Origin of the sequence: Nocardia sp. SYP-A9097, assembly GCF_009649815.1 — a bacterium.
GTDB lineage: Bacteria > Actinomycetota > Actinomycetes > Mycobacteriales > Mycobacteriaceae > Nocardia.
This window is the reverse complement of record NZ_WJIC01000003.1, coordinates 1-57,058: the sequence shown is the minus strand read 5'-3', so window position 1 is coordinate 57,058 and position 57,058 is coordinate 1. Positions and strand designations below refer to the sequence as shown.

The window sequence follows — 57,058 nt, the reverse complement described above, 5'->3', positions numbered from 1 at the left end:
TCGACAGCACCACCTGCCATCGCATGACCACCGGTGAGGGTTTGAAGGTGTTGCAGTGCGGTGATCCGTCGGCCACCGGATCGGGCGGCCCGGGTTACCAGTTCGACAATGAGTACCCGACCACCAAGTACGCCCCGATGGATCCGGCCGCGCAGCAGCCGATCGATTACAAGCGCGGTGTGCTGGCGATGGCCAATGCCGGTCCCGATCCGATGGATGGCGGCGGCACCAACGGTAGCCAGTTCTTCCTGGTCTACGGCGATTCCAAGCTGCCCCCGCAGTACACAATGTTCGGCACGGTCGACGAGGCCGGTCTGGCCACGCTGGACAAGATCGCCGCGGCGGGTGTGCAGGGCGGCGGTGGCGATGGCAAGCCCGTCGATGACGTAACCATCCAGTCGGTCCGAATCGACTGACCGGCATGGTTTTTCGGGCCCGGCAGCACTCGCTGCCGGGCCCGTGCTGTTTCGCCGCGAAACCTCCGAGAAGCGGCCATCGAACCTTCTGTGTAAGGCTTTCCTAACCAAAGAAAATCCTGAGTTTTCCGCACACTGCCGGAATTGTGCGATATATGCTGTATCGCGACGCGCGCGTGCGGCGGTATCCAAGTTCTCGCTGGTAATCTCGTAGAAAGGAGTACGAAGCGGCGTAGTAAAGCCGCCTCCCAGTGCTCCCGGTGTCCACGTTATGCAGGCGGGACTTGACTACCCGAATCACCGTTCGTGTGGCGATGTCCGTGACGAAGCACCACAATCATCCATAGTGATCACTGCAGCATCGGGGAGCATGCGATGGCCGAGGAACTCGACGACATCGGCCGCGAAACCGCGGCGATGATGAGGCAAATGTTGCAGCTCGCGACACTTGTCGCGCTGCGCACCCGGGAACGTGGCCAGAAAGAAGCGGAAGCCCGCGTCAAAGTCACCGAAGCCCGGCAGAAGGAAGCCCGTGAGCGTCAGCTCCGGGAGGCAGCGGATGCCAAGGCGAAGGATCCGCGCAATGTAGAACTTGCGCGCATGATCGAAAAGCCCCCGCTCGACAAGGGCGTATCGCTGGAGAAGGACCGGTTCGCCGCGCAGGCCGAGGCCACTCGTATGGCCGCGACCCAGTCCGCGATGAACAAGTCCCTCGTCCGATACGACTCCGTCGAGCGCCGGACCGCTCTGGCCCAACATCTTTCGCGGATGGGTATCGCGCCGGAACTGGCGGCGGTGCGCATGCTGATGGAGGTCGGGCAGGCGCAGTCCGCGGCGGAAGCGGTGAAGGCCAGGGAGCAGGAGGTCGCGGTCGCACAGCGCCGGGCCCGGGAGCAGGAGAGCCGCGGTCGCGAACGAGTACGTTCCTGACCATCGGTTCCTGAACGAGCGGGCGGATCGCGCTCATCCGAACACGATCCGCCACAACGCTTCTCGCTCAATCCGGCAGCGATGCCGATAGGCGATCCCGCGCGGCTCACATCCGGAAATCACCCATGGTGGGATCGGTGAAGAGTCCCTGCGTCGGCGACTTCAACGGTAGCGGCGTCAGCATGTCCTTGTGACCGTTGCGCACGCTGCAGTACTTGAACGGCCCTTTGGGGTCGAACAGTTTGGCCATGTGCGGGTCGGCGTGATCCAGAAACCACACGGACAGACCGGTTTTCCCGTCTTTGCGGAGGTACTCCCACGCGCGCCACATGGCATCCAGGCGCGCCAGGGCCTCCGCGTGCTTCCACCACTCCGGGCACCAGACGGTATCGCTGATATCGGTGACCTGCCGCCGATACACCAGGCTCATATAGTTCTCCACGAACTCCACCACGCTCGCGTAGGCCATGGGTGTTTCCTGCTGTTCGTTCACAGCGGCCGAACCTCCTCAATCTGCCCGGCGTCACTCGCCGGTTCTGCCTTGATCAACGACGGCGCGTCGATCAGATCAACGATTTCGGTCTTGCGACGCGGTGACGGATCGTGGTGCGTGATGGACTTGCGCACCTCGTCTTTGTATTCGCCTTCCCACCACGGCACGGTGCGCACCAGCACCGCCGGTGTGCCGGAGGAGAATACGATGGCCCGCCCGCGCGGCAGGGTGGCCAGGCCGTTCACGCTGAAGGTGCGTGAGGAGCCCAGCGAACGCGAATAGCTCTTGCCACCGGAGGATTCCGAGACCGACCGGGAGATGCTGTCGTAATCGCCGATGGCCTCGGAGCGTTCGGTGAGGAACTTGGTATCGTCCACACCGCTGCCGAGCACCTTGATATTGGCGGCGGCCCAGAGCGCTTCCATACCGTCCGCACCCCAGCAGCGCGCGCCCTGCGCCCAGGATTGCAGCACGGTCATGACCACGATGCCGCGCGAGCCGAAGTGGCTGTACTGCTTGGGAAGATCCTTCCAGCGCACCACATTCGCGGCCTCGTCGAGCACCGCGAGCAGCGGGATCTCCAGGCGGCCGGCGTGCGAGCGGGACGCCTCGCGGGTGGCGACATCGATAACCGCCTCGGTGAGCGCGCTGACCAGTGGTGCGGCCGAACCGCGACCCTCCAGTGAGAGGCAGTACAGCGTGCCGTTGTCGCGAATGAAGGCGAGCTCGTCGAATTGCGTGCCACCGAATTCCCTGGTGATCCAGCGATGCACATTCGACAGCTTCAGGCAGCGCACCATCTTCTTGGCGGTACCGAAAACGCCACTGCGCGTGCGCTCGTCGACGTTGTACTGCTGCGCCAGACCAGAAGCCATGAAGTGGAACCGCCCGGAGCGGCGCAGCAATTCGATGGGTTCGGTGTCCTGCGGGTTGGTGACCCATTCCCACACCTGGGTGATGGGGCGGTCGTCCACCGCGGCGGCCAGGAACAGACCGGCGAGCAGATCCTCGGCCTCCTGGTCGAAGAAGCTGTCGGTGGAGGTGGCGACCGAACCGGAGCTGTCGTCACCGTCGGCGAAGTGACCGGCCAGGCGGGCGGCGCGCATCTCGCAGCCTTCGCTGCGGGCGTCGACCCAGGCCAGCGGATCCCAGTACCAATTGTGTGCGCGGTCATCGGAATTCATCGGATCGATCGCGATGTCCTGCGGATCGAAGATGTAGATGGGGCTGCCCTTGGAGCCACGCACATCGCGGGTGGCATCGACCACATCGCGCTTGTTCGAGGTGACCAGGACCGGGCCGATGGCGGCGAGAATGGCAGGGATGACGCGCGAGGTGGTCTTGCCCTGGCGCGGGCCCCAGATATCGATGTGCAGGTCCTCGTAGGAGCCGTACAGCATGCAGCCGTCGGCGACCGAGAGGCCGATGGGGACGCCGGGCATATCGTCGCGGCCCAGGCGCATGCCGAGCTGGTCGGCCTTCTCCCGGACACCGGCCTCGGTGAGCGCCTTGATGGCCCCGCCATTGCCCATGTAGTCGGCCTTGTCGTCGACCGCCAGGCGTCCGACTGCCTTGCGCGCCTTGGCCCTTTGCTTGTACAGCAGGTAGCCGACGACGCTCAGGACCACCAGTGCCACGATCACCGTGGAACCGATGGGCCACTCCAGTTTGCCCTTGGCCAGCGCTACGCCGATGGCGATCGGATTGATCGGCACATCCTGCTTCGGTGTCGAGATCAGATTGCCCAACTGGATTGCCAGCCAGAGGGTTCCGAAGATCGCGAAGCCCGCGTAGATCAGATGCAGCGTCGTGTCCGGGCCCGGGTCGGCCGGGTCCTTCACCGGTGCTTTCGCCATCTCCAGCCTCCTCAGATGACCTGAATGTAGTTGCCGCTCAACGGAATCCGTCGAGCAGCCAGGTGCCGTTGGTACGTACGACGGTAGCGACGACCGTACTGGGTGCGAGCGGCGTGCGCCGCCCGTCCGGGTAGACGACCGTCTGCTCGATACCGATCTTGTATTGCTGCCGATTCGGATCCGCGCCCGGCGGGGCGCTCTCACCCGAGGCGAAGGCGAACGCCTCGATATGCGCTCCGGCCTTACCCCAATCGGCCCACTGCAGCGTCGCCTTCGGCGTCTCGGCGCTCGTGGGTGGTGTGTCCAGTGTACGGATGAGGGTGGGACCCAGCCATTTCCGTGCCCGGCCCAGCGGCGAACTCTGCGCTTCGGTGGCCGGATACCAGGTGAAGATCTCGCGCAGCGCCGCCACCGCCACACCGTCGGGCGTGGTCGGATCGGGTGCCGGGACACTCTCCAGCAAGCGGGTGGTGGAGGTGGGCGGATTCAGCTTGCTCGGCCCGGAATCACCGCCACTGCCACTACCGCACGCGGACACCAGCATTGCGACGCTCACCACCAGCATCACCACCAGTTTCGTGCGTTGCCCAGTCCTTCGCACGGTGACCGCACCGACCGATTCACGGGCAGCGAACGGCACCGAACCTTGCCTCCAGGCTAGTCGCTGGGACCGACACCCGGGCCATACCAGCGGGTTTCCCGACTCGGCGTGTCCACGCACGGGTGCCCCGGTCATAGGGTCTTCCGGCGCGCGGTCATATGCCGCGCTTGGCGTCGTACAGGGTTTCCACCAGGGTGCGGTTCATCTCCGCGGCGGCGGCGAGCTGCTGTTGCAGCAGGGCTACCTTGCGGCGCAGGTTGATGGCGTCCATCTGTTCCAGGCCCGGGGTTTCGGCGGCGCGGACCCAATTGCGCACCGAATTGGTGTGCACGCCAATCTGTTCGGCGACCACCCGGCACGCCTCGGATTCCGAGCGCAATTTTCCGGTGAGCGCGATGACCTGCTCGACCGCGGCCTGACGCACCTCCGGCGAGACTCTCCGATACGACCTGTGCGGCATCATTCGGTGCTCCCGTCGTCGGTGCCGCGGCGGGCGGTGGATTCGGTGAATTCGCTGAAACGCTGGTTGGTGTCGTGGATTCCGCTCTCCCTCTCGGACCACGTGAACTCCATGTGGAACGGGATGCCAGGGCGGCGGTCCTCACCGATTTTGAGCAGGAATTTACCGGTGCCGGGAGCGGGTGGACGCTGTTGGCCGGGCTTGAGCGCCTCACCGGTGAGGGCTTGGGGCGCAGACCAACTGGTCACCATGTCCTCCTCGGCGGAGGTGAAGGGCACGATGGAGTCCAGGCGGGAGATCTCCTCGGCGGGTAGCGCACCGAAGATCTTGGCGCGCGCGCGTTCGAGGAAGCCGAGTGCCTTGGAGATGGCGGCTTCCGAGCCGAGCGCCTGCAGGTCCTTGATGGTGTGGCTGATCATGATGAGGGAGGTGGCGATACCGCGTTGCAGACGCGTCAATTCGTCTACGCGGTCGACCATGAAGTCGCCCAGACCCAGCACCTGCCAGAGCTCGTCCATGACGACCTGGAAGTAGCGCTGCGGACCCATATCGGCGTCCGCGAGCACGTGCGCGGCCTCCACCGACGCGAAACCGTCGGCCCAGCAGGCCAGCATGACCGCGGCCTTGAGTTTCTTGTCACCGCTCGGGATATGCGAGACGTCGATGCAGACGGCGGTGGCGGTGGTGTCGATGGGAGTTGTGGTCTGGCCGTTGAAGATCGCGCCGAACGGGCCCTGGGTGAGAGCGCGCAGGGAGCGGCGCAGACCCTTGATGGCGTTCTGGAATTCGTCCGGATTATCGGCGCCGGCGTCGAGTTGGAGTTCGTCGCCGCCCGCCACGATCACCTCGAGCAGGTCCTCGATGATCGGGGGCTTGTCGGGGGTGAATTTGCTGCCCGGGCGGTACAGGATGCGTAGCGCGGTGGAGATGAGGGTCTCCTCGTAATCGCGTACGCGCGCACCGCGAACCAGCTCCACCAGACCGGCGACCAGGGTGACCTGGCGGGCGCGGAGTTCCTGCATGACCTGGGTCTGCAGGGCGGGATGCTCGTCCAGCATGGGGACGATGGAGCCGAGCACGCCCGCGGCGAGGGGATTCAGCTTGCCGAAGCCGTAACCCAGGTCGATGACCTGACCGCCGACCAGCTCCACCAGCTTGCGATAGTCGGGCTTGACGTCGGCCAGGATGAGCGGGGTGATGCCCTGCGCTACACCGCCGAGGACGATGCGGCGCACCAGCGAGGACTTACCGAAACCGTTGAGCCCCAGGACGAAGAGGCTCGGTGCGGTGATGAAACTGCCGCGCATGAACCAGTTCATCGGGTCGAAGCAGACCGGTGCGCCGGTGTGCAGATGCGAGCCGAGCGGGGTACCGATCAGCGGTGCGCCCGCGCCCACCGACCAGGGCCAAAGACCCGCGACTTGCGCTGTGGTGGCACGGTATTCGACGGGCCGGCCCACCACGTTCATGCGCCCGCCGCCCGCGCCGATATAGCCGCGATCGGTGAGTTGCTGTGTCGTACGGTCGAATTCGTCGAAGCTGCCGTACTCCATGCGTTCCGCGCGCGCGGCGAAGTTCCGGCGGCGCAGATCATCGGTGTGCAGTCGGAAGGTCGCCCACAGCGCCCCGAGCCCGTTCTGCTCCCGCGCGGTCACCTCGTATTTGGCTCGCGCCGAATCATCGAGCAGCTTCGGCCCGGAGTTCTTCTTCCGCGCCGCGGCCTTCCGCTTGGCCTCGGCGGCCCGCGCCGCCTTGGCCTGAGCCGCCTTCTCGCTCTTGTCCATCCGCGCGGCCCCCCGCTGCTTATCATCGGCCCCGCGCTCGCCGCGTCCGCGCCCACGCGCCGACCGCTCCCCCGGCTCACCATCGGGTCGCGGCCGTCGCGCGCGCCCGGGAGCAGCGGGGGCTCCCGCCGCGCGGCCACCCAAATGCACCCGATCCGGATCGGTGGGCCGCTTACGCCCCTCCCCCGAACCCCGCTGTCCCGCACGATCATTCGCCCGAGGAGTCTCGTGCTCGCCGGCACGCGGCGCATCACGCCCATCGGCGCGCGGATCTCGCCCCTCACCGCGCGTACCACCACGCGATGCCTCACGGCCCTTGCCGCGCGATTCCTCTCGACTGTCACGGCGGCCGCCACGATCTTCACCGGTGGAACGGCCTTCGCCCTGCTGCCGGTCCCGCTCAGCGCCGGCCGACCTACGCCGCTCACGCCCTGCCGGGTCGGCGGTGCGCCCCCGACCCTCGATCTCGCCGGGCCGCAGACCTTCTTGCTCCCCCGCACCGGCGCGTTCCCGCGATCCAGGCTCATTGACCCGCGAGACCTCTCGACCGGGGCGCGCCTCACGCCGCCGCTCGGCCGGGATCGATTCGGACGCGTGAACGCCTTCCAGCGCATCGGTTCCAGCGTTCATCTCACGGCGCGAGCGGCGGTCGGCGCTCGCCTCACCCTGCTCAGGTCCGCGATCACCCGCGCGGCCAACGGATTCGGGCGACCCCGTCCCCACCACGACGTCCGCGCCGCTACTGCGATCTCCGTCCATACGCTCCCCCTCGACCCGTTGCGAACCACGTGGGCGTACACCCGCCGCGGCGCGAGGCGCCTGCTCGCGCTCCGACTGTTCCGAGCCATGAAGAAACTCCGAGGAGGTCGCCGAATCTCCGGCGCCCACACCACCATCCGGCCGTTGTGCAGCGGCGCCAGGGGCGGACCACTCCGCACCCGCCCGGAGACCCGTCGACGCCCCTCGCGGTCCATACGCCGAATCCGCTGCGCGCGAACCGCTTTGTGGATCGGCGAACTCCGCGGCATCGGCATCCGGCCGCGCTGGGCTGCCGGCAGACCGGGTGTGGGATTCACGGCCGCTCGGCTGCGCGGAGCGCGGAGCCGGTTCCGGCTCCAGAGTGGGCAACTTGCCGCCCGGTGCCCGGGTACTCGACCGCGTGATGTCGCCGCGCCGCTCCCGATGCGCCGTCTCCGATTCCACTGCGGATTCGGAGGTTTCCGCGCCGGGGCGCGCATCGCCCGCCCGTTCCCGAGACGAAGGAGGGGTGGTAGCCGATACCCGCGACGCTCCAGGTCGTTCCCGATCTGCGGCAACCGATTCCACATGCGGAGTGGAGTTGTCCACTGCCCGCACCTTATCGGTCGAGCGTTCCCGGTTCGGATGGGTCGTGGTGTTCGATACCCAGTCGGCGCTGGAGCGTAGGGCGGCGGCGGTGCGTTCGCGGTCGGCTATTTCCTCCGGGGAGAGGTAGTTTGTGGACTCCGAGACCGGGGTGGCCGCTGGGGACGGCTCTCGCGCGGACGACGAAACTCCTTCGGCCGCAACTGCGGTCGGCTCCGGGGTTTCGGGGTCGGGGCCGATTTGCTGGGGGGCCTCGGGGACGGGGTCGCGGCGGAGGAGGCGGCGGTCGGGGAGGGTGCCGCGGCGGGGGCGGTGTTCGTCGCGGGCGACGCGGGAGGCCGGGCGCGGCTCGGGCTCGCCGGGGGCGAGTTCGGGCTGGTCCGGTTCGGGGGTGTCGCGGCGGGCGGAACGGCGGGCGGGGGCCGCGTCGCGGTCCCGGACCGGTGGTTCGAAGTCACGTGGCATGAAGGGTTACCCCGCAAGTGCTTTCGGGATCGTGGCGTGTTCCGGCAGGATCACCCCGCACCCGAGCGAGGCCGCGAAGGCCGCCGCCTGGTAGCGGTAGCAGCGCCGGATCTTCAACCGCGACTGTGTGGACAGATCGCGGGTGATGGCTTCGATACGCGGCAGATCGCCACGCAGAGGTTCGGTGATGGTCACCAACGCCCCGAAGCGGGTCACACCGTGACCCCGGGCCTGTTCCTCACGCGCCTGCTGGGTGGCGCCGACGCGAATGGACGCGGCTGCCGAGACGACGCCGCGCTCACTCTGCTGCGCCACCAGGGCGTTCTTGAAATCGTCGTCCACGATCTGCGCGGCATCACCGGCCGAGTGCGGGCGGTACACGATGGTCACGCGCTTACGAGGCACTTCGGGATTCGGTGCGAGCAGCCGCTGCAGCACCCGCTCGTCGACCGCGCCCTCGGGTGCGGTGTCCATCTCCCAGGTGACCGAGCGCCCGCCGTCGTGAATGAAGTGATCCCAGCGCTCCTCGTGCGAGACCGGCCCGGCATCGGCCCAATCCAGCCCGTGCCCACCGGGTTCGCCCGCCGCCACCTCGAGATCGGCCTGCGAGGCCGGGTCGTAGCTGCGGCGAATGAAGGAGATGACATCCTCGGCCGACATGGGCTGGGCGCGCACGCCCGCCTCCGCCAGCGCCGCACAGATACCGGGCAGGCGACGGCCGATCTCGACCGCCTCTTCCGCCGGATTCTTGCGCCGCTCAGCGGTTGTCGCCTTGAAGGTGATGGCCACGCGCGGCAGCAACTGCACCCGTTCCTGCGGCAGCTCGGTCGCCAATTCGTACATGACCTGCTGCGCCAGATCCGGCGCTTCGGGCCGGGTGATGGCGGAAACCTCGGTGAGCAAACGGTTTCCGGTCTCGGGCACGGTATCGATGACCGGCACCACCGCCACGATGTCGGAGGTCTGGCCGAGCGAGGCCAGGAAGGTGCCCCACGCCGACACCCAGCGGTCGATGACCGGCTGATCGACGGCCTCGTGCCCCTGCGGCCAGGCCCGCAAAACCACTGTGTACTGGCCGAATTGGGGCAGGTGGATCATGCCGAAGCTGTATCCGCCCGCATCGATGCCCTCGTAGAGCCGCGAGGGCGCCATCAGTCCGGGCAGTCGCGTGACACCGCCCGGAATCCGGGAGAACCGGCCGCCGCGGTAGACGTGCTCGCCTTTACCGCGGCCGCGCAACCAATGGAACATCATCAATCCGTTCTCGTAGCCGGAGCGGCCACCCGTCCGCCACACCAGTGGAACCATCACGATCAGACCGAACCCGGCGACGATTAGCGCCGGCATCGGGCCGAAGATCATCGCCGTGAGCAGGCCGGTGATCACGACCGCGAAACCGACCACGGTCTCGCCCCAGCGCAGGCCGAAAAGTCCTGCGCTGCGCGGCTTCTGCCACAGACCGTAGGCCCGGCGCTCGTAGGTGTCGGTCATCGTCATCGCGGAATGGTGCTCCTGCCGAGGTCGGGTGAACGGTTGGCCCAGCGGTCACCGGCGAGGTCGCCCGCGGCGGCATCGGCCCGGTTCAGGCTGGCGGTGGCCGCCCGCACCTGGGCGACCCGGTTCGCGGCCGAGCGGGCCGCGCCTGACGGTACTGCGGCGGAGCTGCCCGGACCCGCAGGACTCGCGGTCGCGCCGCCGCCTCCGGGCGCGGGCCGTGGTGCGGGTGGGCGTGGACCGCCCCCGCCGCCCCCGCCGCCCGGACCGGCACCGCCCGGCGGTCGCCCGCCACGGCCCGGTCCGACATATCCGGCGGCTCCCGGTGCGGCCCCTGCCTTCACGGCGACCGCGCGCGAGCCGACCGCACCGACCGCGGCGACACCGACGAGGGTGCCGGTGGTGGCGGTCAGACCCGAACCACCGCTACCGACAATGGCGACGGCCGGGGTGGCCAGGCGCATGAGCGCCGGGAGCACGAAGGCCGCACTGCACAGCAGCACGATGGCGACCAGCATGCGCTGGGCCTGATCGGCATCGGGCAGACCGGCGGTGGAGGTCAGATCATCGGTATTGCCCGCGGTGACGAAGGCGATCATGTAGACGATCGCCGCCACCGGCTTGTAGAGCATGAACGCGATGATCCAGCTGATCAGCTTCGGATAGGACTGTCTGCCGGTATTGGTGCCCGAAGCCGCTGCGGCGAGCGGCAATACGCCCGCCGCGACTATCAGCAGGCCCTGACGCACGATGGCGAGCACGATCTGCGCGAGCGCGCCGAGCAGGCCGACGATCGCGATGATCAGGACCAGACCGGGCGAGAACGCTTGCAGCTTCGAGGTTTTCACCATCAGCTCGGCGAGATCCTTGGCCTGGCCGTTGGTGGCGTCATTGATCACCCACTCGGAGAACTTGTCCGAGGCTTGGGTGGCCGCGACGATCACCGCGCCCAGCATCCAGGAGCTGAACACCACTCTGGCGTACATGCGGAAGGATTCGGCCGCCTCACTGACCGCGGCTCCGCGTCTGGCCTCGGCAAGCTTTGCGCCGGAGAGGATTACAGACACCATCAACAAAAGTATCTGTACCTGATACGTGTAGTCGTTGATCTTGGTGAAGAGCGTTCCGGAGTCACTGACCCGTTCATTGGGCAGTTTCATCCAGAACGTCAACGCCAGGATCAGCGCCTCGCCCAGACCGTTCATGAGCGAGTCGACCACCTTGCCGAAGGTGGAATCCCACGCCTTGTCACGCACGGCCGCGGCTGCGTCACCCGGATGGGTCGCGACATTGCCGGCCTTACACGCGGCCGAGGCGGCATCGCCCAGACTCAATCCGGGCACGCCGAGACCGTCGAGCGAATCGTGTAATTGGTTGCAGGCCGGGTCGAAACCGTAGTCCTGTCCGTACGCCACTGTCGGCGTGGCGATCATGACGGTGAACACGACCGCGAGGATCGTAAAGATACGCCTCACCATGTGGTTCCACCCCTCAATGGGTCGCTGGGCCACTTCTGCACCATTCGTTCGTTCAACACCGTGTTCGGTCACCAACGTGTCCACCCCGCAAGGGAGTCCACGGTATCGGTCTGGGAAGCCTTGGAGGTCGACGGTTTGAGCCGCCAATCACCCGCGTCCCAGATCATGATCAGCCGCACGGCCGACCAGAGTTGTCTGCTGTTGACGACCGGACCGCGCACGGCGAGCCGCACAATGGCCATATCGTCGGCGTAGTTCTCGACCTGGAAGCCATCGGAGGCGACCAGATAGCGGGTCACCTTCTCCGGCTGCTGTTTCGGCAGTCGCTGATCGGCGAGCGCCTGGTCGTAGGCGGTCACCTGCTGGGCCGAGACACGCACCTGCCGGACGTAGAGTTCACGGTCGGCCGGGCGGGCATTGAGGCGGTAGGTGATCTGCGCCGCCGCCAGCGCTGCCCCCTGGGGGGTATGCGAATAGCCAACGGCCAGACCATCTTCCAGGCGCGCGGGACCGTCGGAGGTGGAGAAGGGCACCGACGCCCCGAATACCCGCTGCCAGCCGTGCGGATCGACCGTGCCCGCCGGGGCGGCGGTCAGCCAATCCTGATCGGAGGATTTGCGCTGCTTGCTCGGATCCTGCGGAAGCGGTTGCCCGGCAGCGTTATTGGGTACGTCGACGCGGCGGCCGAACAGATCCACCTCGGGCGCGGCGAAGCCGGTCGCGCCCGCCTCGGACGAAGTCGGGCTCGTCCCATCGGGTTTCACGGCCGCGGGGGTATCACCACGGCCGAGGTACACCACGACACCCACGATGATGATCAAGGTCACCACGGCCGCCGAGGCGATGACGCCGAACGAGACGCGGTCGCGCTCGGGCGACTCCTTCTCGCTCATCGTGGCGCCTCCAAAGTCTTTTTGTCACTGGACAATTGCGATGCCTGAACTCTTACGTCGGAAGTAGCGCGAGCGCGATGCCGCTGGCCGAACTCGCCATGATCGCACCGAGGAGGCTCATCACCACCCCGTGCGTCGCGTCATTGGCGGCCAGATCGCCCCGGAACGCGTACCACAGCCGCCCTGCCGAGAGGATCATCCAGGCCAGGCAGAGCAGCAGCACGCACCACAGCAGCCAGTCGATCAGCTGCATCATCGGCCGCAGCACATCGGCCGGCATCTGTTTGTAGGCCAGTACGGCCACTGCGGCGGACATTACGTGATCACGGCATTCATGATGGTCCCGGCACTGGTGGCGATGATTCCACCAATCATGGCTCCCGCCACCATCTTCGGCGACTCCAAACCGCCTCCCGTCCACTTCTCCCAGGCGAACTTGCCGCCCGCGTAGGTGATTCCCATGATTCCCGACAACAGGACGAACCAAGTGAAGTAACGAACCAGCTTCAGCAACTTCTCCGACGCGGGCGGGGCCTCGGGGGTCGGATTGCCGACCCCCTGGCCAAGAATGGTCCCGTACGCGTCGTGTACGGCGGCAAGGATCATGCTCATTGTCTGTCCTTATTCACTAGCAAATCGTCAATCACAACACCGCTCAGCGAGGTCCGTACGGACCCTGCGGCGGCTTCGGCCGCGACCGGCGCCGGATAACCAGCACCACCGCGGCGATGACGGCACCGAACACCGCCAGCACACCCAAAACCATTGCCAGCCAAACGAGATAGCGCACGAGCTTCATCCACCTGTCCGACTCCGGTGGCGCCTCCGGCGTGGGGTTGCCGATCTGGGCCAGCACCTCTGAAGCGGCGTGCAAGGTGGTTAGCATCATGGTTCGCGATCTCCAAACAGCCTGAGGCACCGCTCATTACGGCGCCAAAGGACAACTCTCGCGCGAAATCCGCTCGCGCGCAGCGCTTCACATCGTCGATCATGATCGCTCCCCGGCTTCGGGGGCGTCCGGGCGGGGTGCGTCCAGAGCGTCCTGCGCGGCGGCGACGATGGCGCTGCCGATCTCCCGGACGTCGGTCGTAACCTCCTGCAGCGCATCGGCTTTGCGTTTGCGCTGGACGGGGACCTGATCGCCCGGCGACCACACCGGGAGTTGGTCCGGCTCGACCAGGGTCCACTCCTCGTGCCACGGCATCTGCCAGACCTGACCGGCCAGCGAGCCCACTACCTCGCGGTAGCGGCGAATCTCGACCGGAATGCGGCCGGGGCGGGCGGCGACGGTCACCAGGCCCAGCACCTCACACGAGCCGGCCAGGCCCGCGTGATGCTGGCGCAGCAGGTCGTGGGCGCGGGTGAGCCCGGAGATGGTTTCGCGGGCGACCAGCACGACGAACGGGGATTCCCGATCGAAGCCGCCGGGCCAGCGGCGATACGAATCCGCCGCCGGCGCAAGCACATGCGCGAGGGTGCTGGCACCCGCGCCGCCGTGCACGCCGAGCAACCACACCAGGGGTGCGCGGCCTCCGCCGGGTACGGGACGGTCCCAAATCGGTGCACGGCGAGCCTCCGGGGGTGGCACCACACCAGCCGCCATAGCGGTTTCGGAGGAAGATCGGCGTTCCTTCATGGCTGCGGTCATGATGCCACCCCAGCAAGCAACCGGCGATACGCGCGGCGTGTCTCGGCGGCGAGATCGCTGTGCCGCACCAGTTCTCCGCGTGCCAGGTGCGGGTCGTAGGGCAGTTCGAGGATGTCACCGACCCAGCCGTCGAGGTGTTCCCGCAAATGGTCAGCGACCCGAGAGTCGCTGCCCGGCAACTGATGTGAGACGACGATTGTGGTGTCGCCGACAATTCCGCCCCCCTGTCCTTCGCCGGGTCCGCCGAACTGATCGTCAAGCCACTCGAGGGTCACCCGCAACCGGTTCGCGGCGTCCGCGCGGGCCGGAATGGCAAGCACGAGAGCGATATCGCCGTCCTCCAGCAGTGGACGCAGATGACGGCTGGCGATCGGGCTACCGCCGTCATAGACGGGCGTGTACCCCGAGTCGTTGATGGCGCGCGCGACCGTCAGATACGTGGCGCGGCGGCGCAGTGGGGCCGGATCGCGCCACAGCAGGCCGATGCCGGAGGTGGCGCGGGAGAGGCATTCCTTGAGCGGCGCGGCCTCGTCGTCACCGCGGCCGTAGAGCCACGATTGCAGGCTGATCGGGCTCAAATGCTCATCGGCGCCGCGTAATGCGAGATCGCTGCCCGCGAAAGTGGCGTCCACGGCTACTGTTTGCGCACCGCCCGCACCGATCTCACCGGCGATGCCGAGCGCGGTCGTGGTGGTGCCGGCACCGCCGCAGCCGCCGACCACCAGGATCGGGCGCTGCGCCGGACCGGGTTCGCCGGAGTCGCCGCGGCGCTTGCGCAGCCGCACCACCGGAGCCTTGGAACGCGTGGCGGGACTCGACGATTCGCCCTCTTCGGGCACCTCGTCGAGCCAGCGGCTCCAGTCCTGATCCATCGTTTTCAGCTCTCCCTCTTATCCAGCCGGAATGCCCGCGGTGGGGATATGGTCGCCGATCGCCACGGTGGCCGTCATTTCGTTGTACGCCGCCTGGTGATCGCTCGGACCGGAACGGGCGTCCCCTCCGAGTGTGCCGATGGATTGCGAAGTGCCGCTGTGTGAGTTGAGCACATAGAGAGCAACTCCTCCGCCAGCGGCTAGCAACAGGATGGCAACAATCAGGAACAGCAGTGCTAAGAGCCGTCGGCGCCGAAACTGCTCGGGTGAGACCGACTTCACCGAATCGGGCTCGCGCACCGCGTCCGGCAATGCCGAGGAGAGACCGGCCGGGTTGCTGTCGCGTGCGCCGTCTTGCGCACCCTCCCAGGGGAATTCCAGCACCGTCGATCCGCGATAGCGGAGTTGCGGTGTGTAGGAAGCGAACTCGCGATCGGTCATCCAATCGGACCACGCGCCGGAGAAATGCGTGCGTCGCAGTACGGATTCGGGCACCGGCGGGATATCCAGCTCGGGTTCGTCATCCTGGATGTAGTGCGGATAGCGGGCCGGACCGTCATCGGCTCCGAAACCCGTCTCGCCGTGCGTATCCGCGAACTCGGGTGCACTGCCGTCGGTGGTGACCGGTTCCAGCGCGGGATACCAGCGGGAGACTTTTTTGTACGACTTCAACATTGCTCGCGTCTTCGCGGAGCCAGGCGCGTCATGCTGCATCGTCGGACCCTCTCGGCGGTTGGTCGTGACGGGCGATCGGTGGTCGTACGGCGGCCCGCCGTCACCGCGCAGCCGGGTGCGCCGCGGTCCAGACGGTCCCGATCGGAAATTATTTCGTATGTGCAGGATTCCAACGACTCGACGCGCCGGAGTACACCCCTCCAATCACGCGCGTGCGCGATAGCAGACCCGTCAGCGACGTGTGCACACCACGCCGGGGACCCGCTTTTCCGCACCGCCAGAGCAGAATCTACATTCACAAGACCAGCTATTTGGAGGTTTTGTGAAGACAGCAGACATCGCCGCGGTCGTAACCGGTGGCGCCTCGGGACTCGGCCTGGCCACCGTGCGGGAACTGCACTCGGCCGGCGCGAAGGTCGTTATCCTCGACCTTCCCTCGTCCGATGGCAAGACCATCGCCGAGGAACTCGGTGAGCGCGTGGCGTTCTCGCCCGGCGACGTGACCAGTGAAGAGGATGTAACCGCGGCTCTGGACGCAGCGCAGGCCCTCGGCACGCTGCGAATCGCGGTCAACTGCGCCGGACTCGGCAATGCCATCAAGACGGTCGGCAAGCAGGGTGCGTTCCCGCTCGACTCGTTCAAGAAGATCATCAACGTGAACCTGATCGGCACGTTCAATGTGATTCGCCTTGCGGCCGAACGCATTTCGACCACCGAGGAGGCCGACGGCGAGCGCGGCGTCATCGTCAACACCGCCTCCGTGGCGGCCTACGACGGGCAGATCGGGCAGGCCGCCTACTCCGCCTCCAAGGGCGGCATCGTGGGACTGACGCTGCCGGTCGCGCGTGACCTGGCCTCGTACAAGATTCGCGTCATGACCATCGCGCCGGGCCTGTTCCACACGCCCATTTTCGCCAAGGTGCCCGAAGCGACCATCGCGGCCCTGGGCGCGCAGGTGCCGCACCCGGCCCGGCTCGGCGATCCGTCCGAGTACGCGGCGCTGGTGCGCCACATTGTGGAGAACCCGATGCTGAACGGTGAGGTCATCCGACTGGATGGCGCGATCCGCATGGCACCGCGCTAGTCACCACCCGCCGAACCGGTCGAGAGAGGTTGGCTCTCGGCCGGTTTCGGCTTTGTGGAGGCAGTGCCGACGGTTCGTCAGACCGCGAGAATGAGCTTGCCGGTGGAGGTGCGGCCACCCATCAGGCGATGCGCGCCGACGGCCTCGGCGAGCGGGAACTCCGCGGTGATGGGCAACTCCACCTTGCCGCTGGTCACCAATTCGAAGGCGCGGGAAGCGATTTCACGCAGCACCTGCGGTTCGGTCGCGGTCAGGCTGAGAATCGAGAAGCCGGAAATGGAGCGACCGCGCGGGTACAGCTCGGGCTGACCGACCTGCCAGGCGGGCTCCCCACTCGCATTGCCGAACGAGACCAGGCGGCCGAAGAGCGCGAGGGTTTCGAGACTGCGGCGCATGGTTTCACCGCCTACCGGATCCAGGACCAGGTCCACACCACGGCCACCCGTGGCCGCCCGGACATCGGCATCGAAGGTATCGGTCAGAAACGCGTCGTCGTAGCCGAGCTTGCGTGCGTAATCCGCCTTGGCAGCGCTCGAGACCACGCCGTACACCGCGCCCGCACCGGAGAGCTTGGCCACCTGACCCACGACCGTGCCGACGCCACCCGCGGCGGCCTGCACCAGTACCGTCTCACCCGGCTGCACCCGGCCCACGGTGTTCACCAGCGCGTACGCGGTCGGCAGAACGGTGGGAAGCGTTGCGGCGGTACGCAAGTCGACGCCCTCGGGAACCGGGAAGACGGTCGCGGCCTTGGCCCTGACGATCTCCGCGTACGCGCCGCCCTCGGTAATCGCGGCCACGTGCTGACCGACGGTGAATCCCTCGACGCCCGCGCCGAGGGCGCGAATCCGGCCGGAGAGTTCCAGGCCCGGCACGAACGGCAGGCCGGGCACCCGATAGCCGATGGACCGCGCCTGCAGGTCCGCGAAGTTCACGCCCACGTAGGCGACATCGATGGTCACCTCCCCTGCCCCGGGTTCGGGAGTGTCGAGCTCCACCACCTGCAGCACCTCGGGCCCACCGAACTCCTCGACAAGCACTGCGCGCATTACGCAACCTCCAGATCCTGATTTACAGCGATGTGAAGTCATAACGACGAGAGGGCATTTCTGTTCCCTCTCTCCGCGGGGCGGCGCCTAGGCTGATGGTCATGACACCGCTGCAGCGCTATATCGCAGAGGAAATCGCGACCGACCATGTCGAGGGGCTGCTCAGTCGCCGCGAGGCAATGCGCCGACTGGGGCTGCTCGGGCTGGGTGCGCCCGCGGCCGTGGCGCTGATCGCGTCCTGCGCCGACAAGGCAGAGCAATCCGGCACTCCCCCAATGACATCCGGCGCTGGTTCCGGTACGCCGGGATCGACCGCGGCAGGTGGCGGTACGACAGTGGCCGGTGCGCCGCCGGGGTCCGGTACCGCCCTGCCCACCACCGCCATCACCTTCGACGGTCCCGAGGGGCGCACCCTCCAGGCAGCCTGGTCGGCGGCCGCCCAACCCCGTGGCGGCGTGCTGGTGATTCACGAGAACAAGGGCCTCACCGACCACATCCGTTCCATCGCAGGACGTTTCGCGGGCATCGGCTACAACGCGCTCGCCGTGGATCTGCTCTCCGAGGAGGGCGGCACCGCCACCTTCACCGACCCGGCCGCGGCCACCGCCGCGCTCGGCAAACTCCCTCAGGAACGCTTCCTCGCCGACCTGCGATCCGGGCTGGCCGAACTCCAGCGCCGCACACCCGGAAAGAAGCTCGCCGCCACCGGTTTCTGCTTCGGCGGCGGACTCACCTGGCTGCTGCTCACCTCCGGCACCCCGGAGCTCGCGGCCGCCACCCCCTTCTACGGCCCGTTCCCCGACAATGGCGAAATCCGAACCAAGGCAGCCGTTCTCGCCGTCTACGGTGCCCTCGACTCCCGCGTCGACGCCTCCCGCCCCGCCGCCGAAGCCGCCCTCGACAGGGCCGGCGCCACCCACGAATCCTTCATCGCCGAGGGCGCGGACCACGCCTTCTTCAACGACACCGGGCCCCGCTACAACGCAGCCGCCGCCACCGAAGCCTGGCGCCGCGTCATCGACTGGTACACCCGCTACCTCTGACCCCACGTGCTTTGCCGCGAATGCACAACGCCCGCGGCATCTCCGGGATGACGCGGGCGCGGGCGTGCGGCGGATCAGCCGAAGTGGCAGACGTAATGCACGGGCTCGATGACCTCGATCTGGAAGCTGCTGTCACCGGGGACGGAGAACGATTCGCCGCCCTTGTAGACGACGGTCTCCTCGGAACCCGCCAGGGTCACCTTGGCTTCGCCCTCGATGAGCTCCATGATCTCGGGCGCGCCGGTGTTGAAGGTCAGCGTCGCCGGGAGGATGACGCCGACCGACTTGCTGGTGCCATCGGCCAACTCGATATTGTGGCTGACGCACTTGCCGTCGAAGTAGACATTCGCCTTCTTGGTGACGCTGACATTCTCGAACGCGGTCATGAACTCTCCTGGTAGTGGCGCTGGGAAGATCAGACTATCGCGCTACGACCTGCGGCGATCCACCGGCCGGTGGCCGGTACCGAAACCAGGATCAGGACCAGCGATCGAACGGCCATGAGCACACCGAGCGAGCCGGAGTCTTCGCCCCGTTTCGATAGCGGATGACTATTACCGGCGCGCTGAGAATGATCACTGTGACGGCAGCGGCCTCCTGCGGCCGGCCGGGTGGTGGGCGGATCAGTGTGGCGGATTGACCCCGAACAGCTCCGCCCCGGTGGATCCGCCGGAGAGTTCGTTCAGCGCGGTGACGATCCGGCGCTCCTCCCACTGGAAGTGCGACTCGAGAATCGCTGCGAGCCCGGCCAATTCACCCTGCACCGTCCCGGCATTGCCCGCATCGACCGTCTCGATCAGCGCCTGTAGGCGGCGGAGGATATCGGCCACCAGGTGATGGTCCTGGGCCAGACCCTCGAGCACCGGCGCCAGCTCTGGATACTGACGAGCCAGCACAGGGAACGCCGTCTCATCCTCACCGATGTAATGCCTGGACAACGCCGCACAGAAGGCCAGGCAGTGCGCCCGCAACTGAGTCGGCTGCGTCCCTCCGGCGATGTAGGTGTCGAGTTCGGCTGTGACACACGACAATTCGCCCCGCAGCCAGTCATGCACCTCGATCAGTTCGCGGCCGAGGGCGTGTGCGCGATCCTTACCAACCGGCTGAGCGGACGAGTTGTCAACGGACATGAGGCCGAGATTACTCGAGGTGGATCTTGATTCCCGATTCACGAAAGTTTCTTCACCGGTGCCGATTTCGAGCGCGCACAGCAGAACGGCGCTTCCCTCGAGGTGGGAAGCGCCGCTGTGCGGGATTTCGAAGAGCCGTCTAGGCAGCGGAGGTTACGCGGTAGACGTCGTACACGCCTTCCACATTGCGGACCACATTCAGCAGATGACCGAGATGCTTGGGGTCGCCCATTTCGAAGGTGAACTTCGAAATCGCCACTCGGTCACCGGAAGTGGTGACCGCCGCCGAGAGGATATTGACCTTCTCGTCTGCCAGGACCTTGGTGACATCCGACAGCAGGCGAGTCCGGTCCAGGGCCTCGATCTGGATGGCGACCAGGAAGACCGACGACGGCGACGGGGCCCATTTGACCTCGATGATGCGTTCCGGTTGGGCGCGTAGGGAATCCGCGTTGGTGCAGTCGGTGCGGTGCACGCTGACCGCGCCGCCTCTGGTCACGAAGCCCATGATCTCGTCGCCCGGTACCGGGGTGCAGCACTTGGCGAGCTTGGACACCGTGCCCGGAGCGCCCGGAATCTCCACGCCCGCATCGCCGGTGAGGCGCTGGCGCGAGGGAACCGTTGAGGGCGTCGACCTTTCGGCCAGCTCGTTCTCGACATCGCTGACCCCGCCGAGCTGCGCCATCAGGCGTTGCACCACGTGATGCGCCGAGACCTGGTTCTCGCCGACCGCGGTGTACAGCGCGGAGATATCCGCGTAATGCAGTTCGGCGGCGAGGCTGGTCATGGCGTCGGCGCTCATCAGGCGCTGCAGCGGCAGGCCGGAGCGGCGGACCTCCTTGGAGATCTGATCCTTGCCCGCCTCCAGGGCCTCTTCGCGGCGTTCCTTGGCGAACCACTGCCTGATCTTGGCCTTGGCGCGCGGGGAGACCACGAAGTTGGCCCAGTCGCGGGAGGGTCCGGCGTTCTGCGCCTTCGAGGTGAAGATCTCGACGACCTCACCGTTCTCCAACTGCCGTTCCAGCGCGACCAAGCGCCCGTTCACGCGCGCGCCGATGCAGCGGTGGCCGACCTCGGTGTGCACGGCATACGCGAAGTCCACCGGGGTGGACTTCTGCGGAAGCGTAATGACCTCGCCCTTGGGGGTGAAGACGAATATCTCCGGGGATTTCAGGTCGAAGCGCAGCGACTCCAGGAATTCGGCCGGGTCGGCCGCCTCCCGCTGCCAGTCGAGGAGCTGGCGCATCCACGCCATATCGTCGACCTCGGTGGAGTCGTTGGAGTGCTTGCCCTTGGTCTCCTTGTACCGCCAGTGCGCGGCGATACCGAATTCGGCGGTGCGGTGCATGTCCTGGGTGCGGATCTGCACCTCCAGCGGCTTACCGTCCGGGCCGACCACGGTGGTGTGCAGCGACTGGTAGACGCCGTACCGCGGCTGGGCGATGTAGTCCTTGAACCGCCCGGCCATGGGCTGCCACAGCGAATGCACAACGCCCACAGCGGCATAGCAGTCCCGCACCTCATCGCAGAGGATGCGGATACCGACCAGGTCATGGATGTCGTCGAAGTCTTTACCCTTGACGATCATCTTCTGATAGATGGACCAGTAGTGCTTGGGACGGCCCTCGACAATCGCGTTGATCCGGCTCGCCGCCAGAGTATTGACGATCTCGTCGCGCACCCGTGCCAGGTACGTGTCACGTGAGGGCGCGCGGTCGGCGACCAGGCGCACGATCTCGTCGTACTTCTTGGGGTGCAGGATCGCGAAAGCGAGATCCTCCAACTCCCATTTGACCGTGGCCATACCGAGTCGATGCGCCAGCGGGGCGATTACCTCGAGGGTTTCGCGCGCCTTCTTGGCCTGCTTCTCCGGCGGCAGGAAGCGCATGGTGCGCATATTGTGCAGCCGGTCGGCGACCTTGATGACCAGTACGCGCGGGTCACGCGCCATGGCGATGATCATTTTGCGGATGGTCTCGGCCTCGGCGGCAGCACCCAGATTGACCTTGTCGAGTTTCGTCACACCGTCGACCAGGTGGGCGACCTCGGTGCCGAACTCGTCGGTCAGCTCCTGCAGCGAGTAGCCGGTGTCCTCGACCGTGTCGTGCAGCAGGGCCGCCACCAGCGTGGTGGTGTCCATGCCGAGCTCGGCCAGAATGTTCGCGACCGCCAGCGGATGGGTGATGTACGGGTCGCCCGACTTACGGAACTGATGCTGATGCTTCTCGTCCGCGACATCGAAAGCCCGTTGCAGCAGAGCGAGATTCGCCTTCGGATACAGCTCGCGATGCACCGTCGCCAAGGGCTCGAGCACCGGTTTCACCGCGGCGATGCCGCGCTGTCCGGTCATCCGGCGGGCGAGGCGGGCGCGGACGCGACGGGACGCGGAAGTGGGGACGGCGGCCGAGGCGGAGCGCACAGGAGCGCCGGGCGCGGGAGTGACGGAATCGCCATTCTCCGATTGCCCGGCGTTCGCCTTCTCCAGATTCTGTGTCATGCCACCACCTCTCCCGGCCTCGATCGGAACACCGTACCGGACCGTCCAACCACGTAGACCACCCACTTTAGTCCTGGAAACGTTTCGAGACCGGAACGCCGAACGCCGCCTGACCGGACCTGTCCGGAGCGTCGAACCTTACTCTCATCCACCGACACTTCGCGGTGGCATTGCGTCCGGATTGCTCCGGCCTCGAAACCTGATCCCTTAATTGACCGGGACGTCTGTCAAACCGTCGGCGGACAACTCCAGGCGGCGCGTCACACCGATCTCGGCGAGGAAGCGCGGATCGTGGCTGACCACCATGAGCGCACCCTGGAATCCGGCGAGGGCCTCGGTGAGGTGCCGCAGGCTCGGCAGGTCCAGGTTATTGGTGGGCTCATCGAGTAGGAGCAGCCGTGGGGCGGGTTCGGCCAGCAGGATCATGGCCAGGGCCGCGCGCAGGCGTTCCCCGCCCGAGAGCGCGCCGGCCGAGACGTCCGCATCCGAGCCGCGGAAGAGGAACCGGGCCAGTTGCGCCCGAATCCGCTCCGGCGAGGCATGTGGTGCGGTGGCGGCCACATTCTCGAAGACCGAGAGCTCCTCGTCGAACACATCCAGGCGTTGCGGCAGCATGCGCCACGGCACCTTCGGTGATTCCTCCCGAATACGGTGCAGCAGAGTCGTTTTGCCCACGCCATTGCGCCCGGTGAGTGCGATGCGTTCGGGGCCGCTGATTTTCAGCGTCACCGTCGGCCCGCACACAAGGGTCACCTCGTCGAGCTCGATCACATCCTGCCCCGGATACAGCCGGGTGTCGGGCAGCTCGACCCGGATCTCCCGGTCATCGCGCAATTTCTCCTGCGCTTCGGTGAGCTGATCCTTCGCACCCTCGAGCTTCCCGATGTGCTGGTTGCGCAGCTTCCCGGCCGAGACCTGGGCTTCACGCTTGCGATTGCCCATGACGATCTTGGGTTCGCGCTTCTGATCCCACATCTTCTGCCCGTACCGCTGCCGCCGATCGATTTTGATCCTGGTCTCGATCAGCTCGCGCGCCTGCTTACGCACATCACCGCGCGCATCACGGATCGCGGCCCGCGCGGCCTCCTGCTCGGCCTCGACAATCCGCTCGTACTCACTGAAATTGCCTCCGAACAAACGGATTTCACCCTGCCGAAGCTCGGCGATGGTGTCGACCCGCTCCAATAGTTCGCGATCATGGCTGACGGTCAATACGGTCCCGGAGAACTGCCCCACCACTTCGTAGAGCCGCTCCCGCGCCACCTGATCGAGATTGTTCGTCGGCTCGTCCAACAGCAGCACCTCGGGCTCGCGCAGCAGCTCGGCCACCAGCCCGAGCAGCACGGTCTCGCCACCGGAGAGCGTATCCAGCCGGCGATCGAGCTGCGCGACATCGCCTGCCACATAATGCAATCCGAGCCGCCCGAGCAGTGCCACCGCCCGCTCCTCGATATCCCAGGCGGCCCCGATCACCTCGAAGTCGCCCTCCTCCCCCGCACCGGTTTCGATGCGGTGCAAGGCTTTCCGGATATCGGCGATTCCGAGCACCTCATCCACCCGCTGCCCAGCCGAGAGTCCGAGATCCTGACGCAGATAACCCAGTAACCCGGGCACCGCCACAGACCCCTGAATGGGCCGCAGCTCACCGGTGATCAAGCGAAAGAGAGTGGATTTACCGGCACCATTGCTGCCGACCAGGCCGATATGCCCGCCCCCGAGTTGAGCATCGAACCCTTCGAATACGGGCGTGCCATCCGGCCAGGCGAAGGCGAGATCGGAAATGGAAATAGTCGGATATGACATGTGGACTCCCACAGGTGATAGCGAGGAATGCGGCGCGCAGTAGTGCGGGCCACTCGACAGTCACCTCAGAAAATCAACGCAATGTCTCCGAACGTTCGGGGCAGGAACTTTTTCCACCGTAGCCAAGGTCAACGAGGCCGTGCAAGTACTTATTTCGTGACCGGCCTCACTGGCCGATGCGGCGGGCTTTCATGCCGTTGAGGAGGGGGACTTCGGCCACCGTGCCACCGGGTTCGGCGTGCAGCATGCGGCCGTTGCCGAGGTAGATGCCTACGGTGGCGGGGCCGCGGGGGCCCCAGTTGCCGAAGACCAGGTCGCCTGATTTGGCTTTCAGGAGGGTTACCTCGGTGCCGATTTCCCATTGTTGTTCGGCGGTGCTGGGGAGGGTGATGGTGCCGCCGCTGGCGGAGAAGACGGCGGCGGCGGTGAGGCCGGGTTCGTCGAAGCCGCCGTCGGTGGGGCCCGACGCATTGCCGCCGCCGAAGACGTAGCGGGTGCCGAGCCATTCGTGGCCCGCCGCGACGATTTGCGGGCCCAAGGACGCGGCGGCGTCGGGGGTGAAGCGGCCGCCGCTGCCCATGCTGCGGAAATTCGCTTCCGCGGCAAGGATTTTCGCTACGTAGGGGCGGGTTTCGCTGAAGTGGCCGGGGACCTGGTTGGGCATGCCGCCCGAGGCGAGGACCGCGCCTTCACCGGCGTTGTAGGCGGCCAGGCTCAGGGCGGTGACGTCGCCGGTGACCTTGCCCTGGTCGATCCAGCCTTGGATGGCCTGGGCGATGGCACACATATACCGGCCCTGGCCGACGATGGCGTCGCCGTCGTCCCAGAGGCTGGCGGTGCCATTGCCGTCGGCGTCAATGACATACGGCTGTCCGTCGGGGGCCAAGGAGGCCGCGGTACTCGGGAGGAATTGGGCCAGGCCCTGGGCTCCGGCGGGTGAGGTGAGGCCGCGGCGGAAACCGGATTCGGCCTCGCCCTGGGCCGCCAGCAGGGAGGCGCTGATCTGCGGGCAGAGCGAGCCGGCGCGGCGATACCAGACCTCGAGTTCGGCCGGGACCTTACCGGGGGCGAGATTGCCTCCGGCGGAACCGAATCCGTTCTCGCAGTTGGGGGTGGTGGCGGTCGGAAGGGAGGAGCCCGAGAGCCAGGCCATCGGGTCGACCTGATGGCCGCCGGTGAGGCGACCGCCGGGGACGAGCTCGAAATGCAAATGGGGACCGGAGGATTCACCATTGGAGCCGACATCGGCGATGTGCTGACCCATGGTGACAATGTCACCGGTGTGCACGTAGATACCGGACTCGTACATGTGCCCGTACACCGTGGAGTAGCGGCGACCGCTCTCGTCGAGTGAGTCGATGACCACCCAGTCGCCGAAGCCCGAGGCCGGACCGGACGCGACCACCAGACCGTCGGAGGCGGCGTAGATGGGTGTGCCCGCGGCCCCGGCCATATCGACGCCCAGATGCGCGCCACCGCGGGCACCGAACGGGTCGGTAATGGTGAAAGTCCCTGCGGCCATGGGGTATTGGCGACGGCCGACGCCGGTCAGGCGGCCCGCCTCATTGACCGCGCCGGGCATGGCGGCCAGGGATACCTCGGCCGAGGTGGTGACGGTCGAGGTGGTGGTGACGGGTTTGATGGTCACCTGCACGCGGTCCATGTGATTGCGCGCCGCGTCGCCGCGATCGTCCAGGGGTGTCCACGCGATGCCGGTGGAGGAGTCCGCGGTCCAGCTGCGCTGCTTCCAGATCACATAGTCGACATGGAAATTGGCGGCGCTCTCCTGCAGGAAGGCGACGATGGAATCGCCCTTGGCCTGATCGTTGCCGACAATGAATTCGACCGCGCGCCCCTCACGATGATCGGGGTAGGCGTCGTCGGCGATGACGCCGCGCATATCCATCATGCCGAATCGTGCGACCACACAACGCAGTGCGCGTAGCGCCCCCTCCTGCAGCCCGGCTTCGGCGGCCGCGCCGGTGGCGGGACAGTTGGGTTCGGTGCGCGCCTGGGTGGCCGAGGGGATGACGGGTGTGCCTGTGCCACAGGTCTCCTCGGTGGCGGGCAGGATGACCACGAGCACCAGGGTGACCAGGCTCAGTATCAGGCCGACGGCCCCACCGATGAGGTACTTGGCCTTCACTCCCGAACGCTTCCGGTGGCCGTCGTGATCACTGGGCCATCATGCCATGCCGGACACGCCGTTTCACGGACCAGACGTTCGGTTTTACGGTCCAGCGCGTCGCCTTCGACGCGCCGCTGAGCAGTTTCCGAACCGCGCACAACGGGCATCCTGGACCAATGCCGTACGTCGCCCGCAATGAGGCCACCGCCGCTCGCATAATCAGCGGTGTCGGTGCACTGTTCGCCCTTACCGAGGGCCTGTATATCCTGCTGCTGGTGCTGCAAGCCGATCAGTCGAATCGGTTCTTCACCTTCATCAAGGGGTTCGCCGAGCCACTGGCGCTGTTCTTCCCGGGACTGTTCCACACCGGCAATGGCAATATCGACATCATCCTGAATTACGGTCTGGCGGCGGTCTTCTGGCTGATCGTCACCGGCTTCATCGCCCGGGTGGTAGCCCATTAGCGGTGGTCCTACAGTTCGGCCGAGGCCAGATCGAACGCGGTGAGCGCCGCGGCGAATAGCGGTGTGTGCTCGGAGGCGCCCGGATCATAACCGGTCAGGGTGGCGATCCGGTTCAGCCGATAGTTCAGCGTATTGCGGTGCACCACCAGGGACTCCGCCGCCGCCACCCGATTGTGATCGTGGGTGAGGTAGGCGCGCAACGCCTCCATGAGATGTGGATGCCCGGTGAGGGGTGCGAGCAGGCCCAGGAGCCAGGTACGCGCGGGACCGGGGCGGGCAAACTGGTACTGCAGTGCCAGATCGGCCATGCGATAGACCCCGGTGGGGCGGCCGAGCCCCAACGCGAGGCGGGCGATCTCACCGGCCTCCTCGGCCCGCGCCGGAATCTCCGAAACCAGTGCGGCGGTGGAGGTTCCGGCGATCAGCAGAACACCGGTGGTCGTCGCGATCCGGGTGATAGCGGCATCGAGACGGGCCGCCGGTTCGGTCGCGGGCACCAGCACCCACCCGCCCGCCCGGTCCAGCACGGTGAGCGCATGCGCGGAGAGCGCGTCGATCTCGCCGTGCATGACCCGCATGGCGGGCCGCGCACCCTCGGCCGTCTCGACGCCACCCGAAGTACGCAGTGCCAGTACGTGATACGGGCCGAGGGCGATACCGAACCGCTGCGCCAGCAACTCGGCGGGCTTGCCCTGCAACAACGCCTGTGCCAGAGCGCGTTTCACCTCCCGCTGCTCCCAATGCAGATCCTGACGCTCCCGCAGATACGAGGCCGCCACCCCCGGAATGACCGCCCCCAGATAGCCGAGCAACCGCGGCACCGCCGCGATGAGCTCATCGCGCTGCTCCGGGGTCCGCGCGGCGGCGGCCATATAGTTCCAGGCCGCGAGCGCACCCCGGTGATACACCGCCAGCACCGAATCGAGCGGAATCCCTTCGCGCGCACGGCGTACCGCGACCTCGATCATCTCGTCCAGGTCCTCCGCGCGCGGCTCACGGCGCTCCCCCACCAGCCGTAGGAATAGTCGCAGATTCTCCTCCGAGCGCCGGGTGAGGTCCTGTTCCAGCAGTTCGGCCGGCAGCTGCTCGTAATCGGGGACGCCGCGCACCACGGCGGTGACCATTTCCTTGGCGACTTCGGGTAGATGCGCGGTCAGGAATTCGGTGAAGGCTGTCTGCTCCCCCGGTGCAGTACTCATCTCGACATTGTGGGCGTGGACGAATCCGCGCGCAGCACAACGGGACACAGCACGACAATCAGGACAATCGATCGTCCACACCCTGTCATCCGAACAAAGTCGCGGGCGCGAGGCTCATTCCGCGAGCACTGACCGGTCGGTCCGTTTCAATGGGCATATCGCGGGAATCCACCAGATATGCCTTACATGTATCAAACCTACCGAGAGAGCGCCGCCGCTCGATTGATCGGCGGAATCGGCGCTCTCTTCGCAGTGGTCGAAGTCGTGCGTCGTCGCGTGACGCGGGCTCAGCGTGCCGAACGGTTCAGAGCTTGACGATCGAGGTGAGGGGGTAGTCGCCCTGGCGGTCCCGGCCGGCGAGGAAGCCGAGTTCGAGTACCACCGCGGCGGCGATGACCTCTGCGCCGGCCTCGTGGAAGAGTTCGGCCGCGGCGGCGAGGGTGCCGCCGGTGGCGAGGACGTCGTCGAGCAGCAGGACGCGACGGCCCTTCAGGTCGATACCGTCGGCCGGGATTTCCAGTGCGGCCGAACCGTATTCGAGGGTGTATTCGCGGCTGATGACCGGCGGCGGCAGCTTGCCCGCCTTCCGGACCGCGATCACACCGGTGCCGAGTACCGCGGCCACACCCGCGCCGAGCAGGAAGCCGCGCGCGTCGACGCCCGCCACCAGATCGGCGTCCGGTGCGCAGGCGGCGAAGCAATCCAGGACCGTGCGGAACCCCTCGGCGTCGGCGAAGACCGGCGTGAGATCGGCGAAACGCACTCCCGGAGTCGGGAAGTCGTCACGCCAGCGGGTCAGCCGCTGCACCGCGTCGGCGGCCTTGGCGGTGCGCTCGCCGAGCGTTTCGGCGGTATCGACCATTTCATGCTTGCTCATACACCCACTCCTCGTCACCTCGCCACCACGGTCACTCACCGTTCGAGTACCCAGCGATCCATATTCCAGCCCGCGCCTGCCTTGGTGGGGCTGGCTATCCCGTTCTTCAGACCGTCTCCGAACGCGATGGTGCGCGGGGAGGCGAACAACGGGATGGACGGCATCTCGCTCCAGAGCAGGTTTTCCTGCTCGTTGAGCAAGTTCAGCACCGCGGTCGAGTTGTCCTCCGCCGCAAGCTGATCCGCGATGGCATCGTAGCGGCCATTACCGAACCTATTGAAATTCAGGCCCTGACCTGTGTGCAATGCCGCGATGGCGTCGGTAGCTGTAAGCGAACCGGACGGTCCGGGCAGGGCCGCGGTACCACCGAGAACCACATCCACCTTGCCGTCGACGAGCTGCTGCGGGGAGAAGTCCGGCGTGCCCGCGTCGACCACCGTGATGCCACCGGCCTTACAGGCGTCGGCGATCATGGCGACGGTCTTCGCACGCCGCTCGTCCGGGCGCAGATAGCCGATGCGCACGGTGGCATTGGCCTGCCCGGCCGCGGTCATGGCTTGACCTGCCGCGCCCGCGTCACCGTTCTTGTACTTGTCGCCGATGCCCGAGATCGCCGGGTAGTAAAGCGAATCCTGCTGCACGGTACGGGAATTCAGTATGCTCGCACCGAGCCCGGAATCGACCTTGTAGTCCGGATGCCCGAGCTTGTCGTACAACGCCGCCCGGGGCACACACAATGCGAAAGCCCTGCGGGCACCGACATTCTGGAAGACCCCGCCGGTGCTCAGCACCAGCTGCTCGACACCGCGCCCCGGTAGGTTCTCCCCGGTGAAGCCACTCGGCTTGCCATCACCGAGAGCGCCCGCACCGATATCGAGTACACCGACCGCCTTGGCCTCGACCTTGGCCTTGAGGTCGGTGTTCTTGTCCCACACCACGATTCGCGGCGTCTTGGCGGCGTTACCCCACCACTTCTCATTCTTGACCAGGACCAGACCGTCCTTGTCACCGAACGATTCGATCCGATAAGGACCCGAGGCGGGCAGCACCGTCGGGTCTATCTTGCCCGGCTTCAGAATCCAGCCGGTATTCCAGAAATCGGCGATCCGCTCGGCGGTCGCCTGATCCCCGGATTGCAAGGGCGCCACCACATTCGGCACCTTCACCACGGTCGCCACCACATGCGCGGGCATCAACTCGGCGGCATTGAACAGCGTCTTCCACGCCGCGTAGTGCCGGCCCGGCCGGAACACCACGGTGGCGTCCTTGGATCCGGGCTGGCAGTCCACGCGTTCGATATCGCTGTAACCGGCCGTACCGGCGGCGTCGAACATGGGTATCGGCCCGCCCGGAGCGGCCTTGGTGAAGCGTCCACTGCGCGCCGCCCACGCCATGACCAGATCGTCACAGGAGGTCGGCACGCCGTCGGAGTATTTACCGTCCGGATTCAGGCGGTACTGGATGGTCTGCGCCTCGCCCGGCACCTCTTTCGCGGTGCCGGTATCGGTATCGGCGACCGGCTGCCCGTCCGGGCCGGTGTAGAAGAAGCCGGTGAGAACACGTGAGAACACCGCCGCCGCACCACTATTCGCGCCCAGCGTGCTGCCGCCGTTATAGCTGGCGACGGCTGTATCGACGCCGTACCCGATGGAGGGCACCTGATTCTTCCCGGCACAGCCCGCCACCATGCCCGCGGCGACCACACCGGCGAGCATGACGACCGAACCGCGGCGGATGTCGATTACGCGACGCCGCGCCGCGACAGAGGTGCCGCGGCGAGCCTTGTTTCCAATCACTTGCCGCAACCCCCTGCGCTCAGTTCCTTCTCTTGGTTCGTTTCCCACTCGGTCGTGTACCCGGACGCGGCCCCTCGGCCCCGGCACGCGAACGCGGCACGGAGCCGTCCCGCCCGGCCGCGACCGTCACCGGACGGCTGGCCGCACCCGCGCGCTGTGCGGCGGATTCGGTTGCCCGGCCGCCGGATACACCCGAGCGACGCGCCAGCACCTTCTTGGTGTGCGCGGCCACCGGACCCCAGCGTTCCTTGATGGTCACCAGCAGCGGCACCGCGAAGAAGATCGAGGAGTACGCGCCGACGATCATGCCGACCAGCTGCACCAGCGCCAGATCCTTCAGCGTGCCCACACCCAGCAGCCACACCGCGACCACCAGCATGCCGATAATCGGCAGAATGCCGATGATGGTGGTGTTGATCGAACGCATCAGCGTCTGATTCGCCGCCAGGTTCGCCTTCTCGGCATAGGTGTGCTTGCTCAAATGCAGTACGCCCTCGGTGTTCTCCTCGACCTTGTCGAAGACGACCACGTTGTCGTACAGCACGTAACCCAGAATCGTGAGCAGGCCGATGACCGCCGCCGGCGTCACCTCGAACCCGACGAGCGAGTAGATACCCGCTGTCACAACGAGATTGAAGAACAGCGAGCCGATAGCCGCGATGGACATATCGCGTTCGAAGCGAATCGCGATGTACACCATGGTCAATGCCACGAACACCCCCAGCGCCAGCAGCGCCTTGTGGGTGACCTGGCCACCCCAGGTCTCGCTGATCTCGGCGGTGGAGATGGCGTTCATACTCGGCTGCCCGTTGGAATCCTTCGGCTTGAAGGCTTCGAACAGGGCGTTCTGCAGTTTGTCGGTCCGATCCTTGTCCAAAGTGTCCGAACGGATCTGGAAGGCCGCGGCCGAACCGGAGCCGACCTTCTGCACCGCGACCGGATCATGGCCGAGGGTGTCGGCGTAGACCTTCTCCACCTGCGAGGTGCTCACCCCGTCGCCCGCGGGCAACTGGATGCGCGAACCACCGGCGAAGTCGATACCCAGGGTGAACCCGCGGATCGCGATGCTTCCCACCGCGATCGCCAGCAGCAGCGCCGCGAGACCGTAGAACAGCTTGCGCCGCCCGACGATCTCGAAACCGCCTGTGCCGGTGTACAACCGCTCGAACAGGCTGTGCTTGCGCGTGGACTTCTCCGACTCGTAGTCGAGTTCGGAATCGATATCCAGGACGGAACTGCTATCGCGCGCCATCACGCCTCCTTCACCAGGACACCGGACGCCATCTTGCGTTCCCGGGCAATTTCAGCAACAGCGCCGAGACCGTTCACCGACGGCTTCGCCCAGAAGGCCGAGCGCGACGCCAGCATCAACAGCGGCGAGGTGACCAGGTACAGCACGATAATGTCGAGCACCGTGGTCAGACCCAGGGTGAACGCGAAACCCTTCACCTGACCGGCGGCCAGAATGTAGAGCACCGCGGAGGCGATCAGCGAGACCGTCTTACCCGAGAGGTTGGTGCGCTGTGCGCGCTGCCAGCCACGCGGGACCGCGGAGCGGAAGCTGCGCCCGCCACGCATCTGGTCCTTGATGCGTTCGAAGAACACCACGAACGAGTCCGCTGTCATACCGATACCGATGATCAAACCGGCGATACCGGCCAGGTCGAGGGTGAACCCGATCGACCTGCCCAACAATACGATCAGCGCGTACACCGCCACACCCGCCGCGAGCAGCGAGAAACCGGCCAGGAAGCCGAGCATGCGGTAGTAGAGCAGGCAGTACAGCAGCACCGCCACCAGGCCGATGGCACCGGCGATCAAACCCGCGTGCAGCGAGCTCAAACCCAGTGTCGCGGAGACGGTTTCGGCCTCCGAGGTCTGGAAGGACAGCGGCAGCGAACCGTACTTGAGGGTATTGCCGAGCTCCTGCGCGGAGGACTTGTTGATGCCCGGACCGGAGATCGAGGTGCTACCGCCGTACTGGCCACCCTGCTGCACGACCGGCGCGCTGACCACCTTGGTGTCGAGCACGAAGGCCAGCTGCTTGTTGTAGTACTCGGTGGTCAGCTTGCCCCAGGTGTCGGCGCCCGCGGACTTGAAGTCCACGGAGACAACCCACTTGGATTCCTTCTGCACGTACTGGCCCGACGCGTCCTTGATCTCCTGACCGTCCAGACGCGACTTGTCCAGCAGATAGACCTCATTGCCCTCGACCGAGCAGGCCACCAGCGGCAGGTTCGGATCGTCATTGCCCTGCAACGGATCCGGCTTGGCGCAGTCCATGGTGAGCATGGCGGTCTGCTGGATCTGCGGATCGATGCTCTGGCGCAATGCCTTCGCCTGCGTGATCTCCTGCTGCGTCTGCTGCGCGCTCGGCTGCTGCGTCGGCGGCGCGGACGGAGTGGTCGGAGCCTGTGCCGGGAACACCCGATTCTGCGGGGCCGGAGCCTCACTCGTCGGACCGTCAGCGGCAGGCGGCGTCTCGACCGGAGCACTCGGCGAGACCGAGGCGGGTGGCGCGGCGGGCTGCTGCTGCGGTTGTTGCTGCTGCTGGTTGACCGGTTGGCCGTTCTTCACCTGCGGGGCGATCGCCTGCAGCACCGGGCGGACATACATCTTGGCGGTGGTGGCCAGCGCCTTGGCCTGCGCGCCGTCCTCACCCGGAACCGTGATGACCAGGTTGTCACCCTCGATGACGACCTCGGAACCGGAGACACCCAGGCCGTTGACACGCTGCTCGATGATGCTCTGCGCCTTGCGCAGACTGTCCTGGCTGGGCTTACCGCCATCGGGGGTGCGCGGCGTCAGCGTGACGCGGGTGCCGCCCTGTAGGTCGATACCGAGCTTGGGGCTCGCCGTTTTGTCTCCGGTGAAGAAGATCAGGCCGAACATCACGGCCACCAGTGCGGCGTAGACGCCGAGCAGGCGCAACGGATGCGCCGTTCCCTGGGAAGGTGGCACAGTACTTATCTCCTAGGCGGATCAGTGATGGATCGAGCTGGGCACACCGCAGCGCCGTCGGCCACCGGATCGCGGCGGGCCGACGGCGCGCGGGTATGTCAGTCCTTGGACAGCTTGGGGGCGTCTTCGGAGTTCTCCGACGCGGGGGTGCTGTCGGACACGGACTCCGCGGCCGGAGCCTCGGTGTCGGTGTCGGTCGACTCCTCGGTGGTGGCGGCGGCATCCTCATTGCGGGTCTCGCGGATGCTGGCGCGCAGCCAGGTGGTGACGACATCCTCGGCGATCTCGAGATCGACGGAATCGTCATCGGCCTCGACGATGGTGCCGAACAGGCCCGATGTGGTGACCACGCGGTCACCGACCTTCAGGGTCTCCTGCATCTCGGTCACCTTGGCCATCTCCCGCTTCTGGCGACGAACGCCCAGGAACATCGGGATGAGCAGAGCAACCAGCAGTAGCGGCAGCAGAAGGTCCATCGTCGAAGTCAGCCCTTAATTTGAGTGGTCGAATGGGTCGTTTCCCCGACAGTCTGCCAGCTGAACCTGAGATAGGGCGCGCCGACCTGTATCGGATTCGCCCAGGGCGAATGACACAGCAAGAACGATCAAGCACGAAAGGCGGCGGCCCGGCCAGACTTATCCGGTGCACATCGGACGGGATCGACTCCGCGAACTGCTGGACGCGGTACTCGCGGAAGACAATTCGACACTCGGCGCGATGGCGGCGAAGGCATACGCCTCACCGTTCCATTTCTCCCGGCAGTTCGCCCGCGGGACCGGAGAATCTCCGGTCGCATTGCGGCGCCGGGTGCTGCTCGAACGCGCGGCCTGGCAATTGAGCCGGGGCGAGAGCGTCACCGAGGTCGCGTTCGCCGCCGGATACGAATCGGTCGAAGGGTTCAGCCGGGCATACAGCCGGGCTTACGGACATCCGCCCAGCGGTACGGGTTCCGAGCGCGCGGCGCGCTGGCTGCCGACCGTGAACGGGGTGCATTTTCATCCGCCCATGTCGCTGTGGGTGCAGAGCGAGACGAAGGGACGGCCGGATATGGATCCGACGGCGGTCATGCTGCATCACGATGTGGATGACATCCGGGAGCTGCTGGAGCGGGCAGCGGGGTTGACCGACGAGCGGTATCGGCGGGTGCGCGCACCGGGGTTCTCAGTGCTGTCCTGGGATGGCGTCGAGGAGTCCATTGCCGGGGTATTGGTCAATCTGGTGTGGAGCCGAGAGGTGTGGCTGGCCGCTATCGACGGTGCCGATACCCCGGAGAAACCGGGCGACGATCCGAGCGCATTGCGGGCGCGCTTCGATGAGATCGTCCCGCGCTGGCTGGCCGCGGTGCGCGATATCGATGGCCGCGGGGGCTGGAACGACACGCTCATCGACGCACTGTGCGAGCCGCCGGAGAGCTTCGTGCTCGGCAGTGTGATCGCACATGTACTGACCTATTCGGCGCATCGCCGGCTGCTCGTTCGCGCCTGGCTGCGCGCCGAATCACCTGATGACGCAATGGAAATCGGCCACGGGGATCCCATTATGTGGCTCCGACAGAGAGGTTGAGATGTCCTTTACGACCTATTACACCGCCAGTAGCCTGGACGGATTCATCGCCGACGCCGAGCATTCCCTGGATTGGCTGCTCACCCGGAAGAACGACGGCTCTGGACCGATGGGTTATGACCTGTTCATCGCGGAGATCGGCGCGATTGTCATGGGGGCCAACACATATCAGTGGCTGCTGGACCATGAGTCCGGCCCCTGGCCGTACACCATGCCCGCCTGGGTGGTGACCCATCGCGAATTCGATGCGCGGCCCGGGCACGATATTCGCTTCACCAGCGAACCGATTCCGGCGATTCATCAGCAGATGGTGGCGGCGGCCGGTGACAAGAAATTGTGGGTGGTCGGCGGTGGCGGGCTGGCCGCCGAATTCGCAGAGCACGGGCTGCTGGACGAGATCATCGTGTCGTTCGCTCCGGTCACCCTCGGATCGGGCGCGCCGATATTTCCCGCGCGACAGGAATTGCGGCCGGTCGAGGTGGCGTTGAACGGTGAACTCGTCTGTGCCCGTTACGAAGTCGTGAAATAGCACCTGGCCGCGCGGCCGGAGCCGACCCACCGGCCGCGCGTCTCCGCACCGGACTTACCCGGCACGAAGTCTCCAGGTCAGGCCGACTGTGTGCCGTAGGTGTAATCCTCGAGCGGGAAAGTCGTCGCCTCGCGGTGCGCGTTCAGCGTGCTGGTGGGGCGCAATAGCGCCGCCTCACCGTGCTGGTTGTAGTAGTAACTGCGCGCGGTGGAGCACTGGCCGCTGTAGAACACCGAGGAGTCCAGCTTATCGGTGACGCGGTCCAGGAATTCGGTGTTGGCGTCCTCGTTGACCTCGAAGACTTCCTCACCGCGACGCTGCATTTCACCGAATAGTCGGCCCATATGCTTCATCTGGGCCTCGATGGTGGTGAAGTAGGACAGGCCGCTGTAGGAGTACGGGCTGTTCAGGCTGACGAAGTTGGGGAACTTCGGGATGGTGACGCCCTCGTAAGCCTGGAATCGGTTGTCGCGCCAGAACTTTCCGAGGTTGACCCCGTCGCGGCCGATGATCTCGATGGCCGGGAAGTTCACATCCCAGAGATTGAAGCCGGTGGCCAGGATCAGGGTGTCGATCTCGGTCTTGGTGCCGTCGGCGGTAACGATGCCGTCGGGCTCGATGTGGTCGATGGAGTTGGTCTCCAGGCGCACATGCGGTTCATTGAAGGTCTTGAAGTACAGGTTGGAGAAGGTGGGGCGCTTGCAGCCGAAATCGTAAGCCGGGGTGAGCTTGTCGCGAGTTTCCTTGTCCTTCACCGAGGTTCGCAGATGCGCCTTGGCCAGCAGGGCGGCGGCCTTGTTGAGCGGCTTGGCCTGCTTGAAGTGCAGTACGCCGACGACCATCAGGGCCTCCAGCATGGTGGTGTTCACCATGCGAGCAGCCTTCTGCGTCACCGGAATTCGCTCGAAGAGATTCTGCACCGGCTTCGGGATGGCGGTGTCGACCTTGGGCACCACCCAGATGGGGGTGCGCTGAAAAACGGTGAGCGCCTGCGCCTTCTTGGCGACCTCGGGAATCAGCTGCACGGCGGTCGCGCCGGTGCCGATGATGGCGGCCTTGGTATCGGTGAGGTCGAAGTCGTTCTCCCACCGGGTGGTGTGAATGATCTTGCCCTGGAAGGTGTCGATGCCCGGGAACGGCGGGGTGTACGGCTGAGACAGGAAGCCCGTCGCGGCGAGAAGATAACGTGCGGTGAGGGATTCACCATTCTCGATGGCGACCACCCAGTGCTGCTGCTCCTCGTCCCAGCGCGCTCCCCCGACGACGGTGTCGAAGCGCATGCGGCGGCGCAGATCGTATTTGTCGGCCACGTGCTCGGCGTACTTCTTGAGCTCCGTGCCCGGCGCGAACAGGCGCGACCAATGCGGGTTGGGCTCGAAAGAATAGGAGTAGGTGACCGAGGCGATATCCACGGCGAGGCCCGGGTAGTGGTTGACGTGCCAGGTGCCGCCGAGATCGTCCTCACGCTCGAGGATCACGAAATTGCTCAGGCCGAGCCGGTCCAGCTCGATGCCCGCGCCCATCCCGCCGAAACCCGCACCGACCACGATGGCGTCGTACTGAGGTGCCACGCCGAACCTCCCTGCAAAACTGTGACTCATTGGCCACATGTGACTCAGTTGTCATGTAATGACATCTCATTCCGTTTGTGAACACCGTATCATCGGGGTCGTGACGAAGCCATCCTCTCGAATCGAACGGCGCAAGGCCGAGCTCCGCCAGGAGATCATCGATACCGCGTTCGCCTGCTTCGCCGAGAAGGGGTACCACGCCACCGGCATTGCCGATATCGCCGCTGAGCTGGGCATCGGGCATGGGACGTTCTATCGGTACTTCGCGAATAAGCGGGACATCATCGATCACGTCATCGACGATCTGGCGGCTCGGATCATCGAGGCGCTGGGTACCGAGAACGCACCCGACGCGGCCGAGAGTCTGGATGGGTACCGAGAACAGTTGGAGCGCATCGGGACCGCGCTCAACGGTATTTTCCTGGCCGATGCCCGGGTGGCGCAGCTACTGCTGTTCCAGGCCACCGGGATCGATACCGAGTTGACCATGCGGTTGTACGGGCTCTTGGACACCGCCGACGCGCTGACCGCCGGATACCTGGAGCACGGCGTGGAACACGGTTATCTGCGCGCCGATCTCGACACCGTCAATACCGCGCGCGCGGTGACCGGCATGATTCTGGCGGCGATCCTGCACGGGCTGCGCAATCCCAATGAGGCCGCGGTCGCGGATCTGACCCAGGCGATTCGCCGACTGCTCATCGACGGCGTGCGCAAGAACTGAGCACGCGAGCGGTTCCGACAAAGCGGATTCGCAAGGGGCGGCGGCGATTCGAACATGGGCATATTGGCACAATGACCCGCGTGACCCCCGAGGACGTTCGCCGCAGGCACTTCGGCACAGCACCGTTCGGGCACCACGGCTATCACCCCGGCCAGGTGGACGCCTTCTGCGGGCGCATAGCCGACACCATCGCCGGCCGCGATCACCTGACCACGGCAGACATCCGCCTGGTGGAGTTCGACGGCCCACCCTTCGGGCATCGCGGGTACAACATCGAACAGGTCGACGAATTCCTGGATCGAATCTGCATGGAACTGGAGTACCTGCGACGCGGTCATCCACTGATTTCCACTGCACGCGAAGAGGATCCGCTCACACACCATGATGTGCTGCGAGTCCAGTTCTCCGCTCCCCCATTCGGGCTGTCCGGCTACGCGGCAGTGGAAGTCGGCGCCTTCCTGGATCGCCTCGCCGCAACCCTGGCACATGACGGCCCCAACGGCCTCACCGCGGAAGACGTGCGCGGCACGGCTTTTCACACCGCCTCCCCCGGCACCGCCGCCTACCACCGGGAAGAGGTCGACGCGTTCCTGGATCTCGTGGCACATCAGTTGGCGAAGACGCACAGCTGAGCCCGATTCCGCTCACGATCGACGGTGAGCCATCCGACTGGGGACCTTCTCCTCTTCATTGCCGGTGGATTGCTGGGTGACAGTGGTTGAGCCACAGATATATTCACCGATTTCAGCTGATAGTTAGGCGCCACCGATGAGGAAGACCATCTATGCGGTAGTGGTTTCGGGCATGGCATTCGCTCTCGCACTAGCGGGCGCGGCCGCACCGGCCTCGGCGAAGGACTCCGATGTCGACATGCAGGAGCAGTGCCGGGTGCAGTATCCCGCGACGAAGACTCACAACGCGGGAAGCACGTACCTGGAGGATAAGAACAACGCCTATACCTGGCATTGCCGCCAGGACCCCGCGGTGACGGGGCAGTCGGCGATCACGGGTCTGGGGGTCGACGTACAGGCTTTCTGCATCAGGCGCGGGCTGGGCAATGCGATGGCTCGCGATATCCACAATGCGTACTCCTGGAAGTGCGCGACCGTACCCACGCCGGGGACCGGTGACACGTGGACCGACTGTTCCGGTCCCGCCGTGTGCACCCGGTATTGGAGCCGGGCGAAGACCACCGAACTCGACGACGCCTTCCAAGGTCTCGCGTGGAAGGCGCTATTGGAGGTGTGGGCGAAAGCCAAGTGCGCCGGTCCACGAGGGAGCGCTGCGGTAGCCGCGCTGTCCGCCATTTGCGGTGCCACAGAGAAGGCGGAGTATCAGGCGTCGCTCGACGGACTGCCGGAAGCCGCGCATGCCGGGGCTCGGGCGCACGGCTGTCTGCAGGTGGCGTGGCGCAAAGATGGTGCCGAACAACAGAAGTGGGGGTACACCACCGATTCGGGATACTGCTGGAACGGCTGACCGGCTGAGATTTCGGAGGTGCCGCATGGTCTCCGGCGGCACCATCCACCCGCGTCGATTCCAGTTGAGCCCGCACCTGCCGGGAGGTCGAGTAGCATCTGAAACAGATATGCGTCTGAAAACCCTGCGGAGTCGACGGTGAGTAGCGAGAATTAGCCGGGATCCGAAAACCCATCGGCAGCAGAGGAACTGGATAATGAGCAGGCTGGCGACCTCGGGTGCGGCGGTATTGGTCGCGGTGGCCGTCATGGCCGGGACCGTGGTGGTCGGTGACGCGCGGGCGGAGAGTCGTGGCGCGCAGCCCTGCACCCCGTATACCGCGATCTTCGCGCCGGGGACCTGGGAGACGCGGTCCGATGCGGATCCGCGAGTGCCGGTCGGCATGTTGCGGCCGATCGGTGACGGACTGCAGCGGCGGTTCGGCGGGGATATCACCGTGCTCTACGCGCCTTATGCCGCAAGCGCTTTCGATCAGGGGCTGAGTTATGCGGAATCGCTGAGCACCCTGGAATCGCGGCTGCACACCATGGTTCGCGGGTTGTGTGGTTCGACGCGGGTCATACTCGCCGGATACAGCCAGGGCGCGGATGGGATCGGTGATCTCGCTACCGAAATCGGCAATGGTGAAGGGCCGATCAGTGCCGATCGGGTGGTCGGGGTCGGGTTGCTGGCCGATCCGCATCGGGATCCGGATACCACTCTCTCGCTGGGTGATCCGCAACCCGGTCGCGGGATCGCCGGGACGCGGGGGCAGGATTTCGGTGCGCTGACAGATCGGGTGCGCACCCTGTGCGCGGATGGCGATCTGTACTGCTCGCTCAATGCCACCGCGTCGCCGTTCCTCGCGGCGCTGGGGCGGGTGCTCAGCGGTGATCCGTCTCCGATCGCCGACCTGATTCCGGCCGCCAGTGATCCCCGCACGCTCATCGCGCAGTCCGTGAAAGTCGGGGCGGGTTGGGCGGCGACGGCGGCGAACCTGCCCACTATTCTCGACGACCTCACCGACCTGCCGAACATTATCCAAACCGGGGATATCCGTGCGGCGCATCAGATCGCGAGCAACCTGAACGCCGCCCTGTCTCCGATGGTTCAGGCGGCTGCGGGCGTGGATCTGCCGCTCATCGCCTCGGTCATCCGCGCGGCCGGCGCCGTCGACCCCTCCGGTTGGACCGCCGCCGCGAGCGTTCTCGCCGATGTCCTGACCCGGATCGATATCCTGCGAATCGCCGGGGATGTCGGCCAGTTACAGGAAAGCCTTTGGCGCGCGGTCGAATCCCTCACCCGGCAGGACCCGGTCGCCGTCGCAGTCGAAATGGCGACCCTGACACCGACCGCACTCGATCTGGCCGGGTCCGTCATCGGTCCGTTCGCCACCGCCGTACGCGGCGATCTCCGGGTCGCCGCGCAAACCCTGCTCAGTATCGGCGGTCCCGACTGCGTCAACGACCTCGTACAACTGAGCCGCCAGGGCGTGGCGATGGCCCGCTTCTATGTCTCGAACGCCCATATCGACTACGGCGACGATGCCCAGATTCTGCTGAACTTCCTCGGCTCCCAGGTCATTTCATAGAAGTCCGGTGCGTTCCGGCGCGATCAACCACCGGCCGGACCCGCACCGTCGTGCGCATAGGGTGACGCGACGGGAGCGTTTCAGTCGTGGCTGCCCGCAAAATCGGGGGCGCAACACCTTTCGCCCCGGACACGACGTACACGGTGATACCGAGTGGGGAGAACGCGCATGAAACGAATCGTTGGAATTATCGCCGCGGTCGCGGCGGTGGCCCTGGCTACGGCATGCCAGGACGGATCGACGCCCGCGGCCGGCGGGTCGTCGACTGTCACTATTGCTCCGTCGGGAGCCGGGCAGCCTTCGGGGTCACAGCAGCCGCCCGGCACGCAGCAGTCGCCGGGGACGACGCAGCCCGCGGGCAATGACGCGCCCGCTACCGCCGGGAATGGCAAATGCGTGGATTTGAATTCCGGGGTGGTCACGGCCGCGCTCGGCAGGCTCGGCGCGAATGTGGGTGGTGACGGGTTCTACGCGGACAGTGGTACCGATGCGGCGGTCGGCTCGTGCCCCAGTCTGTTGTGGGTGCTTGCCGGGACCCCGCACGGCACCGCGAGCTCACCATGGCATGTGATGCTGTTCAATCACGCCGGATATCTGGGCACCGCGACCAAGAATTGGACCGCCTATACGACGGTGGTCGGTTCGTCGGATCGCAGTGTGCAGGTGCAGTACCGCTGGTTGGCGGGCCAGGATGCCAGTTGCTGCCCTTCGGGCGGTCCGGTGACCGTCACGCTCACGCTGGGATCCGACAATCACACGGTGACCCCGGATCGTGACTTCCCCACACAGGCAACGGATCCCGGTTCGGGTGGCACGCCATCGGCATGCCCGGTCTCCAAGAGCGTCCTGCTCGCGGCGTTGAAGGGCACGGACATCGAGTCGCGGTTGGCGAAACCGATCGAACTCGAGGACCAAATCGACTGTGCCGGTGACTGGGCGATGGCACACAGCGGAACCCACAACAACACCGTCAACCGCGCCCAAGTCCTGTTCCACTATGTAGCGACCGAAGGTGGTTGGAGGCCAGTGGATCTCGGCAGCGCCCTGCACTGCACCGAGATCGGCGTCCCGTCCGATGTGGCCACCAAGATCTGCCGCTGAGCACGCTGGCATGCTCACCCGCATAGTGCGTGGGTGAGCATGCCACCGATATCCGTGCCGGCGACCGTGCCCGTATAGGAAGAGGTGATCGCCCGCCCGGCCGTGGTGGCTCCGGAGATGGCGGAGAAGCCTTGGACGCCACCCCCCATTGCCGACAAATTTGGCGCCACAAGGCAATTGGGTGTACCCAACTCCGAGACCGTAGGACATACCGTCACCACTGCCCATATCGACCACGGTGCCGTCTACGCTGGCGTAGCCGCTCAGGTGCGGTTCACGCAGGCCGGTTTCACCGGTCGCCGGTAAGTAGGTATCCGGCAGGCTCAGCGGAGTGAATATTCGATCGCGCAGCTCATCGGTGTACAGCAAAGCCTGAAATACGCATGCTCCGACCGTAAAAACCCAGGCCCGCAACCACATCGAGCCGCGGTACTACACCGCATCGACCTGGGGTACCAGATGGTCAGCCACATACTGCGTGAACGCGTTCTTTCGCAACCCGAGAGTGTCATGCTCGAGCGATGGGTGAGTACTTTTGGCCTGGACCAGATCTGGGACCGCGGGCAAGCCACGCGTGGGCCGCCACAGTGGAATCATTGCCGATCGGCAGCTATGTTTCGGGCAGGGTTATCGGGCGACAGCCATTCGGCGTTTTCATCACCATCGACCAGGCACCGGACGCCGTCGGTCTCGTCAGAGTCACCGCCATACCCCTGGGCGCGCAACTCCCCGCCCGAGGTGAATTCGTCGACGGCCATGCGCTCTGGCATGAACCGCGAAACTGCCAGGTAATCGTGACACCTTCCGGCGGGGGCGACTGAGCCGCGCCACGTTGCCGACGTTTGCCGCTATAGGCACCGGGTGCGGAAGGTTTCGGGTGCCCTGCGCGACCGCGGTGCCTCGCAACACATCTCGTGGGGCTGACGGACTGTGCTCGGATATGGCACGCTGTCGGCCATGCTCGACCCCGTGACCGTATCGCCCAACCTCACTGATCGGGGCCGCGTTCCCTCGATCCTGCGTTTCAGCACCGAACTCATCGCCTGGATCGCCACACTTTGGGCTCTCGCCGACCATTCGGTAGTGCTCGCCGGTGTGGCGGTGGTTCTGCTCATTGGGCTGCCGACCTTGTTCTCCACGCCGGGCGACAAGAAGCAGACCCTCATCCCGGTTCCGGGCATAGTCACGATCGGCCTTGTCGTGCTCCAACTCGCGGCAGCCGTCATCAGTTCGTGGCTCGCCTGGCAACCCTGGCTTGCCATCGTGGTCACCGCACTGGCGCTCGTCACGACGCTTGCCGAGCTACCACGCTGGCGATGGCTGCTCAACGCTCCCGGCCGCACCCACGGCGGCTGATCGGGCGAGCTCCCGCGTCGAATATGAATACGGGCACCGACATCAACGGGCTGACCGGTTCGAAAAGTCTCCCCTCGAGGAGGAGTGACGTCGGCGCGTGCCCCCGCTCGCGTTCGTTTCGCTTGCGGGAGAGAGCGATTCAAGCTTCATGCCCCCTTCAGGAACCTCACATAGAACGCCGCGAATACCAGCACGATTCCGACGTTCACCATCAGCCTTTCCCAGACCAGATGTCTGAAGAACAGGACGTCCACACCGCCGGGTCCCGACTCGAGTGGGCTTCGAGATGCCAGCCGGTCGAGGTCTGTTCAAGGCTCGAACTGAGCATTCCGTCGATTTTCCACGCAGGGCCGGTTTGATTGAAGAACGGTTGAGGATCAGTGCAGGCAAGTTCCCCGTCCTCGCCTTCTACAAACACCGTCGCACAGTATTACGGATCCACGACAGACTCGATCGGAGCCGCGCGCACGATTGCTGGAGGGAGGTCGCTGCGCGTTCTTGACCTCGCCTCGACGTTCCACCGTGAGACGGATTCCTTTGCGGCGCCCGGGAATGGTCCCGGGGCCTTCGTAGCCGAATACGCTGCGGGACATTACGTTCCGTCGGGGTTCGGGGGAAGGCCACGATTCTTCGGAGTGGGAACCTCGTGTGCCGTACCCGATTTTCGCTCCCCCTTTTGGGTGCCGCACTCTCACCTCCCGGCCTGGCTGGGTGGCCGTGGGAACGTTCAGAACCACCACGAAAAAAGACAAAACGAACAAAAGGCAAGACAAAGACGCCGGGACGAGAAGAGCCAACACCCTCAAGACTTGGACGATCGATCACCGGGAACTGAGCGTTGGATTTGGCTTGAAATCCAACGCTCAGTTCCCGGTGATCGCTTGTCCAGGTTGATATCTGCGTGTCGCGTGGGTGTTTCGGGGTCTTTGTCTCGAGAAGGTTCCCACGGCCATCGGGCCAGGCTGGGAGGTGAGAGGGCGGCACCCAAAGGGGGGAGCGAAAATCGAGTACGGCAGGCGAGGTTCCCACTCCGAAAAATCGTGGCCCTCCTCCGAACCCCGCTGGGGCTGAGGGTAATCCGCCCGACTCTGCTACGAAGGCCCCGGATACAACCCGTCCCGCCCGGGGATGATCACCTCCGCCCGCCCGAGAGGGTGCCGCCGCAGGTTCGGCTGCTCGGGCGCAATAGATTTCGGAGCCGCGTAGCCGATCCGGACAGTGCGCTCGAACGTCGAAATCAGTGCGTGGCGGAAGTCGCAGCGCGACGATGGTATTGGGTCGGCAGTCAGTTCTCGAACGTGAGGTCGACCCGCTTGAACATGCGGCTGACCTTGGAGCACACCTACGATCAAACCATCCAGAGCAAGCGAATCGAGCGGTACCGGTCGCTATCCGAGGATAGAAAAACAAACCTTGCAGGCCTTGGCAATTGAACTTCGACGACAACTCACCGAGGACGTCGGCGCTGCGCATCCACCACGCCTCAAATGGACCCGCCCCGATCCGCTTCCTCCGGTTCCGCTACTGCGCACGGCCGAAGCCGAGTATTGAGCTCGATGGGGCCGGATCTGCTCCGGTGATGGGCTGGCGTCGTTGATTAACTGGTGGCTCGAATCATGTTAGATTGCAGGCAGTTTCAGGTTTGTGTGCGGGAATTCGAGGGGGAAGTAGCATGAATATCAGGGCGTTTGCTGTCGCGGGGGTGCTCGCGGGTGGGGTGGTTGTTGTGTTGGGGGCAGGGGCGGCAGGGGCGGTGGAGCCTGCGCCGGAGGCACCGGTTCCGGGGTGGGTGGGGGTGGAGTTGAGTGCGGAGGAGACGGCTGCGCTTGCGGCTAGTCCGATTCCGGGGCTGCTTGGGCAGACTATTGCGGGGGATGTTGGGATTGGGACTGATCCGCAGTCGCGGCTCACCTGGACCGGCGGGGAGGAATGGCGGCCGGGGCAGTCGATGAACGGAACGACTTCCGATGCGATTGCGGAGGCTGTGGCGCATCCGGGTGGGCGGGTGATCGTTTATTTGAGTGCGCCTACCGCGGATATACCGGACTTTCTGCACTTCTATCAGCGCTGGTCGTACTGAGCAGCGCATCGAGGATTCGTTATTGCGACGGTCGGCAGTTGTTGACGGTTGTTTCGGATTCGAGGTCGTTCACTGATCGATCCCAGGCGAATACCACTACGTGGACGGTGCAGAGTACGTGGTCGCCGGCGTGGACGCCCGCTAGTTCGGGTGGGAGGGGGGAATTGATGGTGGTGGAGGGTTTTCCTTTGAGGGCCAGGGTGGGGGTTTGGTCGGGGACGCTGGTGAGGTGGCAGGGGGAATCGGGCGAACAGGTGACGACGAAAGGGACTTCGCCGTCCCAGGTTTCATCGGCTCGAGAGTCACGCAGGAGATATAGAAGCGCCCCGATAGCGGCTGCCACGATCAGGCAGCCGAGCAGGATGCCGAGTAGGACTGCGGTTGCGTCGCCGAGTTTCCGCCGCACAGTGCCACCTTCGCTGTCGTAGCGCACGGTTTGCGCGCCTGCCCGCAGCTGACGGTATCGCTTCGGTGTGCGGCAATCGTGGAAGAGGTGTGGAGATGGCGTGTGCTCATCCGATCATTGATCGGATGAGCACACGGGCGGGGATCAGCCTTGGGTTTTCAAACCCTTTGTGGTGTCGATGAATTCGTTGGTGACCAGGTCGGCGGCGGTGAGGTTGTCTGGGACCTGTTGGCCGCGGGTCTTCAGGATGGGGGCTATGGCGGTGATGGCTCGGTCTACACGGGCGGTGTCGAAGTTGCCCAGGGTGTTGTCGGGGCCGTTGCCGATAATCTTTTCCGCCAGTTGGACTTTCACCGAGTCGGTGTTGCCGGCGGCGCTGATGGGCGGGCCGTCGGGAATGGTTTGGGAGATGCGCAGCAGGGCCTGGTTGGTGGGTTCGGGGTTGGTGGCGTAGTCGATTTCGGCCTGTTGCAGCATGGGGACGAGTTTTTGCAGGCAGGGGCGGAGTTTGTCGAGTTCGCCGGTGCGGACGGACCAGGCGTGCGGGTAGATCTCGTAGCCGGATTGGGCGACCAGGAGGTGGGCGGTGGGCTTCTGCCAGCCCTTCACATCGTGTTCCCAGCGGTAGGGCTCGTTGGAGACGTAGCCCTGCTGCATAACTCGGCCCTTCTCGGCGACGAAGCGGCTGGGGGTGCCGTCGTAGGAGGCGTCGAGTTGATCCTTCTTCACGTAGCCGTGGTCGACGAGGTAGTCCATGTACGGCTTGCCCTCGGAGTAGAGGATGGGGGCGCCGGAGGCCGCGACGTCCTGCCAGGTCTTGATCTGGGGATAGGTGGCCGGATCCCACATGACGATCTGCGGATTGATATCGAGGGAGGCGAAGACGCCGGTGAGCGGGGTCTTGGCCTTGGCGCGGACCTGCTCGTCGGTGGGCACCAGGCCGAGGGTGATGCTGGTGTCCTGGTACATCTGCGCGGGCACCGGCTGGCCGCCCAGAAATGGACCACCAAGGCGCACTTCGACATTCACGCCGGTGTCACCCAGCGGGCCGACGTACGCGCCCTTCTTGGCGTCGACGGTGCCGTTCGGGCCGACCAGCTGATAGGCGGCGGCGCGCTCCGGCGTGGCGTACCAGTCGGTCTGGATGACCACGGTGGCGGGGCAGACCCCGGCGAGCGCGCCCTGACCGGTCGGCTTGGGCGACGAGGCGCCATCACCGCAGGCCGTGAGCACGAGGCTGAGACTGCCCGCGAGGGCGGCAGCGGCGAGGAGACGTTTCTTCACTAGCATTCCTTGGTTGGGTTACTACAGGTGGGAACTGTTGCAGCGCAGCGTGATTCAGCGGCGCTTGCCGTGCGCGCGGTCGACCCGCGCGGCGAGGAAGTCGAAGACCCAGAACAGGATCAGGCCGACGAGTGAGGAGAGTAGAAGCGCGGTGAGCAACTCCTCGGTGGCCAGCCGCTGGCGGTAGACATCGATCATGCGGCCGATGCCGGGATCCCCCTGACGGAAGAAGAAATCGGCGACGATCGACCCGATGATGGCCATTCCGGCGGAGATCTTGAAACCGGTGATCATGGCCGGAAACGCCGCGGGCAGTTGCAGTTTCAGCAGTCGCTGCCAGCGCGACGCACCGTGCAGGGTGAACAGGTCGTGCTCGGCGGCATTCACGGACTTGAGGCCGAAGAGGGTGTTCGTAATGACCGGGAACAGCGACACCATGACGCAGACGATGACGCGGCTGCCGAACTCGTATCCGAACCAGAATCCGAACAGTGGCACCACCGCCAGCACCGGGATGGTTTGCAGGACAACGGCATACGGGTAGAGCGAGTATTCGGCCCACTTCGCCTGACTCATGATGACCGCGAAGGCCACGCCGAGCACAATGGCGATGGTCAGCCCGGTGAGCGCGATCTGCACGGTCGAGCCCAGCGCGGAGAGGATTTCGGTCCGGGTGGCGGCATTGAGCAGACCCTTGGAGATCACCGATTCCGGTGGCGGCAGCAGGAATCGGGAGTCCGCGGCGATCACATAGTGGCTCACCACCGACCAGGCCGTCATGACGAGCACGAAGACGACGACCGGCGCGAATACCCGAATCGGTGCGATGGCGAAGGGCCACCGCAGTTTTCGCCTCGGACGGTCCGGCCCAGGAGCGGCCGTAGCGGGGGCGACGGCAACTGCCTCGGGTTGGGCGGCAGACCCTGGCGAGTCGCCGGCGGACGACGCGGCCGCACCCGCCATGACGGAGGCGACGATCGTTGCGGCAGTGGCGGAACGGGCGGTTGCGGCGGTCATGCGGCCCTCTCACTGGTATCGACTGCTTCGGCGTTGGCGGTCATGCTGCGTGTCCGATGGTTTCGGCCCGCTCGGCTTCGTGTAGCGCGGCCGAGACGGTGGCGGCGATTTCGCCGAACTCGGGGGTGTAGCGCAGTTCGGGGGCGCGCGGGAAGTCCAGTGGGACAGTGATATCCGCCGCTACTCGGCCGGGGCGGCCGGTGAGCACGATGATGCGGGTGGACATGAATACCGCCTCGGCGACCGAGTGGGTGACGAAGACGCCGGTGAAGCCGGAGCGGCGGTAGAGGCCGCTCACCTCCTCGTTCAGGCGCTGGCGGGTGATCTCGTCCAATGCGCCGAAGGGTTCGTCGAAGAGGAAGAGTTCGGGGGCGCGGGTGAGGGCGCGGGCAATGGAGGTGCGCATTCGCATACCCCCGGAAAGCTGTGCGGGCTTGTGGTTTTCGAATCCGGTGAGCCCCACGAGTTCGATGGCCTCGCGCGCGGCGGCCCGTCGGGTGGTCTTGTCCACGCCCGCCAGTTCGGCGGGGAGCTCCACATTCCGCAGCACCGACCGCCACGGCAGCAGGGTGGCCTCCTGGAAGACGTAGCCGAGTTTGGTGGTGGCCACCTCGACGGCCCCGGCGGTGGGCTTGTCGAATCCGGCGGCCAGGCGCAGCAGCGTGGATTTACCGCAGCCGGAGGGTCCGACAAGGGAGACGAATTCGCCTGGGCGGATCGCGATTTCGATGCCATCGAGGGCGTGGGTGCCGTTCTCGAAGACCAGTGACGCATCCCGGAAAGCCAGGGCCGGGGCGACGGAGACCGGGTCGGTGTATACGTTGCCGCCGGGTTCGGCGGTCACACTCCCGGCCCGGCCTCGGTCCGTTGTGGCTTGTGAAGCGGTGGTGCTCATGCTTCACAGTTCTATCGGGGGCTCATTGCCGTTCGCGGTCAACATGATTACGCCCCTGTTTCGTATACGATCAGTGCGCGGCGAGCGCGCCATCGCGGGCCACAATCCGGCCGCGCTTGAGCACCAGCTCGCGCGCAGGCACGGAAACCACCGCGTGCGCGGGGGTTTCGGCGGTCACGGTGAACAGGTCGGCGGCCGAGCCCACGCTCAGTCCGTAGTCGGCGACTCCGAGAACCTTTGCCCCGCCGTAGGTTCCGGCGGTCAGGGCCAGTTCGATCTCCTCATCCGCCACCAGGCGGTCCCGGAAGGCGACGGTCATGATGCGCCGCAGCATGTCGCCGTCGCCGTACGGGGTCCACAGGTCGCGAATACCGTCATTGCCCAGGGCCAGGCCCGCACCGGTCTCGTGCATGAGCCGCACCGGCACCACCGGGGCGTCGCCGACCGCGCAGGTGACCATCGAAACTCCGGCGCCGGCAAGGGCTTCCGCGATCCGGCGCTGCTCGTCGGGGGCCAGCTCGCCCATGGCGTAGGCATGGCTGATGGTGACCCGGCCCGACAATCCGGTGGCGCGGGTGCGTTCGATGATCAGGTCGTACTGCCAGGCCCCGAGCGCGCCGCGGTCGTGCAGATGGATATCGATACGCGCGCCGTACTTCTCGGCGAGACCGAACAGAAGATCGAGTTGCCCGGTGGGGTCCCCGTCGTATCCGGCGGGGTCGAGGCCGCCGATCACCTCCACCCCGTCGGCGAGCGCGGCTTCCAGGAGTTTGCCCGTACCGGGCCGATTCATCAGCCCGCCCTGCGGGAACGCCACCAGCTGCACGTCGATGCGATCCGAATACCGTTCCGTCGCAGCGCGTACCGCCTCCACACCGCGCAGCCCGACCTCGGGATCGATATCGATATGACTGCGGACGTGGGCGGTCCCGCCGGAGATCATGGCCCCCAACAGGTTCGCCGCGTAATCGGGACTGGGCAGGCCCAGCTCGTCGCGCCGGCCTTCACCATTGGCGATGCGGCCCTGCAGGGTCCGGCCGCCGCTATTGGGAATCCACGGGCCGCCGTACATGGTCTTGTCGAGATGGCAATGCGAGTCGACAAGACCGGGCAGCACGAGCGCACCCGCGAGATCGACGGTCTCGGTGGCGGTTTCGGTGAGGCCGGGTCCGATCTTGGTGATGCGCCCGTCCTTGATCAGGATGTCGGCGGTGGTCAGCGGCCGGCCCGGGGTCCAGGGGCGGCCGCCGCGCAGCAGTAGGTCGTTCATCTGTGCACCTCTTCTGGAGTTGGATGGGTAGCGAGGTCAGGTCAGCAGCATGGCGGTGCCCGCACCGACACCGAAGACGATGACGACGGCCCGGAAAGCCCCCGGCTGCAATCGATCCGCGAGTTTCGCGCCCGCGACACCACCGAGCAGGCAGGCGGGGGCGAGTACGAGCACGGCCAGCCAGTGCACGGGACCGAAGAGCGCCACGGCGACCATGGCGGTCGTCGAAACAGTCAGCGTGAGCACACTTTTCAAGCCGTTGAGCATGGTGATCGACGCGTCGATGCCCAGCGCGAGCGCGGTGAGCAATACGATGCCCATGCCACCGTTGAAGTACGCGCCGTACATTCCGCCGAGGAAGACTCCGGCGAACAACAGCAGCCGCGAGTCCCCGTCCCCGCGTCGCGCCGACAGCTTCTTCGACATGAACGGCTGCGCCGCGAAAAGCGCGGTCGCCGACAGAATCAGGTACGGCACCAGCGCCGCGAACACCTTGGGCGGCGCGGCCAGCAGGGCGATCACTCCCCCTGCGGCACCGACCGCACCGGTGAGTATGAGCCGGGGCACCAGCGCCCGATGCTCATCGAGCCGCTTCCGCAGTGCGGCCGCTCCGCCCAGATATCCGGGCCATACCGACACCGAATTGGTGACGGTCGCCGCCACCGGCGGTAATCCGGTGGCCAGCAGTGCGGGAAATGACAACAGACTGCCGCCACCGGCAATGGCATTACACACGCCCGCCCCGAAACCGGCGACGAGCAAGAGAACGAGATGCGCGGGATCCATGAAACCCTTCCGGACTGAGATGCTGCGCATCGTATACAAACCTCACGCTCACCGGCGACCCGAACGCGCCCCACCTGCCGCACTCGGGTTCCGCTGCCGCTGAACCGGTCTCATATTCACCGAGCGGGCGCGCTCACAGGTTCATGCAGTAGATTTGCGGCATCCCATCCGGCACCGCCACGATGGATCGTATGCAAACCCACCCCTCCGTTCCAATTGTGAGGCCACAGTGATCTCCGTGAGCCCGCGGTGAGCAGCACCGTCCGGCGCATGACGCCGCAGCAGCTGTGTCGCGCCATTCGCGACGACATCATTCGCGGGGTGTTCACCCCCGGCCAGCGCCTCACCGAGGAGTCCCTCGCCGAGAGCTACGGCGTCTCCCGGGTGCCGGTGCGTGAGGCGTTACGCACCTTGGAGGCAGAGGGTTTCGCCTCGTCACGCCCCTATGCCGGGGTCTTCGTCGCCGAATTGACCGAGGAGGAGGCGGCCGATCTCCTGGAGATCCGCGCCCGCCTGGAACCGCTGTGCGCCTCCCGCGCGGCCGTGCGCCGCACGCCCGAACAGCTCGGCCGTCTCAAGGAATTGACCACCCTCGGCCAGGACGCCGTGCGCGCCGGTCGACTCGACGAGCTCACCCGGTTGAACAGCCGCTTCCACGAGGTGCTCGCCGAAGCCTCCGGCAGCACCCTGCTCGAGCAGCTCATCACACAGCTGAGCTGGAAGATCGCCTGGGTGTACGCGGTGGAACTGCCCCGCCGGGCCAGCGATTCCTGGCATGAGCACGAAGAGATCTGCGCCGCACTGGAAGCCGGTGATCCCGACCGCGCCGCCCAGGCCGTGGCCGAACATATCGCGCACGCCACCTACGCGTACCGGCACCGCGACTGAACGGGATCGACTGCCCGCCAAGACATTTGTAACCTGGGCGAAGCATTCACCGTCCGAGTTGGAAACATGCCGGTCGTATACAAACGGGGACAGTTCTTCGCGTAGAAGGCGCTCCGGGAGGTATTCATGGCAGACCTGGTGCTGCGCAATGCCCGCATCGACGACGACACCGAACTGGTGGATATCGCCATCGCGGACGGCATCATCATCGTGGTCGGCCCGAACCTGCCCATCCACGCTCCCGACGAAATCGACTGCGCCGCAAGGGTGGTCATCCCCGGTCTGATCGAATCCCATGTCCACCTGGACAAGGCTCTCCTGGACGCCGAACGCCCGAATCCGGACGGCACCCTGGCCGGGGCCATTGCCGTCACCGCCGAACTCAAACGCGGGTTCACCGTGGACTCCATCACCGCGCGCGCCCGGCGGGTGCTGGATATGGCAATCGCCAATGGGACCACCATGATCCGAGCCCACCCCGATGTGGATCCGATTGTCGGCCTGCAAGGCGTCGAAGCCCTGCTGGGTCTGCGCGAGGAGTACCGCGACCGCATCGACCTGCAGATCGTCGCATTTCCTCAGGAAGGCATTCTGCAGGCTCCGGGCACCCTGGACCTGCTACGCGAAAGCCTGTGCCGCGGAGCCGATGTCATCGGCGGCTGCGCCTACAACGAACCCACCGTCGCCGACTGCCGCCGGCATATCGATCTCGTCTTCGACCTGGCCGCGGAATTCGCGGTCCCGGTCGATATCCATGCCGACTTCGCCGACGACGCCACCGATCCCCGCTTTGCCATGGCCGATTACATCGCCGAGGTCACCGAACGCACCGGCATGTCCGGCCGAGTCACCCTGGGCCACATGACTTCCCTGGCGGGTCGGGATCCGGCTCGGCGACAGCACACCCTGGCGAATCTGGCCGAGGCAGGCGTGGCGGTGGTCCCGCTTCCCGCCACCGATATGCACCTGGGCGGCCGCGCCGACACCACCAATATCCGCCGCGGCATCGCGCCCATCCGCGAACTCTGGGCGGCGGGCATCACAACGGCGTACTCCTCCAACAATATTCGCAATGCCTTCACCCCCTATGGCAATGCCGACCTCCTCGACATAGGGCTCTTCCTGGCCCAGACTTGTCATCTCTCTACCCCCGCCGAACTCACTCGGGTCCTGGCTATGGCCACCACCGAGGCCGCTCGTATCACCGGTATCTCCGCCCGCTACGGTCTCCGCCCCGGCGCCACGGCCGACCTCGTGGTCCTGTCCACGCACCGCGTCGCGCACGCCCTGCTGGATCGTCCCGACCGTTGCTATGTCCTCAAAGCAGGCCGAATAGTGGCCCGCACCAACACAATCAACGAACTCGTCCCCGCCTCAACCAGCTGACGGGGTCACCTCATCGATCGTCTCCACCTCTGCCGACTGATCCGCCCGACTCCCACGGCGAAGCAGATATGTCACCGCGGCTACCACGACGCGGTAGGCGAGCATGGCGGGCACGACAACCAATAGCGCCACGCGCAGTACCAGCAGTATCGCGGCGACGGCCAGGTAGCCCAGGCTCAGGCCGTCGGGGGAACCGAGCCCATGTCGCTCCGATAGTGCCGCGAACGCCAGGCGCAGAACGAGATACGACACCACCAGCAGGAGCGGGATGCGCAGCGATCGCCACGCGGTGAGCAGCCATTCGGTCTGGAGCAGTCTCATCGCGCCAACTCCGGTCCCGAGGTGAGGAATGCCAGCAGGAGCGCGTTGCCGATCACCCCGGCGGTCGCGAAGCGTAGCCGAGACCCGCTCCGTAGTGGTAGACCGGCGAGATCGGCGGTGCGAAACAGGCGAGTGAAATCGTCACGGTAACCGAGCGACCGCGCCGAGGCGAGCCCGAAACTGGTGGCCGACACCGATATTCCGAGTATCACGGGCCCGCTGTCGATATCTCCCGGACCGTCGTAGCCCGGGCCATACTCGTGGATCGCACCGAAGCCGAGCAGGCTGCGCTGCTGGCGGAAGAACCCGGTCGCCAACTCCTGCGCGAGCGTCCGGTCCGCGAAACCGGCGAAGTAGGCCGCCAATCCGGTGCCCGACGCGCGTGGGGCGTCATGCGACTGTCCGTCGACACCCATGCGCTGCCATACCAACCCGCTGCCCCGATCGATCTGGACCGCGCGGACCTGCCGCGCCCAATGCGCCAGCACCGCACCGTGATCGGCACCGGTGGCGCGACCGTGCACCGCGATGGCGGCGGCGACGGCCGCCACATCGGTGGGGTACGCCTCTCCGGGCAGGGTGTCCAGCAGTGCGGTCGGCGAGGCGAGCAGTCGCCGCTCGTAGGAGGCGATCAGCGCATCCTGCCGAGTCGCGAGATCCGGCGGGAACGCCGGATCCACCAGGCGCGCCATCCCGAGCGCGAGAGCGGCATAGGAGAGATAGGCGTGCCCGCGCGGACTCTCCGGAACCGCCATCCCGTCCTCACCGTGCCAGGCCGCGGTGAAGGTCGACCGCATCTCCGGCAGCAGCGTCTTGGCCGCGGCACGAGTCACGATGGGCGCGTACCGTTCTCGCCATTCGGGATGGTCCAGACACACCTGCGCCAATCCCAGCGCGGTCATCTGATGCGCGAGTATCCCCCACATATCGGTGAGTTCCCCACTCGCGCCGGTGGCCCGCTGGTGATCGTCATCGGCTTCGAAGGCCACCAACTCCTCCGCGAGCCCGCGCACCCGCACCGGATCACCCCGAAACCATGCGTCGGCGTCCCGACCGCACCACCAGCTCGGCACCAATCCCCCGACCAGGACCGCCACCACAAGCCCGATGGCAATCACGATCGGACGATGAAATCTCATGGATCGGCGCACCGCGCCGGTCGAACTCCCCATGGTCCGAACGTACATCGGTTCGCGCGAAGCGGGTTGCGACGCAGAATGACCGGCGCTGAGACTCCCCGCTTGCGTTCGGGCAATCATCCGCAGGCACGGTGCGCGACATCGGGCGGGTGCGGGTATCGGCGACGTTCTCCCCGTTTTCCGAGCCGCTGGTATCGGCTGCGCTCCATCGTCCGGGTCGTGATTCAGGGACCAATGTCCCTGCCGCGACGCACCCGCAACCGGACAGACTCGACGCATTCGAACTGCGACGATGAGGAGAACACGATGCCGAGTGCGGCACGCAGACGGCTCGAAATGCTTTTCAACCTGGGCTACTTGGCGACAATCTGGGGGCTGGTGATCGCCATGCGGCGTCGGCGGGCACAGGTCGCGCCCGCCGACGCACCTGCCGCCGAACGCCTGCAGGAGGCGTTCACGCTGCTCGCGGTCGGTGATACCGCACATCTCGCACTGCGCGCGGTATCACTGGGTCGCGGGCCGGGCCGGGGCTACCTGACCTGGCGAGGCCGCCGGGCCGGACTCATCGGGCTCGGCGAGATGGCCACCTCCATCACCATCACCCTGTTCTATGTGCTGTCGCTCGACGCGTGGCGACTGCGCTTCCAGCGTCCGTGGGATCGGGTCAGCAAGACGCTGCTGGGCCTGTCGGGGGTGCGATTGCTCATGCTGGCGATGCCGTTCAACAACTGGGATCGCGATGAGACACCCGCCGGTTGGGGCGTCGATCGCAATATCCCGTTGCTGATGGTCGGCGCGAGCGAAATCGCTCTCATGCGGCGCGACAGCGATCGCACCGGTGACCGCACCTTCCGCGCGATCGCCAACGCCATGGCCGCGTCTTTCGCCTGCTACCTGCCGGTGGTGCTGTTCGCGCGCCGTATCCCACAGCTGGGCCTGCTGATGATCCCGAAAACCGTTGCTTACCTTTACATGGCGTTTCGTGTCTATGTGGATCTCTTCCGCGGCACCGCCTCGCCGAATCCGGTCGGCAATGGGCATTCGGACGCGCACACGCAGCCTGTCGCGGTGGCCGCGCGTCCTTGATGAGGGCGGTTTGTCTCCGGGGCCTTCGTAGCGGACACCCGCGAATGCCCTTCCGTTCCAGCGGGGTTCGGAGGAGGGCCAAGATTTTTCGGTGTGGGAACCTTGGGTGCCGTACCCGGCTTTCGCTCCCCCATTTGGGAGCCGCCCTCTCACGTTCCAGCCTGGCTGGCAGGCTGTGGTTACGTTCAGAGACAAAACATAAAAGAACAAAGAAATAAAGAACAAGAGATACAAGAACAAGAGACTAAAAACCAAGAGCCGGAATGACATTCGTCGCGGAGACAAACGTGCCCGTGGCACCGGCAGGCTGACGCCTGCGGTGCCACGGGTGTGTGGAGGACCGCTTTCAGGGGGTGGCGGGGGTGGCGCGGTGGGTGGCGAGCCAGCGCTTATGACGTTCCCTGGCTTGTCGATTGCGGTCCTGGATCCGGGACAGGGTCAGGGCCATCAACTCGCCGGGATGATGCCGGTGATTCACCTGCGGAGTCCCGGTGGGATCGATATGCGGGGGCGCGATCCACGCGGTGCGCCCCGGAAACGCCGTATCGGGACCGAGTTTCACGGTCTTCCAGCCCCCGGGACCGTCATGAACTTGGGCATGACAGCTATCGCACGCCAAAGTCAGGTTCTCGATATCGGTCTTGCCGCCCTTGGACCATTCGGTGAGGTGATGCACCTGGGCGCGCGAGGCGGGCGCGGAGCAGTTGGGTCGGGTGCAGCCCCGCTCGGTCGCGATCAGCGCCAGGCGTTGGGCCTTGGTCGCGGTGCGGGATTCACGGCCGACATGCAGGGGCATGCCCGCGTGGTCGAACACCATGAGGAACCGCTTCGACTGCTGTGCCAGCTCCAGGGCCTCGCTGATCGGGACGGTGCCGCCGGTGGCCAGCGTCGCGACTCCCGCCGCGCGTTCGACATCGGCGATGCTCATGGTCATGATCGCAGCGACCGGTACCCCGCGATGCGAGCCCCGCTTCGCCGGGCCACCGAGCTCGGGACGCAGAAACCCCAGCAGCGCATCATGATTACGCTGCGCGGGAGTACGGGTATCACGGGCGGCGGCCGCTTGCAGGCGCGCGTCGTCGGTGGCGTCCTGTGCGGTCCACGGGCTGTCGGTGTCGGCGGGGTTGCACATGCCCGGGCGCGCGAACTTGGCCAGCATCGCATCGA

The 57,058-nt window shown here is 66.0% G+C and carries 54 protein-coding genes (1 of these 54 cut by a window edge); 16 read left to right on the top strand and 38 right to left on the bottom strand.

From position 1 onward, the window contains the following. On the top strand, positions 1-416 hold the 3' portion of the coding sequence (locus tag GFY24_RS07550; RefSeq protein ID WP_309230580.1) for a peptidylprolyl isomerase. 394 nt of this gene lie to the left of the window's left edge; 416 of the gene's 810 nt are visible here — the last part of the coding sequence; its start codon lies beyond the left edge, outside the window; the stop codon is at positions 414-416. A 375-nt stretch (positions 417-791) separates the two neighbouring features. Then, the gene (locus GFY24_RS07545; RefSeq protein ID WP_153804301.1) at positions 792-1,346 is read left to right on the top strand and encodes a hypothetical protein; all 555 of its coding nucleotides are present in this window, start codon (positions 792-794) and stop codon (positions 1,344-1,346) included. Positions 1,347-1,452: 106 nt separating this feature from the next. Here GFY24_RS07545 and GFY24_RS07540 read toward each other — a convergent pair whose 3' ends face one another. The 14 genes from GFY24_RS07540 to GFY24_RS07475 form a co-directional block, all read right to left on the bottom strand. Then, the gene (locus tag GFY24_RS07540) at positions 1,453-1,839 is read right to left on the bottom strand and encodes a DUF4913 domain-containing protein (RefSeq protein ID WP_309230579.1); all 387 of its coding nucleotides are present in this window, start codon (positions 1,837-1,839) and stop codon (positions 1,453-1,455) included. Beyond that, a complete protein-coding gene (locus tag GFY24_RS07535; RefSeq protein WP_153804300.1) occupies positions 1,836-3,695 on the bottom strand; it encodes a type IV secretory system conjugative DNA transfer family protein in 1,860 nt (619 codons plus the stop codon). The genes GFY24_RS07540 and GFY24_RS07535 overlap by 4 nt, the downstream gene beginning before the upstream one ends. 37 nt (positions 3,696-3,732) lie before the next feature. Continuing rightward, positions 3,733-4,335: a hypothetical protein gene (locus tag GFY24_RS07530; protein WP_309230578.1), complete on the bottom strand. Its 603-nt coding sequence runs from the start codon at positions 4,333-4,335 to the stop codon at positions 3,733-3,735. Between the two features lie 115 nt (positions 4,336-4,450). Then, positions 4,451-4,759 carry a transposase gene (locus GFY24_RS07525; RefSeq protein ID WP_153804299.1) on the bottom strand — a complete coding sequence of 103 codons (309 nt, stop codon included), beginning with the start codon at positions 4,757-4,759 and terminating at the stop codon, positions 4,451-4,453. Next, a complete protein-coding gene (locus GFY24_RS41695; protein ID WP_228566089.1) occupies positions 4,756-8,349 on the bottom strand; it encodes a hypothetical protein in 3,594 nt (1,197 codons plus the stop codon). The genes GFY24_RS07525 and GFY24_RS41695 overlap by 4 nt, the downstream gene beginning before the upstream one ends. Positions 8,350-8,355: 6 nt before the next feature. Further along, positions 8,356-9,846 (bottom strand): SCO6880 family protein, encoded by a 1,491-nt coding sequence (locus GFY24_RS07515; protein WP_153804298.1) that lies wholly within the window; start codon positions 9,844-9,846, stop codon positions 8,356-8,358. Next, a complete protein-coding gene (locus tag GFY24_RS07510; protein ID WP_153804297.1) occupies positions 9,843-11,321 on the bottom strand; it encodes a hypothetical protein in 1,479 nt (492 codons plus the stop codon). The genes GFY24_RS07515 and GFY24_RS07510 overlap by 4 nt, the downstream gene beginning before the upstream one ends. A 68-nt stretch (positions 11,322-11,389) precedes the next feature. Beyond that, a complete protein-coding gene (locus tag GFY24_RS07505) occupies positions 11,390-12,214 on the bottom strand; it encodes a hypothetical protein (protein ID WP_153804296.1) in 825 nt (274 codons plus the stop codon). 52 nt (positions 12,215-12,266) lie between these two features. Beyond that, positions 12,267-12,530: a hypothetical protein gene (locus GFY24_RS07500; protein WP_153804295.1), complete on the bottom strand. Its 264-nt coding sequence runs from the start codon at positions 12,528-12,530 to the stop codon at positions 12,267-12,269. Next, positions 12,530-12,826 (bottom strand): hypothetical protein, encoded by a 297-nt coding sequence (locus GFY24_RS07495; protein ID WP_153804294.1) that lies wholly within the window; start codon positions 12,824-12,826, stop codon positions 12,530-12,532. The genes GFY24_RS07500 and GFY24_RS07495 overlap by 1 nt, the downstream gene beginning before the upstream one ends. Positions 12,827-12,869: 43 nt before the next feature. Continuing rightward, positions 12,870-13,103, bottom strand: a complete 234-nt coding sequence (locus GFY24_RS07490; protein ID WP_153804293.1) for a hypothetical protein — start codon at positions 13,101-13,103, stop codon at positions 12,870-12,872. 99 nt (positions 13,104-13,202) lie between these two features. After that, complete coding sequence (locus GFY24_RS07485; protein ID WP_194852780.1) at positions 13,203-13,862, bottom strand: hypothetical protein; 660 nt, start codon at positions 13,860-13,862, stop codon at positions 13,203-13,205. After that, positions 13,859-14,734, bottom strand: a complete 876-nt coding sequence (locus GFY24_RS07480; protein WP_153804292.1) for a hypothetical protein — start codon at positions 14,732-14,734, stop codon at positions 13,859-13,861. The genes GFY24_RS07485 and GFY24_RS07480 overlap by 4 nt, the downstream gene beginning before the upstream one ends. Before the next feature lie 18 nt (positions 14,735-14,752). Then, entirely contained in the window at positions 14,753-15,409 is a 657-nt protein-coding gene (locus tag GFY24_RS07475; protein WP_153804291.1) for a hypothetical protein, read from the bottom strand. A 322-nt stretch (positions 15,410-15,731) separates the two neighbouring features. On the opposite strand from GFY24_RS07475, the gene GFY24_RS07470 reads away from it, so the two are divergent. Beyond that, a complete protein-coding gene (locus GFY24_RS07470; RefSeq protein WP_309230577.1) occupies positions 15,732-16,493 on the top strand; it encodes a 3-hydroxyacyl-CoA dehydrogenase in 762 nt (253 codons plus the stop codon). Between the two features lie 77 nt (positions 16,494-16,570). Here the strand turns inward: GFY24_RS07470 and GFY24_RS07465 are convergent, their stop codons facing one another. After that, complete coding sequence (locus GFY24_RS07465; protein WP_153804290.1) at positions 16,571-17,542, bottom strand: zinc-binding dehydrogenase; 972 nt, start codon at positions 17,540-17,542, stop codon at positions 16,571-16,573. 101 nt (positions 17,543-17,643) lie between these two features. Here GFY24_RS07465 and GFY24_RS07460 point away from each other — a divergent pair, with 101 nt between their 5' ends. Continuing rightward, on the top strand, positions 17,644-18,585 hold the full coding sequence (locus GFY24_RS07460) for a dienelactone hydrolase family protein (protein WP_153804289.1): 942 nt from the start codon (positions 17,644-17,646) through the stop codon (positions 18,583-18,585). 74 nt (positions 18,586-18,659) lie between these two features. On the opposite strand, the gene GFY24_RS07455 is transcribed toward GFY24_RS07460, so the two are convergent. The 5 genes from GFY24_RS07455 to GFY24_RS07435 form a co-directional block, all read right to left on the bottom strand. Continuing rightward, complete coding sequence (locus GFY24_RS07455) at positions 18,660-18,971, bottom strand: pyrimidine/purine nucleoside phosphorylase (RefSeq protein ID WP_153804288.1); 312 nt, start codon at positions 18,969-18,971, stop codon at positions 18,660-18,662. Positions 18,972-19,208: 237 nt separating this feature from the next. After that, positions 19,209-19,715 (bottom strand): hemerythrin domain-containing protein, encoded by a 507-nt coding sequence (locus GFY24_RS07450; RefSeq protein ID WP_153804287.1) that lies wholly within the window; start codon positions 19,713-19,715, stop codon positions 19,209-19,211. Positions 19,716-19,854: 139 nt separating this feature from the next. Next, positions 19,855-22,212: a bifunctional (p)ppGpp synthetase/guanosine-3',5'-bis(diphosphate) 3'-pyrophosphohydrolase gene (locus tag GFY24_RS07445; RefSeq protein ID WP_153804286.1), complete on the bottom strand. Its 2,358-nt coding sequence runs from the start codon at positions 22,210-22,212 to the stop codon at positions 19,855-19,857. A 207-nt stretch (positions 22,213-22,419) separates the two neighbouring features. After that, a complete protein-coding gene (locus GFY24_RS07440) occupies positions 22,420-24,015 on the bottom strand; it encodes an ABC-F family ATP-binding cassette domain-containing protein (RefSeq protein WP_153804285.1) in 1,596 nt (531 codons plus the stop codon). Between the two features lie 166 nt (positions 24,016-24,181). Further along, positions 24,182-26,161, bottom strand: a complete 1,980-nt coding sequence (locus GFY24_RS07435) for a peptidoglycan DD-metalloendopeptidase family protein (protein WP_309230576.1) — start codon at positions 26,159-26,161, stop codon at positions 24,182-24,184. Between the two features lie 158 nt (positions 26,162-26,319). Here GFY24_RS07435 and GFY24_RS07430 point away from each other — a divergent pair, with 158 nt between their 5' ends. After that, positions 26,320-26,607: a hypothetical protein gene (locus GFY24_RS07430; protein WP_153804284.1), complete on the top strand. Its 288-nt coding sequence runs from the start codon at positions 26,320-26,322 to the stop codon at positions 26,605-26,607. A gap of 8 nt (positions 26,608-26,615) precedes the next feature. Here GFY24_RS07430 and GFY24_RS07425 read toward each other — a convergent pair whose 3' ends face one another. The 6 genes from GFY24_RS07425 to yajC all read right to left on the bottom strand — a co-directional run bounded on the left by GFY24_RS07425 (position 26,616) and on the right by yajC (position 33,916). Beyond that, the gene (locus tag GFY24_RS07425) at positions 26,616-27,806 is read right to left on the bottom strand and encodes a CdaR family transcriptional regulator (RefSeq protein WP_153804283.1); all 1,191 of its coding nucleotides are present in this window, start codon (positions 27,804-27,806) and stop codon (positions 26,616-26,618) included. Positions 27,807-28,110: 304 nt separating this feature from the next. Then, positions 28,111-28,683, bottom strand: coding sequence for an adenine phosphoribosyltransferase (locus GFY24_RS07420; protein ID WP_153804282.1), 573 nt, complete (start codon positions 28,681-28,683; stop codon positions 28,111-28,113). Between the two features lie 35 nt (positions 28,684-28,718). After that, the gene (locus tag GFY24_RS07415; RefSeq protein WP_153804686.1) at positions 28,719-30,398 is read right to left on the bottom strand and encodes an ABC transporter substrate-binding protein; all 1,680 of its coding nucleotides are present in this window, start codon (positions 30,396-30,398) and stop codon (positions 28,719-28,721) included. Between the two features lie 100 nt (positions 30,399-30,498). Beyond that, positions 30,499-31,731, bottom strand: coding sequence for a protein translocase subunit SecF (gene secF, locus GFY24_RS07410; protein ID WP_153804281.1), 1,233 nt, complete (start codon positions 31,729-31,731; stop codon positions 30,499-30,501). Further along, complete coding sequence (secD, locus tag GFY24_RS07405) at positions 31,731-33,440, bottom strand: protein translocase subunit SecD (RefSeq protein ID WP_309230574.1); 1,710 nt, start codon at positions 33,438-33,440, stop codon at positions 31,731-31,733. The genes secF and secD overlap by 1 nt, the downstream gene beginning before the upstream one ends. 98 nt (positions 33,441-33,538) lie before the next feature. Then, complete coding sequence (gene yajC, locus GFY24_RS07400; RefSeq protein WP_153804280.1) at positions 33,539-33,916, bottom strand: preprotein translocase subunit YajC; 378 nt, start codon at positions 33,914-33,916, stop codon at positions 33,539-33,541. 166 nt (positions 33,917-34,082) lie between these two features. Here yajC and GFY24_RS07395 point away from each other — a divergent pair, with 166 nt between their 5' ends. Further along, the gene (locus GFY24_RS07395; RefSeq protein WP_309230573.1) at positions 34,083-35,003 is read left to right on the top strand and encodes a helix-turn-helix domain-containing protein; all 921 of its coding nucleotides are present in this window, start codon (positions 34,083-34,085) and stop codon (positions 35,001-35,003) included. A 1-nt stretch (position 35,004) separates the two neighbouring features. Then, entirely contained in the window at positions 35,005-35,532 is a 528-nt protein-coding gene (locus tag GFY24_RS07390; RefSeq protein WP_153804279.1) for a dihydrofolate reductase family protein, read from the top strand. A gap of 77 nt (positions 35,533-35,609) precedes the next feature. On the opposite strand, the gene GFY24_RS07385 is transcribed toward GFY24_RS07390, so the two are convergent. Continuing rightward, a complete protein-coding gene (locus tag GFY24_RS07385; RefSeq protein WP_309230572.1) occupies positions 35,610-37,103 on the bottom strand; it encodes an NAD(P)/FAD-dependent oxidoreductase in 1,494 nt (497 codons plus the stop codon). Positions 37,104-37,161: 58 nt separating this feature from the next. Here GFY24_RS07385 and GFY24_RS07380 point away from each other — a divergent pair, with 58 nt between their 5' ends. The 5 genes from GFY24_RS07380 (at position 37,162) to GFY24_RS07360 (ending at position 41,977) form a co-directional block, all read left to right on the top strand. After that, positions 37,162-37,827, top strand: coding sequence for a TetR/AcrR family transcriptional regulator (locus GFY24_RS07380; RefSeq protein WP_153804277.1), 666 nt, complete (start codon positions 37,162-37,164; stop codon positions 37,825-37,827). 71 nt (positions 37,828-37,898) lie between these two features. Next, a complete protein-coding gene (locus GFY24_RS07375; protein ID WP_153804276.1) occupies positions 37,899-38,459 on the top strand; it encodes a DivIVA domain-containing protein in 561 nt (186 codons plus the stop codon). A gap of 136 nt (positions 38,460-38,595) precedes the next feature. Next, complete coding sequence (locus GFY24_RS07370) at positions 38,596-39,306, top strand: hypothetical protein (protein WP_153804275.1); 711 nt, start codon at positions 38,596-38,598, stop codon at positions 39,304-39,306. Between the two features lie 196 nt (positions 39,307-39,502). Then, complete coding sequence (locus GFY24_RS07365; protein ID WP_153804274.1) at positions 39,503-40,876, top strand: cutinase family protein; 1,374 nt, start codon at positions 39,503-39,505, stop codon at positions 40,874-40,876. A 168-nt stretch (positions 40,877-41,044) separates the two neighbouring features. Further along, positions 41,045-41,977 (top strand): LppP/LprE family lipoprotein, encoded by a 933-nt coding sequence (locus tag GFY24_RS07360; protein WP_153804273.1) that lies wholly within the window; start codon positions 41,045-41,047, stop codon positions 41,975-41,977. A gap of 14 nt (positions 41,978-41,991) precedes the next feature. Here GFY24_RS07360 and GFY24_RS42855 read toward each other — a convergent pair whose 3' ends face one another. Beyond that, positions 41,992-42,126 (bottom strand): hypothetical protein, encoded by a 135-nt coding sequence (locus GFY24_RS42855; RefSeq protein WP_255458618.1) that lies wholly within the window; start codon positions 42,124-42,126, stop codon positions 41,992-41,994. Positions 42,127-42,570: 444 nt separating this feature from the next. Then, the gene (locus tag GFY24_RS07350) at positions 42,571-42,735 is read right to left on the bottom strand and encodes a hypothetical protein (protein WP_153804272.1); all 165 of its coding nucleotides are present in this window, start codon (positions 42,733-42,735) and stop codon (positions 42,571-42,573) included. A 199-nt stretch (positions 42,736-42,934) separates the two neighbouring features. Here GFY24_RS07350 and GFY24_RS07345 point away from each other — a divergent pair, with 199 nt between their 5' ends. Then, entirely contained in the window at positions 42,935-43,333 is a 399-nt protein-coding gene (locus GFY24_RS07345; protein WP_153804271.1) for a hypothetical protein, read from the top strand. 2,099 nt (positions 43,334-45,432) lie between these two features. Here the strand turns inward: GFY24_RS07345 and GFY24_RS07340 are convergent. The 6 genes from GFY24_RS07340 to GFY24_RS07315 all read right to left on the bottom strand — a co-directional run bounded on the left by GFY24_RS07340 (position 45,433) and on the right by GFY24_RS07315 (position 51,101). Then, a complete protein-coding gene (locus GFY24_RS07340) occupies positions 45,433-45,819 on the bottom strand; it encodes a hypothetical protein (RefSeq protein WP_153804270.1) in 387 nt (128 codons plus the stop codon). Positions 45,820-45,963: 144 nt separating this feature from the next. Continuing rightward, the gene (locus GFY24_RS07335; protein ID WP_153804269.1) at positions 45,964-47,103 is read right to left on the bottom strand and encodes an ABC transporter substrate-binding protein; all 1,140 of its coding nucleotides are present in this window, start codon (positions 47,101-47,103) and stop codon (positions 45,964-45,966) included. Positions 47,104-47,157: 54 nt separating this feature from the next. Next, a complete protein-coding gene (locus tag GFY24_RS07330) occupies positions 47,158-48,120 on the bottom strand; it encodes an ABC transporter permease (protein ID WP_228566088.1) in 963 nt (320 codons plus the stop codon). A gap of 40 nt (positions 48,121-48,160) precedes the next feature. Continuing rightward, complete coding sequence (locus GFY24_RS07325; RefSeq protein ID WP_153804268.1) at positions 48,161-49,015, bottom strand: ABC transporter ATP-binding protein; 855 nt, start codon at positions 49,013-49,015, stop codon at positions 48,161-48,163. A gap of 70 nt (positions 49,016-49,085) precedes the next feature. After that, positions 49,086-50,285: an amidohydrolase gene (locus GFY24_RS07320; RefSeq protein WP_153804267.1), complete on the bottom strand. Its 1,200-nt coding sequence runs from the start codon at positions 50,283-50,285 to the stop codon at positions 49,086-49,088. 36 nt (positions 50,286-50,321) lie between these two features. Continuing rightward, positions 50,322-51,101 (bottom strand): sulfite exporter TauE/SafE family protein, encoded by a 780-nt coding sequence (locus GFY24_RS07315; RefSeq protein ID WP_153804266.1) that lies wholly within the window; start codon positions 51,099-51,101, stop codon positions 50,322-50,324. 219 nt (positions 51,102-51,320) lie between these two features. Here GFY24_RS07315 and GFY24_RS07310 point away from each other — a divergent pair, with 219 nt between their 5' ends. Then, positions 51,321-51,959 carry a GntR family transcriptional regulator gene (locus GFY24_RS07310; protein ID WP_309230571.1) on the top strand — a complete coding sequence of 213 codons (639 nt, stop codon included), beginning with the start codon at positions 51,321-51,323 and terminating at the stop codon, positions 51,957-51,959. A 126-nt stretch (positions 51,960-52,085) separates the two neighbouring features. After that, a complete protein-coding gene (locus GFY24_RS07305; RefSeq protein ID WP_153804265.1) occupies positions 52,086-53,345 on the top strand; it encodes an amidohydrolase family protein in 1,260 nt (419 codons plus the stop codon). Here GFY24_RS07305 and GFY24_RS07300 read toward each other — a convergent pair. Continuing rightward, positions 53,334-53,666, bottom strand: a complete 333-nt coding sequence (locus tag GFY24_RS07300) for a hypothetical protein (RefSeq protein WP_153804264.1) — start codon at positions 53,664-53,666, stop codon at positions 53,334-53,336. The genes GFY24_RS07305 and GFY24_RS07300 overlap by 12 nt on opposite strands. Continuing rightward, positions 53,663-54,838 carry a hypothetical protein gene (locus GFY24_RS07295; RefSeq protein ID WP_153804263.1) on the bottom strand — a complete coding sequence of 392 codons (1,176 nt, stop codon included), beginning with the start codon at positions 54,836-54,838 and terminating at the stop codon, positions 53,663-53,665. The genes GFY24_RS07300 and GFY24_RS07295 overlap by 4 nt, the downstream gene beginning before the upstream one ends. Before the next feature lie 273 nt (positions 54,839-55,111). On the opposite strand from GFY24_RS07295, the gene GFY24_RS07290 reads away from it, so the two are divergent. Beyond that, positions 55,112-55,891, top strand: a complete 780-nt coding sequence (locus GFY24_RS07290; protein ID WP_153804262.1) for a hypothetical protein — start codon at positions 55,112-55,114, stop codon at positions 55,889-55,891. Positions 55,892-56,237: 346 nt separating this feature from the next. Here the strand turns inward: GFY24_RS07290 and GFY24_RS07285 are convergent. Then, on the bottom strand, positions 56,238-57,058 hold an 821-nt coding region (locus GFY24_RS07285; RefSeq protein WP_153804261.1), incomplete at its 5' end, for an HNH endonuclease signature motif containing protein.

What these genes read in the sequence shown, in the direction of transcription:
- GFY24_RS07295 (WP_153804263.1), bottom strand. Translation starts at nt 54,838, where the DNA reads ATGGGGAGTTCGACCGGCGCGGTGCGCCGATCCATGAGATTTCATCGT.
- GFY24_RS07315 (WP_153804266.1), bottom strand. Translation starts at nt 51,101, where the DNA reads ATGCGCAGCATCTCAGTCCGGAAGGGTTTCATGGATCCCGCGCATCTC.
- GFY24_RS07375 (WP_153804276.1), top strand. Translation starts at nt 37,899, where the DNA reads ATGACCCGCGTGACCCCCGAGGACGTTCGCCGCAGGCACTTCGGCACA.
- GFY24_RS07535 (WP_153804300.1), bottom strand. Translation starts at nt 3,695, where the DNA reads ATGGCGAAAGCACCGGTGAAGGACCCGGCCGACCCGGGCCCGGACACG.
- GFY24_RS07445 (WP_153804286.1), bottom strand. Translation starts at nt 22,212, where the DNA reads ATGACACAGAATCTGGAGAAGGCGAACGCCGGGCAATCGGAGAATGGC.
- GFY24_RS07505 (WP_153804296.1), bottom strand. Translation starts at nt 12,214, where the DNA reads ATGAGCGAGAAGGAGTCGCCCGAGCGCGACCGCGTCTCGTTCGGCGTC.
- GFY24_RS07330 (WP_228566088.1), bottom strand. Translation starts at nt 48,120, where the DNA reads ATGACCGCCGCAACCGCCCGTTCCGCCACTGCCGCAACGATCGTCGCC.
- GFY24_RS07305 (WP_153804265.1), top strand. Translation starts at nt 52,086, where the DNA reads ATGGCAGACCTGGTGCTGCGCAATGCCCGCATCGACGACGACACCGAA.
- GFY24_RS07485 (WP_194852780.1), bottom strand. Translation starts at nt 13,862, where the DNA reads ATGACCGCAGCCATGAAGGAACGCCGATCTTCCTCCGAAACCGCTATG.
- GFY24_RS07380 (WP_153804277.1), top strand. Translation starts at nt 37,162, where the DNA reads ATGACATCTCATTCCGTTTGTGAACACCGTATCATCGGGGTCGTGACG.
- GFY24_RS07455 (WP_153804288.1), bottom strand. Translation starts at nt 18,971, where the DNA reads ATGACCGCGTTCGAGAATGTCAGCGTCACCAAGAAGGCGAATGTCTAC.
- GFY24_RS07420 (WP_153804282.1), bottom strand. Translation starts at nt 28,683, where the DNA reads ATGAGCAAGCATGAAATGGTCGATACCGCCGAAACGCTCGGCGAGCGC.
- GFY24_RS41695 (WP_228566089.1), bottom strand. Translation starts at nt 8,349, where the DNA reads ATGCCACGTGACTTCGAACCACCGGTCCGGGACCGCGACGCGGCCCCC.
- GFY24_RS07370 (WP_153804275.1), top strand. Translation starts at nt 38,596, where the DNA reads ATGAGGAAGACCATCTATGCGGTAGTGGTTTCGGGCATGGCATTCGCT.
- GFY24_RS07350 (WP_153804272.1), bottom strand. Translation starts at nt 42,735, where the DNA reads ATGGCCGTCGACGAATTCACCTCGGGCGGGGAGTTGCGCGCCCAGGGG.
- GFY24_RS07325 (WP_153804268.1), bottom strand. Translation starts at nt 49,015, where the DNA reads ATGAGCACCACCGCTTCACAAGCCACAACGGACCGAGGCCGGGCCGGG.
- yajC (WP_153804280.1), bottom strand. Translation starts at nt 33,916, where the DNA reads ATGGACCTTCTGCTGCCGCTACTGCTGGTTGCTCTGCTCATCCCGATG.
- GFY24_RS07465 (WP_153804290.1), bottom strand. Translation starts at nt 17,542, where the DNA reads ATGCGCGCAGTGCTTGTCGAGGAGTTCGGTGGGCCCGAGGTGCTGCAG.
- GFY24_RS07390 (WP_153804279.1), top strand. Translation starts at nt 35,005, where the DNA reads ATGTCCTTTACGACCTATTACACCGCCAGTAGCCTGGACGGATTCATC.
- GFY24_RS07525 (WP_153804299.1), bottom strand. Translation starts at nt 4,759, where the DNA reads ATGATGCCGCACAGGTCGTATCGGAGAGTCTCGCCGGAGGTGCGTCAG.
- GFY24_RS42855 (WP_255458618.1), bottom strand. Translation starts at nt 42,126, where the DNA reads ATGGGGGGTGGCGTCCAAGGCTTCTCCGCCATCTCCGGAGCCACCACG.
- GFY24_RS07425 (WP_153804283.1), bottom strand. Translation starts at nt 27,806, where the DNA reads ATGAGTACTGCACCGGGGGAGCAGACAGCCTTCACCGAATTCCTGACC.
- GFY24_RS07510 (WP_153804297.1), bottom strand. Translation starts at nt 11,321, where the DNA reads ATGGTGAGGCGTATCTTTACGATCCTCGCGGTCGTGTTCACCGTCATG.
- GFY24_RS07450 (WP_153804287.1), bottom strand. Translation starts at nt 19,715, where the DNA reads ATGTCCGTTGACAACTCGTCCGCTCAGCCGGTTGGTAAGGATCGCGCA.
- GFY24_RS07460 (WP_153804289.1), top strand. Translation starts at nt 17,644, where the DNA reads ATGACACCGCTGCAGCGCTATATCGCAGAGGAAATCGCGACCGACCAT.
- GFY24_RS07415 (WP_153804686.1), bottom strand. Translation starts at nt 30,398, where the DNA reads ATGCTCGCCGGTGTGGTCGCCGCGGGCATGGTGGCGGGCTGTGCCGGG.
- GFY24_RS07430 (WP_153804284.1), top strand. Translation starts at nt 26,320, where the DNA reads ATGCCGTACGTCGCCCGCAATGAGGCCACCGCCGCTCGCATAATCAGC.
- secF (WP_153804281.1), bottom strand. Translation starts at nt 31,731, where the DNA reads ATGGCGCGCGATAGCAGTTCCGTCCTGGATATCGATTCCGAACTCGAC.
- GFY24_RS07495 (WP_153804294.1), bottom strand. Translation starts at nt 12,826, where the DNA reads ATGAGCATGATCCTTGCCGCCGTACACGACGCGTACGGGACCATTCTT.
- GFY24_RS07300 (WP_153804264.1), bottom strand. Translation starts at nt 53,666, where the DNA reads ATGAGACTGCTCCAGACCGAATGGCTGCTCACCGCGTGGCGATCGCTG.
- GFY24_RS07500 (WP_153804295.1), bottom strand. Translation starts at nt 12,530, where the DNA reads ATGTCCGCCGCAGTGGCCGTACTGGCCTACAAACAGATGCCGGCCGAT.
- GFY24_RS07320 (WP_153804267.1), bottom strand. Translation starts at nt 50,285, where the DNA reads ATGAACGACCTACTGCTGCGCGGCGGCCGCCCCTGGACCCCGGGCCGG.
- GFY24_RS07515 (WP_153804298.1), bottom strand. Translation starts at nt 9,846, where the DNA reads ATGACGATGACCGACACCTACGAGCGCCGGGCCTACGGTCTGTGGCAG.
- GFY24_RS07480 (WP_153804292.1), bottom strand. Translation starts at nt 14,734, where the DNA reads ATGGATCAGGACTGGAGCCGCTGGCTCGACGAGGTGCCCGAAGAGGGC.
- GFY24_RS07440 (WP_153804285.1), bottom strand. Translation starts at nt 24,015, where the DNA reads ATGTCATATCCGACTATTTCCATTTCCGATCTCGCCTTCGCCTGGCCG.
- GFY24_RS07490 (WP_153804293.1), bottom strand. Translation starts at nt 13,103, where the DNA reads ATGATGCTAACCACCTTGCACGCCGCTTCAGAGGTGCTGGCCCAGATC.
- GFY24_RS07365 (WP_153804274.1), top strand. Translation starts at nt 39,503, where the DNA reads ATGAGCAGGCTGGCGACCTCGGGTGCGGCGGTATTGGTCGCGGTGGCC.
- GFY24_RS07475 (WP_153804291.1), bottom strand. Translation starts at nt 15,409, where the DNA reads ATGTTGAAGTCGTACAAAAAAGTCTCCCGCTGGTATCCCGCGCTGGAA.
- GFY24_RS07345 (WP_153804271.1), top strand. Translation starts at nt 42,935, where the DNA reads ATGCTCGACCCCGTGACCGTATCGCCCAACCTCACTGATCGGGGCCGC.
- GFY24_RS07360 (WP_153804273.1), top strand. Translation starts at nt 41,045, where the DNA reads ATGAAACGAATCGTTGGAATTATCGCCGCGGTCGCGGCGGTGGCCCTG.
- GFY24_RS07290 (WP_153804262.1), top strand. Translation starts at nt 55,112, where the DNA reads ATGCCGAGTGCGGCACGCAGACGGCTCGAAATGCTTTTCAACCTGGGC.
- GFY24_RS07545 (WP_153804301.1), top strand. Translation starts at nt 792, where the DNA reads ATGGCCGAGGAACTCGACGACATCGGCCGCGAAACCGCGGCGATGATG.